The sequence below is a fragment of the Planotetraspora phitsanulokensis genome (assembly GCF_016863295.1).
GTDB classification, from domain to species: domain Bacteria; phylum Actinomycetota; class Actinomycetes; order Streptosporangiales; family Streptosporangiaceae; genus Planotetraspora; species Planotetraspora phitsanulokensis.
On record NZ_BOOP01000026.1, the window covers coordinates 115,102 to 169,534 of the forward strand.

68 protein-coding genes (1 of these 68 cut by a window edge) are annotated in these 54,433 nt (G+C 68.9%); 12 read left to right on the forward strand and 56 right to left on the reverse strand.

The features are described from left to right. Positions 1-148: the 5' portion of a GuaB3 family IMP dehydrogenase-related protein gene (locus Pph01_RS27485; protein WP_204076065.1), read on the reverse strand. The gene continues 971 nt to the left of window position 1, outside the view; the window shows 148 of its 1,119 coding nt (coding positions 1-148); its start codon is at positions 146-148; its stop codon lies off the left edge, out of view. A gap of 90 nt (positions 149-238) precedes the next feature. Further along, on the reverse strand, positions 239-1,723 hold the full coding sequence (gene guaB, locus Pph01_RS27490) for an IMP dehydrogenase (protein WP_204076066.1): 1,485 nt from the start codon (positions 1,721-1,723) through the stop codon (positions 239-241). Between the two features lie 643 nt (positions 1,724-2,366). Between guaB and Pph01_RS27495 the strand changes: the two genes are divergently transcribed. Further along, positions 2,367-3,362, forward strand: coding sequence for a helix-turn-helix transcriptional regulator (locus tag Pph01_RS27495; RefSeq protein WP_204076067.1), 996 nt, complete (start codon positions 2,367-2,369; stop codon positions 3,360-3,362). Between the two features lie 108 nt (positions 3,363-3,470). Further along, the gene (locus tag Pph01_RS27500; RefSeq protein ID WP_204076068.1) at positions 3,471-3,848 is read left to right on the forward strand and encodes a DUF5319 domain-containing protein; all 378 of its coding nucleotides are present in this window, start codon (positions 3,471-3,473) and stop codon (positions 3,846-3,848) included. Here the strand turns inward: Pph01_RS27500 and Pph01_RS27505 are convergent. The 4 genes from Pph01_RS27505 to groES form a co-directional block, all read right to left on the reverse strand. Continuing rightward, positions 3,809-4,030 carry a hypothetical protein gene (locus Pph01_RS27505; RefSeq protein ID WP_204076069.1) on the reverse strand — a complete coding sequence of 74 codons (222 nt, stop codon included), beginning with the start codon at positions 4,028-4,030 and terminating at the stop codon, positions 3,809-3,811. The two genes, Pph01_RS27500 and Pph01_RS27505, sit on opposite strands and share 40 nt — an antisense overlap. Next, positions 4,027-4,653 carry a sigma-70 family RNA polymerase sigma factor gene (locus tag Pph01_RS27510; RefSeq protein WP_204076117.1) on the reverse strand — a complete coding sequence of 209 codons (627 nt, stop codon included), beginning with the start codon at positions 4,651-4,653 and terminating at the stop codon, positions 4,027-4,029. Before Pph01_RS27510 ends, Pph01_RS27505 begins: the two co-directional genes overlap by 4 nt. A 237-nt stretch (positions 4,654-4,890) precedes the next feature. Continuing rightward, complete coding sequence (groL, locus tag Pph01_RS27515) at positions 4,891-6,516, reverse strand: chaperonin GroEL (RefSeq protein ID WP_204076070.1); 1,626 nt, start codon at positions 6,514-6,516, stop codon at positions 4,891-4,893. A gap of 70 nt (positions 6,517-6,586) precedes the next feature. Beyond that, entirely contained in the window at positions 6,587-6,898 is a 312-nt protein-coding gene (groES, locus tag Pph01_RS27520; protein ID WP_030508383.1) for a co-chaperone GroES, read from the reverse strand. Between the two features lie 404 nt (positions 6,899-7,302). Between groES and Pph01_RS27525 the strand changes: the two genes are divergently transcribed. Both Pph01_RS27525 and Pph01_RS27530 read left to right on the forward strand, forming a co-directional pair. Then, positions 7,303-8,640, forward strand: a complete 1,338-nt coding sequence (locus Pph01_RS27525) for a class I SAM-dependent methyltransferase (RefSeq protein WP_239117056.1) — start codon at positions 7,303-7,305, stop codon at positions 8,638-8,640. A 164-nt stretch (positions 8,641-8,804) separates the two neighbouring features. Then, positions 8,805-9,617 (forward strand): hypothetical protein, encoded by an 813-nt coding sequence (locus Pph01_RS27530; protein WP_204076072.1) that lies wholly within the window; start codon positions 8,805-8,807, stop codon positions 9,615-9,617. Between the two features lie 93 nt (positions 9,618-9,710). On the opposite strand, the gene tsaD is transcribed toward Pph01_RS27530, so the two are convergent. The 10 genes from tsaD to Pph01_RS27580 form a co-directional block, all read right to left on the reverse strand. Then, the gene (tsaD, locus tag Pph01_RS27535) at positions 9,711-10,748 is read right to left on the reverse strand and encodes a tRNA (adenosine(37)-N6)-threonylcarbamoyltransferase complex transferase subunit TsaD (RefSeq protein WP_204076073.1); all 1,038 of its coding nucleotides are present in this window, start codon (positions 10,746-10,748) and stop codon (positions 9,711-9,713) included. Beyond that, positions 10,735-11,220 (reverse strand): ribosomal protein S18-alanine N-acetyltransferase, encoded by a 486-nt coding sequence (gene rimI, locus Pph01_RS27540; RefSeq protein WP_373315688.1) that lies wholly within the window; start codon positions 11,218-11,220, stop codon positions 10,735-10,737. The genes tsaD and rimI overlap by 14 nt, the downstream gene beginning before the upstream one ends. A 25-nt stretch (positions 11,221-11,245) precedes the next feature. Next, positions 11,246-11,968: a tRNA (adenosine(37)-N6)-threonylcarbamoyltransferase complex dimerization subunit type 1 TsaB gene (gene tsaB / locus Pph01_RS27545; protein ID WP_204076074.1), complete on the reverse strand. Its 723-nt coding sequence runs from the start codon at positions 11,966-11,968 to the stop codon at positions 11,246-11,248. Between the two features lie 137 nt (positions 11,969-12,105). Beyond that, positions 12,106-12,660 carry a class F sortase gene (locus Pph01_RS27550; protein WP_204076075.1) on the reverse strand — a complete coding sequence of 185 codons (555 nt, stop codon included), beginning with the start codon at positions 12,658-12,660 and terminating at the stop codon, positions 12,106-12,108. 1 nt (position 12,661) lies between these two features. Further along, positions 12,662-13,297, reverse strand: coding sequence for a hypothetical protein (locus Pph01_RS27555; protein WP_204076076.1), 636 nt, complete (start codon positions 13,295-13,297; stop codon positions 12,662-12,664). Positions 13,298-13,449: 152 nt separating this feature from the next. Then, positions 13,450-13,869, reverse strand: a complete 420-nt coding sequence (tsaE, locus tag Pph01_RS27560) for a tRNA (adenosine(37)-N6)-threonylcarbamoyltransferase complex ATPase subunit type 1 TsaE (protein ID WP_204076119.1) — start codon at positions 13,867-13,869, stop codon at positions 13,450-13,452. A 62-nt stretch (positions 13,870-13,931) separates the two neighbouring features. After that, a complete protein-coding gene (locus tag Pph01_RS27565; RefSeq protein WP_204076077.1) occupies positions 13,932-14,978 on the reverse strand; it encodes an alpha/beta fold hydrolase in 1,047 nt (348 codons plus the stop codon). A gap of 25 nt (positions 14,979-15,003) precedes the next feature. Beyond that, entirely contained in the window at positions 15,004-16,149 is a 1,146-nt protein-coding gene (alr, locus tag Pph01_RS27570; RefSeq protein WP_204076078.1) for an alanine racemase, read from the reverse strand. An 85-nt stretch (positions 16,150-16,234) separates the two neighbouring features. Continuing rightward, the gene (locus Pph01_RS27575; RefSeq protein WP_204076079.1) at positions 16,235-17,746 is read right to left on the reverse strand and encodes an NAD(P)H-hydrate dehydratase; all 1,512 of its coding nucleotides are present in this window, start codon (positions 17,744-17,746) and stop codon (positions 16,235-16,237) included. 61 nt (positions 17,747-17,807) lie between these two features. Next, entirely contained in the window at positions 17,808-18,158 is a 351-nt protein-coding gene (locus Pph01_RS27580; protein ID WP_204076080.1) for a holo-ACP synthase, read from the reverse strand. 175 nt (positions 18,159-18,333) lie between these two features. On the opposite strand from Pph01_RS27580, the gene coaA reads away from it, so the two are divergent. The 5 genes from coaA to Pph01_RS27605 all read left to right on the forward strand — a co-directional run bounded on the left by coaA (position 18,334) and on the right by Pph01_RS27605 (position 22,940). Beyond that, positions 18,334-19,257: a type I pantothenate kinase gene (coaA, locus tag Pph01_RS27585; RefSeq protein WP_204076081.1), complete on the forward strand. Its 924-nt coding sequence runs from the start codon at positions 18,334-18,336 to the stop codon at positions 19,255-19,257. Between the two features lie 153 nt (positions 19,258-19,410). Then, positions 19,411-20,340 carry an ABC transporter ATP-binding protein gene (locus Pph01_RS27590; protein WP_239117057.1) on the forward strand — a complete coding sequence of 310 codons (930 nt, stop codon included), beginning with the start codon at positions 19,411-19,413 and terminating at the stop codon, positions 20,338-20,340. Further along, positions 20,337-21,206, forward strand: a complete 870-nt coding sequence (locus Pph01_RS27595; RefSeq protein ID WP_239117058.1) for an ABC transporter permease — start codon at positions 20,337-20,339, stop codon at positions 21,204-21,206. Before Pph01_RS27590 ends, Pph01_RS27595 begins: the two co-directional genes overlap by 4 nt. Next, complete coding sequence (locus Pph01_RS27600) at positions 21,203-22,156, forward strand: ABC transporter ATP-binding protein (protein WP_239117059.1); 954 nt, start codon at positions 21,203-21,205, stop codon at positions 22,154-22,156. Before Pph01_RS27595 ends, Pph01_RS27600 begins: the two co-directional genes overlap by 4 nt. A 67-nt stretch (positions 22,157-22,223) precedes the next feature. Further along, positions 22,224-22,940: an ABC transporter permease gene (locus tag Pph01_RS27605; protein WP_204076082.1), complete on the forward strand. Its 717-nt coding sequence runs from the start codon at positions 22,224-22,226 to the stop codon at positions 22,938-22,940. 86 nt (positions 22,941-23,026) lie between these two features. Here Pph01_RS27605 and glmM read toward each other — a convergent pair whose 3' ends face one another. Genes glmM through rplM form a run of 3 tightly spaced genes read right to left on the reverse strand, consistent with a single transcriptional unit; the run spans position 23,027 to position 25,379 of the window. Further along, positions 23,027-24,382 (reverse strand): phosphoglucosamine mutase, encoded by a 1,356-nt coding sequence (gene glmM / locus Pph01_RS27610; RefSeq protein ID WP_204076083.1) that lies wholly within the window; start codon positions 24,380-24,382, stop codon positions 23,027-23,029. Position 24,383: 1 nt separating this feature from the next. Further along, positions 24,384-24,905 carry a 30S ribosomal protein S9 gene (gene rpsI / locus Pph01_RS27615; RefSeq protein ID WP_204076084.1) on the reverse strand — a complete coding sequence of 174 codons (522 nt, stop codon included), beginning with the start codon at positions 24,903-24,905 and terminating at the stop codon, positions 24,384-24,386. 30 nt (positions 24,906-24,935) lie between these two features. Then, positions 24,936-25,379 (reverse strand): 50S ribosomal protein L13, encoded by a 444-nt coding sequence (rplM, locus tag Pph01_RS27620; RefSeq protein ID WP_204076085.1) that lies wholly within the window; start codon positions 25,377-25,379, stop codon positions 24,936-24,938. A gap of 297 nt (positions 25,380-25,676) precedes the next feature. Between rplM and Pph01_RS27625 the strand changes: the two genes are divergently transcribed. The 3 genes from Pph01_RS27625 to Pph01_RS27635 all read left to right on the forward strand — a co-directional run bounded on the left by Pph01_RS27625 (position 25,677) and on the right by Pph01_RS27635 (position 31,004). After that, positions 25,677-26,429, forward strand: coding sequence for a CAP domain-containing protein (locus Pph01_RS27625; protein ID WP_204076086.1), 753 nt, complete (start codon positions 25,677-25,679; stop codon positions 26,427-26,429). A gap of 41 nt (positions 26,430-26,470) precedes the next feature. Beyond that, positions 26,471-27,691, forward strand: coding sequence for a hypothetical protein (locus tag Pph01_RS27630; RefSeq protein ID WP_204076087.1), 1,221 nt, complete (start codon positions 26,471-26,473; stop codon positions 27,689-27,691). A gap of 157 nt (positions 27,692-27,848) precedes the next feature. Next, positions 27,849-31,004 carry a hypothetical protein gene (locus tag Pph01_RS27635; protein WP_204076088.1) on the forward strand — a complete coding sequence of 1,052 codons (3,156 nt, stop codon included), beginning with the start codon at positions 27,849-27,851 and terminating at the stop codon, positions 31,002-31,004. On the opposite strand, the gene truA is transcribed toward Pph01_RS27635, so the two are convergent. From truA to rpsL, 37 genes are all read right to left on the reverse strand, one after another. Next, entirely contained in the window at positions 30,994-31,920 is a 927-nt protein-coding gene (gene truA, locus Pph01_RS27640) for a tRNA pseudouridine(38-40) synthase TruA (protein ID WP_204076123.1), read from the reverse strand. The genes Pph01_RS27635 and truA overlap by 11 nt on opposite strands. 199 nt (positions 31,921-32,119) lie before the next feature. Then, positions 32,120-32,644: a 50S ribosomal protein L17 gene (rplQ, locus tag Pph01_RS27645; RefSeq protein WP_204076089.1), complete on the reverse strand. Its 525-nt coding sequence runs from the start codon at positions 32,642-32,644 to the stop codon at positions 32,120-32,122. A 99-nt stretch (positions 32,645-32,743) separates the two neighbouring features. Beyond that, positions 32,744-33,760, reverse strand: coding sequence for a DNA-directed RNA polymerase subunit alpha (locus Pph01_RS27650; protein ID WP_203885769.1), 1,017 nt, complete (start codon positions 33,758-33,760; stop codon positions 32,744-32,746). A gap of 160 nt (positions 33,761-33,920) precedes the next feature. Continuing rightward, positions 33,921-34,547: a 30S ribosomal protein S4 gene (gene rpsD, locus Pph01_RS27655; RefSeq protein ID WP_204076090.1), complete on the reverse strand. Its 627-nt coding sequence runs from the start codon at positions 34,545-34,547 to the stop codon at positions 33,921-33,923. A 19-nt stretch (positions 34,548-34,566) separates the two neighbouring features. Continuing rightward, a complete protein-coding gene (rpsK, locus tag Pph01_RS27660; RefSeq protein WP_020542285.1) occupies positions 34,567-34,971 on the reverse strand; it encodes a 30S ribosomal protein S11 in 405 nt (134 codons plus the stop codon). A gap of 34 nt (positions 34,972-35,005) precedes the next feature. Beyond that, a complete protein-coding gene (gene rpsM / locus Pph01_RS27665; protein ID WP_204076091.1) occupies positions 35,006-35,386 on the reverse strand; it encodes a 30S ribosomal protein S13 in 381 nt (126 codons plus the stop codon). Positions 35,387-35,632: 246 nt separating this feature from the next. Next, the gene (rpmJ, locus tag Pph01_RS27670) at positions 35,633-35,746 is read right to left on the reverse strand and encodes a 50S ribosomal protein L36 (protein ID WP_003956441.1); all 114 of its coding nucleotides are present in this window, start codon (positions 35,744-35,746) and stop codon (positions 35,633-35,635) included. A 48-nt stretch (positions 35,747-35,794) separates the two neighbouring features. Next, positions 35,795-36,016, reverse strand: coding sequence for a translation initiation factor IF-1 (gene infA / locus Pph01_RS27675; RefSeq protein ID WP_012887858.1), 222 nt, complete (start codon positions 36,014-36,016; stop codon positions 35,795-35,797). 435 nt (positions 36,017-36,451) lie between these two features. Next, on the reverse strand, positions 36,452-36,907 hold the full coding sequence (locus tag Pph01_RS27680; RefSeq protein ID WP_204076092.1) for a DUF1707 domain-containing protein: 456 nt from the start codon (positions 36,905-36,907) through the stop codon (positions 36,452-36,454). A 60-nt stretch (positions 36,908-36,967) separates the two neighbouring features. Further along, the gene (gene map / locus Pph01_RS27685) at positions 36,968-37,795 is read right to left on the reverse strand and encodes a type I methionyl aminopeptidase (RefSeq protein WP_204076093.1); all 828 of its coding nucleotides are present in this window, start codon (positions 37,793-37,795) and stop codon (positions 36,968-36,970) included. Between the two features lie 85 nt (positions 37,796-37,880). Continuing rightward, the gene (locus tag Pph01_RS27690; protein WP_204076094.1) at positions 37,881-38,534 is read right to left on the reverse strand and encodes an adenylate kinase; all 654 of its coding nucleotides are present in this window, start codon (positions 38,532-38,534) and stop codon (positions 37,881-37,883) included. Continuing rightward, positions 38,534-39,841, reverse strand: coding sequence for a preprotein translocase subunit SecY (secY, locus tag Pph01_RS27695; protein WP_204076095.1), 1,308 nt, complete (start codon positions 39,839-39,841; stop codon positions 38,534-38,536). The genes Pph01_RS27690 and secY overlap by 1 nt, the downstream gene beginning before the upstream one ends. 180 nt (positions 39,842-40,021) lie before the next feature. Continuing rightward, positions 40,022-40,477, reverse strand: coding sequence for a 50S ribosomal protein L15 (gene rplO / locus Pph01_RS27700; protein WP_204076096.1), 456 nt, complete (start codon positions 40,475-40,477; stop codon positions 40,022-40,024). A gap of 2 nt (positions 40,478-40,479) precedes the next feature. Then, positions 40,480-40,662 carry a 50S ribosomal protein L30 gene (gene rpmD / locus Pph01_RS27705; RefSeq protein WP_030451484.1) on the reverse strand — a complete coding sequence of 61 codons (183 nt, stop codon included), beginning with the start codon at positions 40,660-40,662 and terminating at the stop codon, positions 40,480-40,482. A 3-nt stretch (positions 40,663-40,665) separates the two neighbouring features. Continuing rightward, on the reverse strand, positions 40,666-41,295 hold the full coding sequence (rpsE, locus tag Pph01_RS27710; RefSeq protein WP_203885777.1) for a 30S ribosomal protein S5: 630 nt from the start codon (positions 41,293-41,295) through the stop codon (positions 40,666-40,668). Between the two features lie 40 nt (positions 41,296-41,335). Beyond that, entirely contained in the window at positions 41,336-41,719 is a 384-nt protein-coding gene (gene rplR, locus Pph01_RS27715; protein WP_204076097.1) for a 50S ribosomal protein L18, read from the reverse strand. A gap of 2 nt (positions 41,720-41,721) precedes the next feature. Continuing rightward, positions 41,722-42,264, reverse strand: a complete 543-nt coding sequence (gene rplF, locus Pph01_RS27720; RefSeq protein WP_204076098.1) for a 50S ribosomal protein L6 — start codon at positions 42,262-42,264, stop codon at positions 41,722-41,724. Between the two features lie 18 nt (positions 42,265-42,282). Next, the gene (rpsH, locus tag Pph01_RS27725) at positions 42,283-42,681 is read right to left on the reverse strand and encodes a 30S ribosomal protein S8 (protein WP_066933619.1); all 399 of its coding nucleotides are present in this window, start codon (positions 42,679-42,681) and stop codon (positions 42,283-42,285) included. A 121-nt stretch (positions 42,682-42,802) separates the two neighbouring features. Further along, the gene (locus Pph01_RS27730; protein ID WP_030451489.1) at positions 42,803-42,988 is read right to left on the reverse strand and encodes a type Z 30S ribosomal protein S14; all 186 of its coding nucleotides are present in this window, start codon (positions 42,986-42,988) and stop codon (positions 42,803-42,805) included. Positions 42,989-42,990: 2 nt separating this feature from the next. Continuing rightward, positions 42,991-43,575, reverse strand: a complete 585-nt coding sequence (gene rplE, locus Pph01_RS27735; RefSeq protein ID WP_204076099.1) for a 50S ribosomal protein L5 — start codon at positions 43,573-43,575, stop codon at positions 42,991-42,993. Next, a complete protein-coding gene (gene rplX / locus Pph01_RS27740; protein WP_204076124.1) occupies positions 43,575-43,886 on the reverse strand; it encodes a 50S ribosomal protein L24 in 312 nt (103 codons plus the stop codon). The genes rplE and rplX overlap by 1 nt, the downstream gene beginning before the upstream one ends. 9 nt (positions 43,887-43,895) lie before the next feature. Continuing rightward, complete coding sequence (gene rplN / locus Pph01_RS27745) at positions 43,896-44,264, reverse strand: 50S ribosomal protein L14 (protein ID WP_203885782.1); 369 nt, start codon at positions 44,262-44,264, stop codon at positions 43,896-43,898. 180 nt (positions 44,265-44,444) lie between these two features. Next, positions 44,445-44,729 carry a 30S ribosomal protein S17 gene (rpsQ, locus tag Pph01_RS27750; RefSeq protein ID WP_203885783.1) on the reverse strand — a complete coding sequence of 95 codons (285 nt, stop codon included), beginning with the start codon at positions 44,727-44,729 and terminating at the stop codon, positions 44,445-44,447. After that, positions 44,722-44,958 (reverse strand): 50S ribosomal protein L29, encoded by a 237-nt coding sequence (rpmC, locus tag Pph01_RS27755; protein ID WP_203885784.1) that lies wholly within the window; start codon positions 44,956-44,958, stop codon positions 44,722-44,724. The genes rpsQ and rpmC overlap by 8 nt, the downstream gene beginning before the upstream one ends. Then, complete coding sequence (rplP, locus tag Pph01_RS27760; RefSeq protein WP_203885785.1) at positions 44,958-45,377, reverse strand: 50S ribosomal protein L16; 420 nt, start codon at positions 45,375-45,377, stop codon at positions 44,958-44,960. Before rplP ends, rpmC begins: the two co-directional genes overlap by 1 nt. Before the next feature lie 2 nt (positions 45,378-45,379). Further along, positions 45,380-46,243: a 30S ribosomal protein S3 gene (rpsC, locus tag Pph01_RS27765; protein WP_204076100.1), complete on the reverse strand. Its 864-nt coding sequence runs from the start codon at positions 46,241-46,243 to the stop codon at positions 45,380-45,382. Then, the gene (gene rplV, locus Pph01_RS27770) at positions 46,243-46,602 is read right to left on the reverse strand and encodes a 50S ribosomal protein L22 (protein ID WP_204076101.1); all 360 of its coding nucleotides are present in this window, start codon (positions 46,600-46,602) and stop codon (positions 46,243-46,245) included. Before rplV ends, rpsC begins: the two co-directional genes overlap by 1 nt. A 32-nt stretch (positions 46,603-46,634) precedes the next feature. Continuing rightward, positions 46,635-46,913, reverse strand: a complete 279-nt coding sequence (rpsS, locus tag Pph01_RS27775) for a 30S ribosomal protein S19 (RefSeq protein WP_203885788.1) — start codon at positions 46,911-46,913, stop codon at positions 46,635-46,637. 11 nt (positions 46,914-46,924) lie between these two features. Then, positions 46,925-47,761, reverse strand: a complete 837-nt coding sequence (gene rplB / locus Pph01_RS27780; protein ID WP_203885789.1) for a 50S ribosomal protein L2 — start codon at positions 47,759-47,761, stop codon at positions 46,925-46,927. Between the two features lie 129 nt (positions 47,762-47,890). After that, positions 47,891-48,193 (reverse strand): 50S ribosomal protein L23, encoded by a 303-nt coding sequence (rplW, locus tag Pph01_RS27785; protein WP_204076102.1) that lies wholly within the window; start codon positions 48,191-48,193, stop codon positions 47,891-47,893. Next, a complete protein-coding gene (rplD, locus tag Pph01_RS27790) occupies positions 48,193-48,840 on the reverse strand; it encodes a 50S ribosomal protein L4 (RefSeq protein WP_204076103.1) in 648 nt (215 codons plus the stop codon). Before rplD ends, rplW begins: the two co-directional genes overlap by 1 nt. Next, positions 48,837-49,490 (reverse strand): 50S ribosomal protein L3, encoded by a 654-nt coding sequence (rplC, locus tag Pph01_RS27795; protein WP_204076104.1) that lies wholly within the window; start codon positions 49,488-49,490, stop codon positions 48,837-48,839. Before rplC ends, rplD begins: the two co-directional genes overlap by 4 nt. A gap of 14 nt (positions 49,491-49,504) precedes the next feature. Continuing rightward, on the reverse strand, positions 49,505-49,813 hold the full coding sequence (rpsJ, locus tag Pph01_RS27800; RefSeq protein WP_012887830.1) for a 30S ribosomal protein S10: 309 nt from the start codon (positions 49,811-49,813) through the stop codon (positions 49,505-49,507). A 240-nt stretch (positions 49,814-50,053) separates the two neighbouring features. Further along, positions 50,054-51,247, reverse strand: coding sequence for an elongation factor Tu (tuf, locus tag Pph01_RS27805; protein ID WP_204076105.1), 1,194 nt, complete (start codon positions 51,245-51,247; stop codon positions 50,054-50,056). Between the two features lie 166 nt (positions 51,248-51,413). Next, positions 51,414-53,513, reverse strand: a complete 2,100-nt coding sequence (fusA, locus tag Pph01_RS27810; RefSeq protein WP_204076106.1) for an elongation factor G — start codon at positions 53,511-53,513, stop codon at positions 51,414-51,416. Between the two features lie 39 nt (positions 53,514-53,552). Then, on the reverse strand, positions 53,553-54,023 hold the full coding sequence (rpsG, locus tag Pph01_RS27815; protein ID WP_061253214.1) for a 30S ribosomal protein S7: 471 nt from the start codon (positions 54,021-54,023) through the stop codon (positions 53,553-53,555). A 1-nt stretch (position 54,024) separates the two neighbouring features. Next, on the reverse strand, positions 54,025-54,399 hold the full coding sequence (gene rpsL / locus Pph01_RS27820) for a 30S ribosomal protein S12 (RefSeq protein WP_061253213.1): 375 nt from the start codon (positions 54,397-54,399) through the stop codon (positions 54,025-54,027). Between the last annotated feature and the right edge of the window lie 34 nt (positions 54,400-54,433).

A 54,433-nucleotide genomic window follows, 5' to 3' on the forward strand; every position in this document is an offset into this window, starting at 1 on the left:
GCGGCAGCTCGAACCGGTAGGCGTCGATCTGCCAGGAGATCGAGACCTCCTCGGGGTCACGGGTACGCCGGGAGGGCACGATGCCGATCTCGTCCAGCGCGTACGCGCGACGGCCGTTCTTGCCGCGCCCGATCTCCACCTGAGTCATCTCGCCTGCTCTTTCCCATTCATGTGCGTACGGCTACCGCCGGGCGCGGAAGCCGTACCGTGCCGGTCGCTCCCTAGGAAGCGTGTCTCCCTAATGGCGGTGGTAGTTGGGAGCCTCGACCGTCATCTGGATGTCGTGGGGGTGGCTCTCCTTGAGGCCCGCCGCGGTGATGGGCATGAGCTGCGCCTTCTCGTGCATCTCGGCGACCGTGCGGGAGCCGGTGTACCACATGCCCTGGCGCAGACCGCCGACCAGCTGGTGGGCGACCGCGGCGACCGGGCCGCGGTAGGGCACCTGGCCCTCGATGCCCTCGGGGATGTACTTGTCCTCGCCGGAGACGTCGGCCTGGGCGTAGCGGTCCTTGCTGAAGGAGGTGCCGCCGCGCTCGCGGTTGCGCACCGCGCCGAGCGACCCCATGCCGCGGTAGGACTTGAACTGCTTGCCGTTGATGAAGATCAGCTCGCCGGGCGACTCCTCGCATCCCGCGAGCAGCGAGCCCAGCATGACGGTGTCGGCGCCCGCGGCGAGGGCCTTGGCGATGTCCCCCGAGTACTGCAGGCCGCCGTCCCCGATGACCGGGATGCCCGCGGGTCCACAGGCCAGCGCCGCCTCGTAGATCGCCGTGAGCTGGGGCGCGCCCACGCCCGCGACCACGCGGGTGGTGCAGATGGAGCCGGGGCCGACGCCGACCTTCACCGCGTCCGCGCCCGCGTCGACCAGCGCCTGGGCGCCGGACCTGGTGGCCACGTTGCCGCCGATCACGTCCACTCCGCGGCTGTTGGCCTTGACCTTGGCGATCATCTCGCACACGCCGTGCGAGTGCCCGTGGGCCGTGTCCACGACGATGACGTCGGCGCCCGCCTCGACCAGGGCCATCGCCCGCTGCTCCGCGTCGCCCGCGACGCCCACCGCCGCGCCGACCATGAGCCGGCCTCGCGCGTCCTTGGTGGCCAGCGGGTACTGCTCGCTCTTGGTGAAGTCCTTGACGGTGATGAGACCCTGCAGCCGGCCCGCCCCGTCGACGATCGGCAGCTTCTCGACCTTGTGCTCACGGAGCAGCCGGAAGGCCTCGTCACGGGAGACGCCCGCCGGGGCGGTCACGAGTGGCATGCGGGTCATGACCTCGCGGACGGCCTTGTTCTGGTCCGTCTCGAACCGCATGTCGCGGTTGGTCACGATGCCGACGAGGACGCCGTCGGCATCGGTCACCGGCACGCCGGAGATCCGATAGGTGGCGCACAGCCGCTCGACGTCGGCGAGGGTGTCGTCGGGGGCGCAGGTCACGGGATTGGTCACCATGCCCGCCTCGGAACGCTTGACGAGGTCGACCTGACCGGCCTGCTCCTCGATCGAGAGGTTCCGGTGGAGGATGCCGATGCCGCCCTGACGGGCCATCGCGACGGCCATCCGCGCCTCGGTGACGGTGTCCATGGCTGCGGACACCAGCGGAATGCGCAACACGACGTTCCGCGACAGGCGCGTGGTCGTGTCGGCCTCTCCCGGCTGCAGATCCGAGTACGCGGGAACGAGGAGCACGTCGTCGAACGTGAGCCCCTGTTCGGTGAACTTGGCCATCTTCCAACCCTCCTGCCTGGCGCACCCCTCGCCAGACCCCGAGGTCAGTCTAGTGGGCTCCCCCGGACACGGGTCCGGGGTTCCCTCCGGGGCCCCGGCGGCGCGGACGGGCCTGGACCGGGATGAGGGCCGGAAGGGCGGAGCAGGTGGGCGGACGGACCGCGGGGGGTGGAGCCCCCGCGGCCCGGACCGGGATCGGCTCACCGCACGGGGCCGGCCTCGGGGGCGACTCCGGAGTCGGCCCCCGAGGCGGCTCCGGAGAAGACAAGGTGGGGGGACCGGCGTGCGGTCCCCCCACATGTGCGTCACTCAGGCCACGCCATCGAGCCCCCCTCCGCGCTCGAATGACGTACCGTTCGCTAACGCTGAGTCAAGGATGCGTCACGAAGCGTCCAAGCGCAATGTCGGTCGATGCAACTGCACAAAGTTGCATTTTGTCGGCCATTCGAAACTGCGAACGAAGAAAGCTTTGGAACGTGCATTTGCACAAAACCTCAACCGGCCCTCTTCCGAATATGCGAACGCCCGGCGCGGCCCGGGAGGGCGAGGCTATTCTCGCGACGCGAGGGATCGGACTTCCGCGAGTTCCGCCGTCGGCGTGATCGCGGTTTCGGCGCGAAGCGGAACGACCAACGGAGCGGTGATGATCACGACGCGGAACGCGGACCCTCTCGAATCGCTCGGCCTCACCCAGGAGCACAGGGACCTCTACACCGTGGTGCTGAAGCTCCATCGCGCCACCCTCGCGGAGATCGCCCAGGCCGTCGACGAGCCCGCCGACGACGTGCTCGACCGGCTCACCCGGCTCGTACGGCTGGGCACGGTCGACGAGCAGCAGGGGGAGTACCTCGCCCGTCATCCGGCCGCCGCCATCGGACGACTGGTGGCCGAGAGGCTCGACCGGCTCGCTCGGGAGAGCCGTCAGATCGACGCTGCCCTGGCCTCCGTCGCCCCCCTCACCCACCACTACGACGCCGGCCGCGACTACCAGGACGGCCAGTTCGCCGTCGACCTCGTGAGCGGGGCGGACGAACTCTACGAGAGCGTCGTCGGCCTGGCGCTGCAGGCGCCGCCGGCCGATCTGGTCTCCGCGATCCCGGACCGGCGGACGATGAACGACCTGGTCGAGAAGTACACCGGCCCCTGGACCCAGGCGATGAGGGACGGCCTGCTGTCCTCGCGGGCGGTCATCCCCATCGCGGTGATGGCGGCGCCCGGCGTCCGGAAGGTGTGCGAAAGGCTGACCGAGGCGGGAGCGCGCATCCGCACCCTCGACCGGGTGCCGAGCTGGTTCTTCGCCCTGGGCGACCACACCGCCGGCCTGCCCGCCGAATGGGGTGACTCGCTGCCGGAGCACGGCTACAACTGCTACCTCGTCCGGGCGCCGATCGTGGTGTCCGCGCTCCGCACGCTCTTCGAGGAGTTGTGGGCCAGGGCCGTCCCGATCTCGTCGTACGACAACGGCACGTCCCACGTGCTGAGGCTGGCCGCGCAGGGGCTCAGCGACGAGGGCATCGCCCGCCACCTGGGGTTGTCCGTCCGGACCGTCCGGGCGAGATTCGCGGAGGCGATGGCCGAGCTGGGGGCGCAGTCGCGGTTCCACGCGGGAGTCGAGGCCGCGCGTCGCGGCTGGTTGTGACCACTGCTGAGCGGGCATCTGACACGCTGGGTCCGTTATGACAGCCCAATCAGTAGATGGGGTCCACTTTCACTCACCATGGTGGGTCCTGGTCATAAGGTGGGATGCGTGCTCGAAGACGTCCCCCGCGACCCGTTCGCGGATGACCCGAACGACCCCGCCGCCGAGCTGGGCGAGCCCGACGACCCGGAGCCGCTCAGCGTCGCCGAGCGGGATGAGGCGCTGACCGACCTCGGCGACGTGGAGGTCTTCCGTTCCCTACTGGAGCCCCAGGGGGTGCTGGGGCTCGTCCTCGACTGCCCCGAGTGCGGCGAGCAGCACTACTTCGACTGGGATCTGCTCCGCGGCAACCTTCGCCAGATGATCGACAACGGCCGGCCCCAGGTCCACGAACCGGCCTTCCAGCCCGACCCGTCCGACTACGTCAGCTGGGAGTACGCCCGGGGCTACGTGGACGGGGTGATCGACACCGAGGAGAGCCGCTGACTCTCCACGTCGGCCACGAGCGCGCCCAGCAGCCGGATCGCGGCGTCGGCGCCCGAGGCCACCGGCTCACGGCGGGCCAGCCCGTCGAGGATCGCGTCGGTCCGCAGTACGTCGGCCTCCACGTCGGCGTCGCCGTACGACCCGAGGAAGCGTGCCGGACGACGACGACGTTTCGTGGTCACGCAATCGACTCCAGCTCGGCCAGCTGCCTCAGCCTGGCGAGGGCGCGATGCTGGGCGACCCGGACGGCACCTGGTGACATGCCGAGTACATTACCGGTCTCCTCGGCCGAAAGACCCGACACCACCCGAAGGATGAGGAGCTCACGCTGGTTGTCCGGAAGGCGTGACAGCAGGTCACGGGCGTGCTGCGCCTCGATGTAGCGGACGACGGTCTCCTCCGGCCCGGGCCCCTCGTCCGGCCCGTCCGGCAGGTCCTGCGTCGGCACGGCGGAGCGGACGGAACTGCGCAGCGCGTCGGCCACCTTGTGCGAGGCGATTCCGAACACGAACGACGCGAACGGCCGGCCCATATCGCGATAACGCGGTAACGCGGAAAGAACGGCGATGCACACTTCCTGCGCGACGTCGTCGGCGATGTGGTAATGACCGGAGACCCTGCCCAACCGGGCTCGGCAATAACGCACCACCATGGGGCGCAGATGCCCCAGAAGCGATTCGATCGCTCTGCGATCTCCTTGTACGGCAAGGCTGGTCAGTTCCCTGAGGTCGGACTCATCCGATCTCGTCGCAAGCCTTACCCCAGTTGCGGCGTCGGCGACGCGTCCCTCGGTCACGTTAGGCATGATGCCCGCCACGATCGTGCATGTCGTCATGGTTGACGGCTACGGATTGGTCACATTGACGCGGCGATAACCAGGTGTAATCGACTGAACACAATACCGTTGGAACATTCCAACCAAATGGCCAAATCGTCAGGAATTGTCAGTCGACCGACTTCTATAAAGAAGTACGGCTCCCGCCTCAGTGAGGCGGGAGCCGTACCGCATTCTCAGGCGCCTCCCCCAGGGAAGGCTCGGGTGTCAGTGCCCGTGCCCGTGACCGTGCCCGTGGCCGCCCGCGGCCGGAGCCTCTTCCTCCTCGGGCTTGTCGACCACGAGGGCCTCGGTCGTCAGCAGCATGCCCGCGATGGACGCGGCGTTCTGAACGGCCGAACGGGTCACCTTGACCGGGTCGATGACGCCCTGGGCCACCAGGTCGCCGTACTCGCCGGTCGCGGCGTTGAGGCCCTCACCGGCCTTCAGCTCGGCGATCTTGTAGGTGACGACGTAGCCCTCGAGCCCGGCGTTCTCGGCGATCCACCGAGCCGGCTCGATCAGCGCCTTGCGCACGATCGAGACGCCGGTGGCCTCGTCGCCGGTCAGGCCGAGGTCGTCGAGTTCCTTGGAGACGTGCACGAGCGCGGAGCCACCGCCGGAGACGATGCCCTCCTCGATCGCGGCGCGCGTCGCGGAGATCGCGTCCTCGAGACGGTGCTTCTTCTCCTTGAGCTCCACCTCGGTGGCCGCGCCGACCTTGAGCACGGAGACGCCACCGGAGAGCTTCGCGAGCCGCTCCTGGAGCTTCTCACGGTCCCAGTCGGAGTCCGACTGCTCGATGGCCAGCTTGATCTCGCGGATCCGGTCCTCGATCGCGGAGGCCTCGCCGGCGCCGTCGACGACCGTCGTGGCGTCCTTCCCGACGACGACGCGGCGCGCGGTGCCGAGCACCTCGAGGCCGACGTGCTCCAGCTTGAGGCCGATCTCCTCGCTGACGACCTGGCCGCCGGTGAGGATCGCGATGTCCTGCAGCATGGCCTTGCGGCGGTCACCGAAGCCGGGCGCCTTGACGGCGACGGAGGTGAACGTGCCGCGGATCTTGTTGGTCACCAGGACGGCCAGGGCCTCGCCCTCGACGTCCTCGGCGATGACCAGCAGCTGCTTCTTGGTCTGCGCGATCTTCTCCAGCAGCGGCAGGAAGTCCGCGATGGAGGCGATCTTGCCCTGGGTGATCAGGATGTAGGGGTCCTCGAGAACGGACTCCATGCGGTCCTGGTCGGTCACCATGTAGTGCGACAGGTAACCCTTGTCGAACTGGAGGCCCTCGGTGAACTCCAGCTCGAGGCCCATGGCGTTGGACTCTTCGACGGTGATGACACCGTCCTTGCCCACCTTGTCGAACGCCTCGGCGATCAGCTCGCCGATCTTGGCGTCCTGCGCGGAGATGGTCGCGACGTTCGCGATCTCCTGCTTGTCCTCGACCGGACGGGCGCTCTCGAGCAGCCTGTCGCTGACGGCCTTGGCCGCCAGGTCGATGCCGCGCTTCAGGGCCAGCGGCTGGGCGCCGGCGGCCACGTTGCGCAGGCCCTCGCGGACCATGGCCTGGGCCAGGACGGTCGCCGTGGTGGTGCCGTCACCGGCCACGTCGTTGGTCTTGGTCGCGACTTCCTTGGCGAGCTGGGCGCCGAGGTTCTCGTACGGCTTGTCGAGCTCGACCTCACGGGCGATGGTCACGCCGTCGTTCGTGATGGTCGGCGCACCGAACTTCTTGTCGATGACCACGTTGCGGCCACGGGGGCCGAGGGTAACCTTCACGGCGTCCGCGAGGGCGTTCACGCCACGCTCAAGAGCGCGCCGCGCGTCCTCCTCGAACTCCAGGATCTTGGGCATTCAAGTCTCCTTATAAGCGCACGGGAGCCCCGGGCGCGAACGTCCCGGGGCTCCTCATGCTTGGCGCAGCCTACTTCTCGATGATGGCGAGCACGTCGCGGGCCGAGAGCACCAGGTACTCCTCGCCGCCGTACTTGACCTCGGTGCCGCCGTACTTGCTGTAGAGGACGACGTCGCCCTCCTTGACGTCGAGCGGAATGCGCTTCTCGCCGTCCTCGTCCCAGTTGCCGGGGCCTACAGCGAGGACCCGACCCTCCTGGGGCTTCTCCTTGGCGGTGTCCGGGATGACCAGACCGGAAGCGGTGGTCTGCTCAGCCTCGAGCGGCTGGACCACGATGCGGTCACCAAGCGGCTTAACGGGAACCTTAGTGGCGGTCGTCACGATCGGACCTCCCCTTCAGATTGCGATGAATGAGCTGAAGAGGCGACCAGCGGCCTGCCGTCGCGGGTGTCAGACCTGCCTCGTCGCATGTTGGCACTCTCGATAGGCGAGTGCCAACACGAAACAGTATGCAAGGGGGCCGTGACAGTCAACACGAACCCACGCCGCAGGTCATCTCGCTTTCCGGACGCACCGGACAAGCCCCCTGGGCCACGGTGCTCGCCGTGCGGGCCGCCGGAATCACGGTACCGACCGCTGAGACCGCCCCGCCGACCGCCGGGGCCACCGTGCCGACCGCTGGGTCCGCCCCGCCGACAGGCCGGGACCGCCGGGCGGGCCGTCCTCCCTCCGGTGACCCATGGGCGCGGCGCCGGCCGTACGGCGAGGCGCTAACGTCGGGAGGCGTGGACCTCGTGGCATTTCGCGACCTGCTCGAACCGGCCGGGCAGAAGGCCCTGGCGCAGGCCGTCGAGCTGGCGGAGGCGGGGGCAGATCCGATCGTGGCGGCAACCACTCTCCGTAAAAGCCACCCGCCCGAGCTCACCGCGGCCGCGCTCACCCAGGCCTCGCTGCGGCGGCGGGCGGAGGCCAAGTTCGGCGCGGACGCCGCCGTGATGTATTTCACGCCCCACGGACTGGAGCAGGCCACCCGCACGGAGGTCGCGGCCCACCGCGCCCGTCGCGCCCGCCTGCTCGCCGCGCCCGCCGCCGGCCCCGTCACGGCATCGGCCACCCGGCCGGCCCGGGAAACGGCCGTGGACCCGGTCACGGACCCGGTCACGGACCCGGTCACGGACCCGGTCACGGACCCGGCCGCCGGACCAGCCGAGGAACCGGTCACGGGACCGGCTCCGGAGCCGGTCGCGAGGGTCCTCGACGTGTGCTGCGGCATCGGCGGAGACGTCATCGCGCTCGCCCGCGCCGGGTTCGCCGTCGACGCCGTCGACCTCGACCCGCTGACCGTGGAGGTCGCCAGGGCCAACGCCGAGGCGCTGGGGTTGTCCGCCCTCGTCGGCGTCCGCACCGCCGACGCTCTCGAGACCGATCCGTCCGGATACGACCTGCTCTTCGCCGACCCGGCGAGGCGGGGGGCCAGGGGACGGATCTTCGACCCGATGGCCTACTCCCCCACCTGGCCCGCCGTGCTCGACCTGGTCTCCCGGGCGCGCACGGCCTGCCTCAAGGTCGCGCCGGGCATCCCGCACGAACTCGTCCCCGAGGGGGCGGAGGCCGAGTGGATCTCCCACAGGAGAGAGGTCAAGGAGGCGGCCATCTGGGTCGGCACGCAGGCGAGCGGGCGGCGCGCGACCATGCTGCCGTCCGGCGCGACGCTCACGTCCTCCGGCGCCGAGGCCGAGACGGGACCGGTGGGCCGCTACCTCTACGAACCCGACGGCGCGGCGGTCCGGGCGCATCTGGTCGCCGAGGTGGCCGCGATGGTCGGCGGGCGCCTGCTCGACCCGCGGATCGCCTACATCACCGGCGACGGCCGGGTGGCCACGGAATGGGCGTCCTGTTACGAGGTCACCGACATGATGCCCTTCTCGCTCAAGCACCTCCGGAGCGCGCTGAGAAACCGGAAAGTCGGGAACGTCACCATCAAGAAACGCGGTTCCGCCGTCGATATCGAGCGATTGCGGAAAGACCTCCGGCTTTCCGGTGGAAATTCAGCGGTCGTCGTTCTCACCCGTATCGACGACCGGCCGTACGTGTTGCTGTGCGACACCGCCGACCAGCACTGACCGCATCAATCCCGGCAATTCATCGAGAATTGCGATCTTTTACAGTCCACCCGAAAGCCGCGCCACTCAGGGCCTACAGTTGGCCGCGCGGTCTGTTTCCCCTGTTCGTTCATTTCCGCGAGATCGGGCCGATACCACCGCCTCAGCGAGTGAAGGAGCTTTCGGTGGACCATTCCAGCCACACCCTCCTCCAGGCGGGCAGCCAGACCGCCATCTCCGACCGGATGCGCGAACTCCTGGCCCGCGCGGCTCAGGACCACGTCTACGAGCAGCGGACGCAGGGGGCCGTGCTCGACGAGATCCGGCAGCGTCTGGAGGGCATGGAGTGGCTGCTGCGCGAGGTCCGCGAGCGTGAGCTCGGCGGCCTGAGCGGCGCCGTGGAGAACGTGGCGGGACGGCTCGAGGACATGACCACCCGGCCGCCGGCCTGGGCCGAGGCCCTCGCCCAGCATGTCGAGTCGCTGCGCGAGCACGTGGACGAGGTCAGGGGCCGCACCCAGGACGTCGCGGACCAGATGTCCGCCGTCGGCCAGCGCCTCGGCCAGGTCCACGCGAGCATGGAGGCCGCGGCGGGCCGGTTCACCCGCCTCGACAAGGCCGTCACCGAGGTGGTCCAGCGGGTCGAGAGCCTGGAGGCCGCCGTCCTGGGCCGGCTCGACGCCGTGGACGAGCGGCTGGAGGCGGCGAGCGAGCGCGTCGGAGGGCTGCCCGCGGAGCTCGAGGTCGCCGAGCTGCGCGCCGCCGTCGCCGAGATGGGCGTCGAGGTCGGCGCCACCGCGAGCTCGATCGCACCCCTCCTCGAGGCGATCAGGAACCGGCCCGGCCTCGAAGAACTCGCGGACACCGTCTCAGACGCGACGAGCCGGGTCGTGGAGCCCGTCCACGGCGACGTGGCCCGGCGGCTGGCCGCGCTCGAGGAGACCATGCTGGCGCTCGCCGAGGCCCTGCTGCGCCCCGTTCGCTCCTCCGGCGACTGATCACCGATCGCCCACGGCGAAACCACCCGCGTACGACCGCTGCGCGAAACGATCAGGACGCGCGAGTCGCCTGATGTGAACGGCCGGGACCGGTCAGACGTGGACGGTCGTGATCGGGAGCGACGAGTCCGCGGGGATCTCCAGGGTGGAGGGCGCGGTGCCGGCGGCGACCAGCTCCGATCCCAGTGCGGCCACCATGGCGCCGTTGTCGGTGCACAGTCCCGGCCGCGGGACCCTCAGCCGCACGCCCGCGGCGTCGCACCGCTCCTGAGCCAGTGCGCGGAGCCGGGAGTTGGCCGCCACTCCGCCACCGATCAGCAGGTCCTCGACGCCGTGACGGGCACACGCCTGGAGGGCCTTGCGGGTGAGCACGTCGACGACGGCCTCCTGGAACGACGCGGCGACGTCGTGGACCGGCACGGACTCGCCCGCGGCCGTACGGGCCTCCACCCAGCGGGCGACCGCCGTCTTCAGGCCGGAGAAGGAGAAGTCCAGCGTGCCGTCGTCGTACTTGCCCCGCGGGAAGGCGACGGCCGTCCCGGAGCCTTCGCGGGCCGCGCGGTCGATGTACGGGCCTCCGGGGAACGGCAGGCCGAGCACCCGCGCCACCTTGTCGAACGCCTCCCCGGCCGCGTCGTCGACGGTGGAGCCGAGCGAGACGACCTCCCGCGCCACGTCGGGCACGAGCAGCAGCGAGGAGTGGCCGCCCGAGACCAGCAGCGCGATGGCGGGCTTCGGCAGCGGTCCGTGTTCGAGCTGGTCGACGGCCACGTGCGCGGCCAGGTGGTTGACGCCGTACAGCGGGACGCCGAGCCCCATGGCGTAGGCCTTGGCGGCGGCGACGCCGACAAGCAGTGCGCCGGCGAGCCCGGGGCCAGCTGTGACGGCGACCGCGTCGATGTCCGAGAAGCGCAGGCCCGCCTTGGCGAGCGCGCTTTCCACCGTCGGCGTCATGGCCTCCAGGTGGGCGCGTGAGGCCACCTCGGGCACGACGCCGCCGAACCTCGCGTGCTCCTCCATGCTGGAGGCGATCGTGTCCGCGAGCAGCGTGTGACCGCGGACGATGCCGACGCCGGTCTCGTCGCAGGACGTCTCGATCCCCAGGACGATCGGCTCGTCAGCTCCGCTCATGCCCTGTCCCCTCGCCCTCGAGTTTCTTCATCATCGTGATGGCGTCGGTCCCGTCCTCGTAGTAGCGGCGCCGCACGCCGAGCCGCTCGAAGCCGAATCGCTCGTACATGGCCTGGGCGGGCTCGTTGTCCGACCGCACCTCGAGGAAGACCGTCTCGGCCCCGCGTCGCGCCGCCTCCGCGAGCAGCGCGCTCATCATGGCGGCCCCGACGCCGGAACGGCGGTGCCCGGCCAGGACCGCGATCGTCTGGATGTCGGCCTGGTCCGCGGCGGCCGCCAGCCCGCCGTAGCCGACGATCGCGTCGCCGACGCACGCGACGACGTAGTGCCGCGTGCGCGGCTGGTCGTTCAGCTCCCCGCGCATCATGGACTCGCTCCACGCGTCGGCGGGGAAGGTGGTCCGCTCGATCTCCATGACCGCCGGGAGGTCGTCCAGGGTCATCTGGCGCAACACGGCGCCCGGCCCGCTCACCGTGCCACTCCGTCGATCGTGACGCTCACGCCGTCACCCTCTTGGGCGCGCCCGGCACCTGGGCGTCCGGGCGGCGCAGGTAGATCGGCCGGGGCGGGCCCAGCACGCCGAGCTCGCGCGCCTTCTCCACCGAGTCGACGCGCCCCTCGGGCACGCGGGCGATCGCGGCGGCCTCCTCGTCCGTCAGCGTGGCGAGGCGTCCGGCGGCGAGCGCAGCCAACGCCGCCGCCGACGGGTGTTCGGGGCCCTCGACGCGGCCGGGGCCGATGACGTCCGCGTAGAGCAGGCCTCCCGCCCCCACCACCGGCAGGTCGGCGGGCAGGTCGTGCGGCCTGTCCACCCGGGGCCCGTCGAGGCGCGTCTCGCGGTCGCCGTACCTCGCCCAGAAGACCTCCTTGCGCCGCGCGTCGGTCGCGACCAGGAACGGGCCGGGCGTCTTCGTGGCGTACGCCAGGGCGTCGAGGGTGCACACGCCGAAGGCGGGGATGGCGGCGGTCGCCGCGAGCGCCGTGGCGGTCATCAGGCCGACCCTCAGCCCCGTGTACGGCCCCGGGCCGGTTCCGGCGACGATCGCGGTGAGATCCCGCAGCGTCACATCCGCGTCGCGCAGGACACGCTCGATCGCGGGAGCGAGAAGCTCCCCGTGCCGCCGCGCGTCGATCGTCGTCGACTCGGCCAGCACGCGTCCTCCGTCGTGCAGGGCGGCCGTGACGGCGGGTGTGGCGGTGTCGAAGGCCAAGACAAGCACGAACGTCAAGGGTAGTCGGTGCGCGGGTGCCCAAGGACCGAACGCGGAGAGGGTGACCGCCCAGGAAAGGCACGACCGCGCCGTACCGGGCACCACATCCGTCAGACGGGTGACGGCCTGCGATCTTCGTCGGGCGATCAGACGTCCTTCTCGAGGGACGCGTAGACGATGATGTTGTCGCGGTACTGGTGCGCCGACCAGTCGAAGGCGCCGCCGCAGGTGATCAGGCGCAACCCGTCCTCGGCGTAGACACGCTCGGCCGGGAAGTCGTCCTTGGGCACCCGCTCGACCGAGTCGACGAGGTAGTCGGCGGTCTTGCCGTCGCTGCGCACGACCTTGACCAGCGCGCCCTTGCGGAGATCGCGCAGTTTGTAGAACACGGCGGGCGCGGTCTTGGTGTCGACGTGGCCGATGATCACCGAGGCTCCGGGATTGCCCGGAACCGCGCTGCCGGTGTACCACCCCGCCGTCGAGGGTTTGTCGAACGGCGGAAGCTCGACGTCGCCGGCCGAGTCCAGCCCGAGCTTCATCAGCGGCGCCTTCAGGCTCAGCGAGGGGATGTCGATGCGCCTGGGCACGACCGGGTCGGGACGGGCGGCGGAGCGGGGCTCCTGGGACCGGCCGTTCGCCGCGAACAACGCGAGCCCGGTGACGACCCCGGCCACCACGACCCACCGGGACGAGACCGCCAAATCAGCTCCTTGAGCGCCTGCGGGCCACGCCGATGCCGATGCCGAGGACGGCGAGCAGCGCCACCGCGGTCACGCCCACGGGCAGGCCCGAGTCGTCGGCCGGGCCGCCGGCGGCGGTGCCTCCGCCGCCCGCGTGCGGCGCCCGGGTGGGAATCCGCGTGTGCGCCGGCGTCGGCGAGACGACCTTGAACGAGGCGCTGCCGATGTCGTTGGTGGCCTCACAGCGCACCTGCACCTTGTAGCCGCCGGCCTTCGCGTCCGCCCTGACGGGGGCGCTGCCCGTCAGGCCCGGCACGGCGGGCTCGGCCGTCGGGGAGGCCGAGGGCGAAGCGACCGGGGGCAGCAGCGAGACCGGGCCGGTGAAGGCGTCCGAGCGGGCGACGGCCCGGTAGGCGGTGCCGCCCTGCGGAAGCGGGCACTGCGCCGTGATCCGGACGCTCCTGGTCGCCCCGCCGGTGACCGACGAGGGCTCCACCACGACGTCGATGTCCTGGCGCGGGATCGTGACCGTCGGCGAGGGAAGACCGGGGGTCAGCGTGATCCCCGGGGTCGGTGAATCCGTCTGGGCCGAGGCCGAGCAGCCGAGCGCGCCGAACAGAACGACTCCCGCGACGGCGACCTGCGTGACCCTGCTCATCGGCCAACCCCTCCCACGCCCGGTCATTTACCCAGAAAATCTATGCCAATCCATGACTAGAGATCTTCTTTTCGGGATGATCCACAGGTGGGCAGGTAGGAGTCAAGGACTGCGCAGACAACCGGCCTAGATCGGACGGGACGCGCGGGAGCTCACAGGGCGGCGCCGGCCCATCGGGCGCCGACTCCGCGGAGCCGCACCAGCCGCTGCTCGCCTTCGTCCCCGCGCTCGATGTGGATCTCGAGCCGGTCGTCGGAGAGACCCTCGACGAGGCCCTCGCCCCACTCGACGACCGTCACGGACTCCTCGATCGAGGCGTCCAGGTCGAGGTCGTCAACCTCCAGCGAGCCGCCCAGCCGGTAGGCGTCCGCGTGGACGAGGGCGGGACCGCCGGACAGCGACGGGTGCACCCGGGCGATCACGAAGGTCGGCGAGGTGATCGGACCCCGCACCTTGAGACCCTCGGCGATGCCCTGCACCAAAGTGGTCTTGCCCGCGCCCAGGGGCCCGCTGAGCACGACCAGGTCGCCGGGGCCGAGCAGTGTCGCCAGCCGCGCTCCCACCGCCCGCATCTCCTCGGCGGTCGCCGCATCGATCTCCTGGACGCCGGCCCGCGAGCCGGGTGATGTGGCGCTCACACGTCCTCCCTCTCCGCCCGCTTCAACAGTGCGCGCAGGGCGTCGTTGACTGCTCCCGGCCGTTCGAGCTGCACGAGATGAGAGGTGCCGGACACCGTGGTCAGCTCGGCGGTGGGCACGGCCGCCGCGATGGCCCTGCTGTGGTCGAGGGGGGTCAGCCAGTCGCGCTCTCCGACGATGATCGCCGTGGGCACCTTGTTCAGCACGTCGAGCGCGGTCAGCTTGTCGTGCGACATCAGGGCGGGATAGAAGTCGGCGATCACCTCGCTGGGGGTGGCCCTGATCATCGAGTCCACGAAGTCCACCACGGTGGGGCTCACGCTCTTGGAGTCGCCGAACCCGAGATGGCGCAGGGCGAGGAAGGACAGGTCGGTCCCCGCCTCCCGGCCGCGGTCCACCAGGGCGCCGCTCCTGCGCATGACGGACACCGCGGACGGGACGGCCCGGTGCACGACCTTCGACAGCAGCGCCGGCAGGCCCAGCGTGAGCTCGGCCAGCTTGCCCGCCGACGTGGAGATCAGCGAGACGCCGCGGATCTTGTCGCCGAACAACTCCGGACGCCGGTCGGCCAGCGCCATGATCGTCATGCCGCCCATGGAATGGCCGACCAGCACGCAGGGGCCGGGGACCAGTTCCTCCAGCACGTGCGCGAGGTCCTCGCCGAGGCGGTCGATCGAGCAGTCCTCCGAACGCGCCGACTGCCCGTGGGATCGCTGGTCCCACAACACGAGGCGGTAGGACTCGCGCAGATCCCGCCACTGGTAGTGCCAGGAGTCCAGCGTCAGGCAGTAGCCGTGACACATCACGATCGTGAGCGGCGCGTCCTCCGGTCCGTCGACCTCCGTGTGGATCAGCACGCCGTCCGGCGTCGTGAGCGTCACGGGGCGCCCCCGGAGCTCACCGAAGGGCTCGTTGGCCTCGAGATCCGGACGCAACCGGATGCGGCCCACGGCGTACCTCTTGGCCAGGGCGGCCGCGGCCACGCCGGCCGAGGCCGCACCGACGACCGCTCCGGCGATGCCGACCCTGCGACGTGTGCTCATTACCGCTTCTCCTCGCAACCGCGGCTCAGCGTCCGTCCACGTGGACGCGCGGCACGCGGGACCCGATCCTGGTCACGATCTCATGAGTGATCGTGCCCAGGGAATCCGCCCATTCCTGACATGTCGGCTCACCATGGTCCCCGGGCCCGAAAACGATCACTTCGTCGCCCGCCTCCGCGGGGTCGTCGCCGAGATCGAGCATGAACTGGTCCATGCACACCCGCCCGGCGACCGTCCGCCGCTTCCCGGCGGCCAGCACCTCGGCCCGGTTCGTCGCACTGCGCATGATCCCGTCCGCGTACCCCAGGGGGACGAGGCCGAGCGTGGTCTCCTGCTCGGTGACGTACAGATGGCCGTAGGAGACGCCGGAGCCGGCCGGGACCCGCTTGGCCTGGGCCAGCCTCGCCGTGAGGGTCATGGCGGGGCGCAGCCCGAAGTCGCCGAGTTCGGGGACGGGGCTCAGACCGTAGACGGCGATCCCCGTCCTGACCATGTCGTACCTGGCGCGCGGCACGGTGAGGGTGGCGGCCGAGTTCGCGATGTGCCGGATGACGGTGCTCGCGACGCCCGCCTTGTCCGCGACGGCGAGGGCCTCGTCGAAGGTCGAGATCTGGCTGTCGATCGAGGGATGCCCTGGAATGTCGGCACAGGCGAAGTGGGACCAGATCCCCGTGATCTCGATCCCGCCTCCGGCCTGTACGGCCAGCGCCTTCTCCACGAGCGCGGGCCACTCGGCCATCGGCGCCCCGCCCCGCGAGATGCCGGTGTCCACCTTCAGATGGACCCTGGCGGTCCGGCCCGTGCGGCCCACGGCGGCGGCGATCTCCTCGATCACCCAGGGCGCGCTCGCGGACAGCTCCACGTCCTGGAGCAGCGCCTCGTCGAGCGGTTCCCCCGGCGTGATGATCCACGACAGGATCGGCGCCTCGATTCCCGCCTCGCGCAGCGCGAGGGCCTCCCGTACAAACGCGGTGCCGAGCCTGGAGGCGCCGGCCTCGATGCACGCCCGCGCCACGGGGACCAGGCCGTGACCGTAGGCGTCGGCCTTGACTGCCGCCATCATCGCCGCGCCCGGGGCGCTCGCCGCCAAGAGCCCGACGTTGTGCCGGATCGCGGCGAGATCCACCCGCGCCTCGGCCGGGGTGACCTGGTGCGCTGTCGAGAAGCTCATTTCCCCAGTCTGTCAGTTGGGTCCCGCGCCCGTGACCACGAGACACCCCGCGTCCGCGCGCTTTCCACGCCTCACGGGCGCTTCATCAGAGCATCCGGAGGGCCGCGGGAAGCGCCTCGGCCACGTCGAGAGCGGCGATCGGCGCCTCGCCCCCACCCGCCCCGCCACCCTTGCCCGTCCCGCCGCCCCTGGCCGCGACCCGGGCGGCCAGACCGTGCACGTGCGCCGCGCACGAGGCGGCGTCGTACGCGCTGAGTCCTCCGGCCAGGAAGGCGCCCGCGATGCCCGACAACACGTCGCCTGTGCCCCCCGTGGCCAGCCACGGCGTGCCGGTGGTGATCGCCCGCACCGGCAGGCCGGTCTCGGCGATCAGCGTCGTCGACCCCTTCAGCAGCACGGTGACGCCCAGTTCGTCAGCCGCCCGGCGTACGTGCTCGAGGCGGCGGGCCTCGATCAGCTCCCTGGGCACCCCCAGCAGGCGGGACAGTTCGCCCGCGTGCGGAGTGATGAGCGTGGGCGCCGCCCTGCGCAGGAGAGCTCGATCCGCGGCCACGATCGTGAGCCCGTCGGCGTCCACGAGCACGGGCACCTCGGCCGACAGGACGGCACGGGCCACGGCGTGAGCCTCGGTTCCCGTCCCCATCCCGGGGCCGACCACCCACGCCTGCACCCGTCCGATCGCGTCCAGCGAGACCCCGGAGGCGGTGTCCAGGATGGTCGTGACGACCTCCGGCCAGCGGGCCCGCACGAGCCGGACCGGCTCCGCCGAGCTCGCGAAGCGCACCATCCCCGCGCCCGCACGCACGGCGCCGCCGGCCGACAGCACGGCCGCCCCGGTGTAGGTGTCGCTGCCCGCCGCGATTCCCACGACCCCCCGGCGGTACTTGTCGGACTCCGCCTCCGGCCTCGGAAGCAGGGCCGCGACGTCCCCGTCCGCCGGCGCGGCGACGTCCGGTCCCGGCAGGTGGGGGCGCAGGCCGATGTCCACCAGTTCCACCATGCCCGCGTGCGTGGCGCCCGGATCCACGAACAGTCCCGTCTTGTAGGCGCCGAACGTCACGGTGACGTGGGCCTTCACCGCGGGACCCGCCACGAGTCCCGTGCCCGAGTCGACCCCGCTCGGCACGTCGACCGCCACCACCAGCGCGGGCGTGTCCGCCGTCGCGCTCGCCAGCGTCCCGTACGGCTCCCGCAGCGCGCCGCCGCCTCCGATTCCGACGAGCCCGTCCAGGACGAGATCGGCGTCGCCGACCAGGCCGAGGGCCTCCTCGGTGAACGCGACGGCCCTTCCCCCCGCCGCCAGCAGCGCGGCCAGGCCGCCCTCATGGGTCCGCGAGCCCGCGAGGACCGCCACGACGCGGGCTCCCCTGCGGGCGAGCCGGGCTCCGGCGTAGAGGGCGTCGCCGCCGTTGTCGCCGCTGCCGGTGAGCACGGTGACGCGCGAGCCGTACACCCGGCCGTGCGCCCCCGTGAGCAGACGGGCGCACACGACGGCCAGGCCCGCCGCCGCCCGCTGCATGAGCGTCCCTGCCGGGAGGCCGGCCATCAGCGCCGCCTCGGCGGTCCGGATCTGGTCGGGGCTGTACGCGGTCCGCATGCGTCTGACGGTAACCCGGCGAGTCCGGCGTCTCGATCACCGGCCCGGAGCGACGAGCGTGTCAGGACTCGGCGATCACGTAGGCCACGGCCACCCCGCCGTCGTGGGAGAGCGACACGTGCCAGCGGGCGACCCCGAGTTCGCGGGCCACGTCGGCGGCCCGGCCGGTGATCCGCAGAGTGGGCCGTCCGTCGTCCTCCTTGAGGATCTCGGCCTCGAGGTGGCTCATCCCGGGCGGCGCGCCGAGCGCCTTCGCCACCGCCTCCTTGGCGGCGAACCTGACGGCGAGCGAGGCCGGCGGGAGCGTTCGTTCCGCGTCGGTGAACAGGCGCGACCTCAGCTTGGGCGTGCGGTTCAGCGCCGCCTCGAAGCGAGCCACGTCGACCACGTCGACCCCGATGCCCACGATCACCCGAGCAGCGTACGCGGTGCGAGTGGGGAGGAAGGCCGCTCGCCACGCCGCCGAATTCCGGCGGTATCGGCCAGTCCTTCCCACTTCCTCACATAAGTAATCCATCGATTTTTGTCCACAGGCTGTGCACGACCCGGGATCGATCGACTCCGAAGCGATCGAATACGCTTCCGTCGTGGCAGATGGGAACGGCTACGCCGAGTTCAGCCGGGAACAGTGGCGGGATCTTCGCAGGAACACCCCGCTCACGCTCACCGAGGCCGAGTTGGAGGAGTTGCGGGGCGTCGACGACCCGATCGACCTGGCCGAGGTGACCGACATCTACCTGCCGCTCACCCGCCTGCTCAACCTGCACTTCACCGGATCGCGCCAGCGCGGCGCCGCGGTGGGGGCGTTCCTGGGCGAGCCCGAGGAGCGCGTGCCGTACGTGCTCGGGATCGCCGGGAGCGTCGCGGTCGGCAAGTCGACCACCGCCCGGCTGCTGCACACCCTGCTGGCCCGCTGGCCGGAGCATCCGCGGGTGGACCTGGTGACCACCGACAGCTTCCTCTACCCCAACAAGGTGCTGGAGGAGCGCGGGATCATGCACCGCAAGGGCTTCCCGGAGAGCTACGACCGCCGGGCGCTGGTCGCGTTCGTGGCCGACGTCAAGGCGGGCCGCGCCTCGGTGGACGCCCCCGTCTACAGCCACCTGGAGTACGACATCGTGCCCGGCGCCGCGCAGACCGTCCGGCGGCCGGACATCCTGATCGTCGAGGGCCTCAACGTCCTGCAGCCCGCGCCGCCGGACGCGCTGGCCGTGTGCGACTACTTCGACTTCTCGATCTACGTGGACGCCCGGGTCGAGGACATCAGGAGCTGGTACGTGGACCGGTTCCACCAGCTGCGCCGCACGGCCTTCTCCGACCCCAAGTCCTACTTCACGCACATCGCCGACCTGTCGGACGCCGAGGCCACCGAGTTCGCCAGAAACGTGTGGCGCGACATCAACGAGGTCAACCTCGTCCAGAACATCGCGCCCACCCGGGGCCGCGCGGGCCTGATCCTCAGCAAGGGTTCCGACCACTCCGTCGAGCGGGTACGCCTCCGCCGCACCTGAGGCGGACGTCGACCGGCCACCCGCAGGGGACACCCGGGGCGCCCTCCCCACGAGGAGGTAGGAGACGGGCCCCTGCCGCCCACCGGAGGATGACGGCCGACTCGTCCGTCCGAAGGAGGCCCGTCACGATGCGGGGCCGATAGTGTGCGAATCATGACAGCGAGCGGCATCACCTGCATCGCGACCGAGGGCCTGACCAAACGATTCCCTCGCGTCACCGCGCTCGAGGACCTGACGGTCACGGCGGGAGCCGGGGTGACCGGCCTGGTAGGCGCCAACGGTGCGGGGAAGTCCACCCTCATCAAGATCCTTCTCGGTCTGCTTCCCGCGACGTCGGGACGCGCCCGCGTCCTCGACATGGACGCGGCCACCCAGGGCGCGGAGATCCGCCGGGTCGTGGGATACATGCCCGAGCACGACTGCCTGCCGCCGGACGTGTCGGCCACCGAGTTCGTGGTCCACATGGCCCAGATGTCCGGGCTGCCGCGGACGGCAGCGCGCGAGCGGGCTGCCGACACGCTGCGGCACGTCGGCCTCGACGAAGAGCGCTACCGCCCGATCGGCGGTTACTCGACCGGCATGCGCCAGAAGGTCAAGCTCGCGCAGGCCCTCGTCCACGATCCCCGTCTGGTCTTCCTCGACGAACCCACCAACGGTCTCGACCCGCGCGGCCGCGACGAGATGCTCGCGCTCATCCGCCGCATCGGCGGCGAGTTCGGCATCAGCGTCCTCGTCACGTCCCACCTGCTGGGCGAGTTGGAGCGCGTCTGCGACCACGTCGTCGTCATCGACGCGGGCCGCCTGCTGCGGTCGTCGTCGATCGGGGAGTTCACCCAGGCCACCCAGGCCATCGCCGTGGAGGTCGAGGACGGCCTCCAGTCGCTGGCCGACCGCCTGACCGGGGTGGGCGAGGCGGTCGCCGTACAGGGCCGGACGCTGACCGTCCAGGTGCCGGCCGAGGCCGACCCGGGGCGGGCCTACGACGCGGTGCGCGACGCCGTCTGCGATCTCAACCTCAACCTCGTACGGCTGGAGCAGCGCCGCGGCCACATCGAGGACGTGTTCAAGGAGCCGGCCGCATGATGCCAGAGCCGACCGGTGTCATCCACGACATCGGATACCGCCATTACGAAGGCGCACGGCTGGGCCGTGGCAACGCCTTCATGGCCCTCGCCCTCCACAGCCTCAGGGGCGCCTTCGGTTTCGGCCGCACGGCACGCGCCAAGATCATGCCGCTGCTGCTGGTCACGATCATGTTGCTGCCGGCGGTGGTCTCGATCGCCGTCATGGCGCTCGTGAAGCAGCCGGCCATGCGTTATCACGAGTACGCGGTCATCATGCAGGCCGTGCTCGCCATCTTCCTCGCGGCGCAGGCGCCCTACCTCGTGGCGCCCGACCTGCGGTTCCGGGTGCTTCCGCTCTACCTGTCCCGGCCGGTGGGCGTGCTCGACTACCTCGGCGCGAAACTGGCCGCGATGTCGGTCGCGATGTTCCTCGTGCTGGCCCTCCCGCTCACCCTCCTGTTCGCCGGCGAACTGCTGGTCGACCTGCCCGGCCCGCCGAAAACCGGCGAGTACTTCGCCTCGATGGGCGGCGCCGTGATCCTGGCCGTGCTGCTCGCCTCACTCGGTCTCGCCCTGGCCTCGTTCACGCCTCGCCGCGGGCTCGGCGTCGCCTCGGTGATCGCGTTCTACCTGTTCACCTCGGCCGTCACTGCGGTGTTCTTCGGCGTGCTCATGTCCATGGGCGAGGACGCCGCGGCCAAATGGTCGATGATGGTCAGCCCGTTCTTCCTGGTCGACTCCGTGCAGGTCGCGCTGTTCGGGACCGACCCGTCCAACGGGGAGGGGTATCCGCCCGGCCTGTGGTCGTGCGTGATCCTGCTCGCGGTGATCGCCGTCGCGTTGTCCGGTCTCGTCCTCCGCTACCGGAAGGCCGCGTCGTCATGACCATGACCACCACCCCGACGACCACCCGCCACAGCGTCGTCGAGCTCACCCAGGTGTCCCGCTGGTACGGCAACGTCGTCGCCGTCAACGACGTCACGATGACGATCGGACCTGGCGTGACCGGCCTGCTGGGTCCGAACGGCGCCGGCAAGTCCACGCTGCTCCACATGATGGCCGGGTTCCTCGCGCCCTCGGGCGGCTCGGCCACGCTCAACGGCCGGCGCATCTGGCGCAACCACGAGATCTACCGGCTCATCGGGCTGGTCCCGGAGAAGGAGGCCGTCTACGGCTTCCTCACCGGATGGCAGTTCGTGCTCTCCGCCGCCCGGCTGCACGGCCTGCCGTCTCCGGCGGACGCCGCGACCCGGGCCCTCGACCTCGTGGAGATGTCGCCGGCGAAGGACCGTCGCATCGAGACCTACTCCAAGGGCATGCGCCAGCGGGTGAAGGTCGCGGCCGCGCTGGTCCACGACCCCCAGGTGCTGCTGCTCGACGAGCCGTTCAACGGCATGGACCCGCGCCAGCGGCTCCATCTCATGGACCTCGTCCGGCAACTCGGCGAGGCCGGCCGGACCATCCTGTTCAGCTCGCACATCCTCGAAGAGGTCGAGCGGGTCGCCCAGCAGATCGAGGTGCTCGTCGCCGGTCGGCACGCGGCCTCCGGCAACTTCCGCGAGATCCGCAGGCGGATGACCGACCGGCCGCACCTGTTCCGGGTCCGGTCGAGCGACGACAGGCGGCTGGCCGCCGCGCTGATCGCGGACGCATCCTCCAGCGCGGTGTCGCTCACCGACCAGGGCGTCGAGGTTCAGGCCGTGGACTTCTCCCGGTTCACCTCGCTGCTGCCCAAGCTCGCCAGGGACCTCGACATCCATCTGTGGCAGGTCTCTCCCACGGACGAGGACCTGGAGAGCGTCTTCTCCTACCTGATCTCCCGGAGCTCCGCATGAACCCGCGGGCGTCCAAGGAAGGCGGCGGCGCGACGGCGCCGTCGAGCAGTCGAGCGGAGCGAGACCGATGAACGCAGTCGTGGCGGATATCACCTATCGGGCGATGCTGGGGCGCAAGCGCATCTGGCTGCTCGCGCTGCTTCCGGCGGCGCTGATCGGCATGGCGGCGCTGCTGAGACTGATCGGCGGCCCGGACGAGCACACGGCCGTGACGCTCATGCAGACGTTCTCCATCGGGACGATGTTGCCGCTCCTCGGGCTCATCGCCGGCACCGGCGTGATCGCTCCGGAGATCGAGGACGGCACGATCATGCATCTGCTGGCCAAGCCGATCTCCCGGCCGGTGATCGCGCTGACGAAGTTCGCCGTCGCCGCGTCGCTGGTGGCGGTGTTCGGGGCGTTGAGCACATTCGTGGCGGCGTTCCTGCTGATCCGCGACGAGTCGGGCGTGGCCTACGGCTTCACGCTCGGCGCCCTGGTCGGCGGCGTGGCGTACGCGGCGGTGTTCATGCTCGTGGGCGTGCTCACCCGGCACGCGGTGACGGTCGGCGTCATCTACGCGCTCGTGTGGGAGGGCCTGGTCGGCGGATACGTGCCCGGCGCCCGGTCCCTGTCCATCCAGCAGTGGGCCCAGTCGATCGCCGACCGGATCTCCTCCTCCGCCTTCCTCACCTCGAACGTCTCACTCGGCTTCGCCGTACCCGCGATGATCATCGTGACGGTGGGCGCGCTCGTGTGGGCTGGCCAGCGGCTGCGGTCGCTGTCGCTCACCGGCGACGAGTGACCTTCCAGCCGAATCCACCGGCGACGGAAAAGGCACGGTCCGCACCCTCCGGGGCGCGGACCGTGCCTTTTCTTTTCAGCGCTTGTTCAGGCGCAGACCGTACGGACGACGTCCGCCAACCGGTGGGCCACGGACGACGCCTGGTCGTGCGACTCCGCCTCGACCATGACGCGGATCATCGGCTCGGTTCCGCTCGGCCGGATGAGCACCCGTCCGGTGTCGCCGAGGTCGGCCTCCGCCTTGGCGACGGCCGCCAGCAGCTCGGGCGCGGACGCCTTCGCCTTGTCGACGTCACGGACGTTCACCAGCACCTGGGGCAGTTTGGTCATCACGGACGCCAGCTCCGCCAGCGACCGCTTCGACCGCGCCACCTCGGCCATCAGGTGCAACGAGGTGAGGAGACCGTCGCCGGTCGTGGCGTGATCCAGCATGATCACATGACCGGACTGCTCCCCGCCGAAGTTGAACCCGCTCTGCTTCATCGCCTCCAGGACGTACCGGTCGCCCACGGCGGTCTCCACCATGTTCAGCCCGGCGTTCCGAATAGCGATCTTGAATCCGAGGTTGGACATCACGGTGGCGACCACGGTGTCCTCGGCCAGGCGGCCGTCGGCGTGCATGGCCAGCGCCAGGATCGCCATGATCTGGTCGCCGTCGACCTCGTCGCCGTCGGCGGTCACCGCGAGGCAACGATCGGCGTCACCGTCGTAGGCGACTCCGAGGTCGGCGCCGCGCTCGATGACGGCCGCCTTGAGAGCGCCGAGATGCGTCGACCCGACGCCTTCGTTGATGTTGAGACCGTCCGGAGTGGCGCCGATGGTCTCAACGACCGCGCCCGAGCGCAGCAGCGCCTCGGGGGCGACCATGTGCGCCGCGCCGTGCGCGCAGTCGACGACCACGCGGAGCCCGTCCAGACGGTGGGGCAGGGTGGACAACAGGTGCGAGACGTATCGATCCGCCTCGCCGTACGCCTCCCGGACCCGGCCCACGGACGGGCCGACCGGGCGGTCCCACTTCTCCCCGAGCCGCTGCTCGATCTCGTTCTCCACCGCGTCGGGCAGCTTGTACCCGCCACGCGTGAAGAACTTGACCCCGTTGTCCGGAGCCGGATTGTGGGACGCGGAGAGCATGACACCGAGGTCGGCTCCCAGCGCGGATGTCAGATACGCGACCGCCGGGGTGGGCAGCACGCCGAGCCGAAGCACATCCACGCCTGACGACGCGAGGCCGGCGACCACGGACGCCTCAAGGAATTCCCCTGAGGCCCGCGGGTCCCGGCCTACGACGGCGATCGGGCGGCCGCGCCGCCCGACGCTGGCGTGGAACGCCCCGGCGTCGCCGAGGACATGAGCGGCGGCCACGGACAAGTCCATGGCCAGTTCCGCGGTGAGGTCGCGACCCGCGACCCCACGTACCCCGTCGGTGCCGAAAAGGCGTCCCAACTTAACGCTTGCTGTACTGCGGAGCCTTACGGGCCTTCTTGAGGCCGTACTTCTTGCGCTCCGTGGCACGCGCGTCACGGGTGAGGAAGCCGGCCTTCTTCAGCGGCGGGCGGTTGACCTCGGCGTCCAGGATGGCGAGCGCGCGGGACAGGCCCATGCGCAGCGCACCGGCCTGGCCGGTCACGCCGCCGCCGTCGATGCGCGCGATGACGTCGAACGCGTCCTCGGCGCCGAGGACGACGAACGGCTCGTTCACGATCTGCTGGTGGACCTTGTTCGGGAAGTAGGTGTCCAGCGAACGGCCGTTGATCGTCCACTTGCCGGTGCCCGGCACGATGCGGACACGGGCGATGGCCTCCTTGCGGCGGCCGGTGCCGTACGAGTTGCCCGTGGTGACGGGCTTGCGCACGGGGGCGTCGCTCTGGGGCGTGGACTCAGTGGTGTACTCGGACGGGAACTCCTCCGCGGAGAAGTCTTCCAGCTCGCCCTCGACGAGCGTCTCGGTACCGGTGGGCTCAGCCACGGTTCTCCTCTTACTTTCCTGGCTCGACGATTACTGGGCGATCTGGGTGATCTCGAAGGTCACCGGCTTCTGAGCCGTGTGCGGGTGCTCGGCTCCCGCATAGACCTTGAGCTTCTTGGCCATCTTCCGGCCGAGGGCGTTCTTGGGCAGCATGCCCTTGACCGCCTTCTCCACGGCCCGGTCCGGCCGCTTCTCCATGAGCTCGCCGTAGGTCACGGCGCGCAGACCACCGGGGTAGCCCGAGTGGCGGTACGCCTTCTTCTGCTCGAGCTTGTTGCCGGTCAGGGCGATCTTGTCCGCGTTGATGACGATGACGAAGTCACCCGTGTCGACATGCGGAGCGAAGATCGGCTTGTGCTTGCCGCGAAGCAGAGTGGCGACGTGGCTGGCCAGCCGGCCGAGCACGACGTCGGTGGCGTCGATGACGTACCACTGACGTTCGACGTCGTTGGGCTTCGGTGAGAACGTGCGCACGGCAGTGCCTTCTGTCGGAATGTGAACTCTCGGTAGGTTGCGCAGGCACGGCGACAACCTCCGTCTCCACTGAACGGGAGAAGGCGCCGGACGCGCCGCGAGCCGGTCTTCTCGCAGACCGGTCCACACACAACGAACTAGCAGACTAACCGACCTCATGCGGCAGGGTCAAAACGACGCCCGCACCGCGAAGATCAGACGGACATCTGACCCCAAGGTAACATTTGAACGTTCAGCAAATACTTTCTCGTTGTCCCCTTCTTCCACATGCCGCGGATCTCTATATTTGACTGCGCTATGTGGCAGACCCCTCACACCCGGCATACCCGGCGGACGCCCCGGCGTGGGACCCGCGTTGGGCTGCTGGCGTGCGTGCTGGCGATCCTGCTCTTCGGTGTCGTGGTCGGCAGGCTGACCATGAACGACGGCGGCGTCGACGAGGTCTACCTGCGCAATTCCCAGCCGTCGCCCAGCGCGGTCGCCGAGAGCCGCAAGGACCGCCCGCCGCTGGAGGCCGTACGGCCGCAGACGCCCGCGTCCCGGGCGGCGACCTCGATCATCCGGCCGTCCGCCACGCCGGCCCCGAGCCCGGGCCCGTCAGACCGGGGGCCGCAACGCAACCCCGGCTTCACCGGCTTCACCCGGCCTCCGTCCCGTGGCAGCGGCGTCCAGATCTTCACCAGCAAGAAGGTCGTGAAGCTGGTCAACGTCGAGCGGGCCAAAGCCGGATGCCGGCCGCTGCGCCTGGACAGGCGTCTGGTCCGGTCGGCGCAGGTCCACTCGGTGGAGATGGCCAAGAGCAACGTCTTCGACCACAACTCCCCCGACGGCGAGACCCCCTGGTCGCGTATGGCCAAGGCGGGCTACAAGGACGGCGGGGCGGAGAACATCGCCCGCGGCTACCGGTCGGCGGATGAGGCCGTGCGTGGCTGGATGAACAGCCCGGGGCACAGCCGCAACCTGCTCAACTGCCGGCTGGTGGCGACGGGGGTGGCGGTGGCCATCGGACCTGGAGGTCCATGGTGGACCCAGGACTTCGGGTATTCGTGACCCTTCCTCATGTGCTCTGATACCCGGCTAATCTCGGGCGCATGGGTTATCCCGGCGACCAACATCCACATCGCCCGCCGTTCACACCTCCCGACCCGCCGAGCTGGCGGGACGCCCCGCCGCACCAGGCCGAGGAGACCTCCTCGCCGTACGGCGGCCCGCACACTCGGGAGCCCTCCCCCTTTGAGACCGGAGAGATCGCCGCGCCATACGGAACGGCGGGCGGATACCGGCAGGACACCGCGCCCTACGGTGCCGGGCCTGGACGCCAGCAGGACTCACCCTTCGGTCCCGGGCCAGGGTTCCAACAGGACTCGCCCTTCGGCGCCGGACCCGGATACCAACAGGACTCACCCTTCGGCGCCGGACCCGGATACCAACAGGACTCACCCTTCGGGGCGACGTCGAACGATCGCCGGCAGAACGACTCCGGCCAGGGCTACGGCGATCCGGGAACCGCGATCGACTCGTTCGGCGCGGGTCCCTCGGCTCCGCCGCCCGGCCCGCCCCCGCCGCCCGAGCCGAAGTGGGACCCTGACGCCCGGGTGCCCCTGTGGCGTCGTCCGCTCGTTTTCGGCATCGCACTGGTCGCGCTGATCGCCGCACTGTTCGCCGGGCTCTGGGTCGCCGCGAAGAACGACAAGCCGACGGTCCGCAAGCAGGTCATGCCGACGCCGACGATCGTCGTGCCGTCGGGTCCCGGCGGCAAGTTCGGCTACGCCGAGTCCCGCGCCACGGACAAGTCGCCGCTGTCCGTCAAGGAGCTGTTCGGCAAGAAGAAGATCACCCTGAACAAGCACTCCTACCAGATGACGGTGTGGCGCACGGAGAAGAAGTGCGCCGACGGCATCTCGGGGGCGAAGATCACGAAGGCTCTGAAGGCGGGCTCCTGCACGCAGATGATCCGCGCGAGCTTCCGGGACGCCAAGGGCTCGATCATCGGCACCATCGGCGTGGCGAACCTCAAGACCTCCTCCGGCGCCAAGAAGGTGGCCTCGGCGGGCGGCGGCGGCGAGCGCACCGACTACCTCAAGCCGTTGCCGGGCAAGGACTCGGTCACCAAGAACCTCGGCTCGGGCGAGGCGTACGCCGGCGGGTGGACGCACGGCCACTACACCGTCCTGCTGTGGTTCCAGTTCAAGGACGGCCACAAGCCGAGCAAGACCGGCTTGAAGCAGCTCTACCAGGCGGCCGTGGACATCACCGATGCGACGGTTTTCCCTGCCCTCGAAACCCGATCGCTCACCGGAGGACATGCCTGACACGGCTGGTCACCAGTGCGTTCATATGGTGATCTTCTCGGACGAACGGCCCCCGGGGTCCCCTCGGAAACGCCCATAGCGACACGGCGATCTCGTCTACGCCGATACGCTTCCGGCTATGCGTGGCCAGGATTCCGGTTCCGAGCACGAAAACGATATGGCATGGACTCGCCGTGAGGCGGACGCCCAGAACTCGGCGGCAGCCGCTACGCCACCGCCGAGCTTCGGCCGTTCGCCCGCCGGGGAGGAGGCGGCGTGGACTCCCGAGGAAGAGCCCGCCTACAACTGGTTCTCACCGCCCCCGGCGGAGGTCCCCGACACCGAGACCTCCGACCGTTTCGAGGACACCAACCAGTTCAGGGCCATCAAGCCGTCGGACTCGTTCCCGCCGTTCCAGTCTTCCGGCGCCGCACCGGCCTCCCACCACGACCGTCCGCACGGCGTTGAAGGCCCGGGGACGACGCCCGCGCCCGAGTCCGCGCTGGAGCCCACGCCCACGTTGGAGCAGGCACCGGGGACCACGCCCGCACCGGATACCGCCCTCGCACCGGGGATCGCGCCGCATGCCCCCGGACCCGGACGGCACACGCTGAGCCGGCCGGCTTCGCTGGGCGCCTTCGCATCCCAGCCCGAGGAGCCGAACCAGCAGCCGGAGCGCCCGTGGTCGGGCGGCACCTGGCCGGAGAGCACCTGGTCCGGCGGCTCCGCCGTACAGGCGGATCCCGTGTGGGAGACCGGCGTCGCAGGCCAGTCCTCCCCCGCCCAGGACGCGCACAGCGCCCAGGACCCCTTCACCGGGCAGGACGCCATCGCGGCCCAGAGCCCCGCAGCCGCCCAGGATCCCCTCACCACGCACGATCCCTTCACGGCGCAGGATCCCGTCGCCGCCCAGGACCTCTTCACCGCGCAGGATCCCGTTCCCGCCCACGATCCCTTCACCGCGCACAACCCTGTCACCACGCGCGAGCCCTTCAGCGCGCAGAACTCCGATACCGCCCAGGACCTCTTCAGGGCCGGAGAGCCAGGCGATGCGGGCGCGCATGCGGCGCACCCCGCCGATCCGCATGCTCTCCTGGAGGAGCCCGGCGGCCACGGCGACTGGCCTCCCCCGTGGACGCCGCCGCCCAACCTGGAGGATCGCTCCCGGCCGTGGAGCCCCGACCCCGGCGTGGACCCGTCAGACGACGCGTCTTTCCGCGACGGCTCCCGGCCCGCCCGGCACGCGGCCTGGCCGGCTCCCGCACCTGAGACGTACGGGGCCTCCCAGCCGAATCCGGCTCCGGAGGCGGCCCCAGCCCAGCCCCATGACGCCTCCGAGACGTACGGCTCTGCTCTGCCGTATGACCCGGTCGATCCCGGCGACCCGCTCGGGTACCGCCGCCACGCGGATAGCGCCGGACCCGCTCACGATGCCCCTGTGCCGGAAGTTCCCGTCTCGGGGGCTCCGGTCTTCGGGGCCCCGGTGTACGAGACTTCGCGGCATGACCTCCCCGGTCACGACGCCCACGTCCTGGACAGCCCCGTCCTCGACATCCCAGTCGTCGGCGCGGCCGGACACGATGTGGCCGCCCACGAACGGTATGGACAGGATGATCTCCTTTCGAGCGCCCCGGTTCTCGGCGCACCCGTCTACGACACGCCCGTCCTGCCGACCCCCGGCCACGGCACATCGGGCGACGCCCTCGACGGCGACGGCGGCATCCCGGGCGGAGACCGGACCGGCGGGGAGCGCGTCGACGGAGCCGAGGCCGCGTCCACCCGGCCCGCCGAGCCCGGGGACGTCCCCGTCTGGCCTCCGCGGCTGACCGGCGAGGAGGTCCCCCCTGCCGATGGCAGGCCCCTCCACCACGAGGCTCCTCCCGTCGAGCACGAGGCCGCCGCCATCGAGGTGGCCGACGCCAGAACCGAGTGGCCGCTGGGCTCGTCCGCGGCGCGGACCGACGCCACGGAACAGCCGCCTCTGCCGGTGGACCCGGCCGACACCCGGACCGGCGTCTACGAGCCGTTCTCGAGCACCGGCCTCCCCGCCGACCTCGCGCCCGGCAACGCATCCGGCATCGCCTCCGACGAGGCTCTCGCGGGGCCCTCCGCCGTCCGCGACGAGGCCCCTTCCGGCTGGGGCTCCGGTGACGGGGATGGCCCTCCGACCGGAACCGTACGATCACTGTGGCCGCGTCTCGAGAACGATCCGTCCGGATCCGGTCAGGGCGCCGACGAGGCGATCGCGCTGGCGATCACGCCGACGTCGGGCTTCCCCCCGCCGGAGACGGGGCACCACGTGCTGCCGATCGAGGAGCCCTCAGGCTCGCAGCCGCCACAGACACCGTCCCCCCACATGACACCTGGACACATGCCCCCCGCTCCAACACCGCAGAACCCTGCTACCGCCCCGACGACCCCCTTCGCGTTCACCCCGGTCACGCCGCCGAAGGCGGCCATGAAGAGCCTGCCCGCCGGATTCGACTCGCTCGGATCAGCGCATGAGATGGACGCCGACGGCCCGCCCACCACTCCTCAGCCCAAGGTCCCCGTTCTCCCGGGTCCGCCGCCTGATCTCCCTCCGGTCTCCCAGGACGACCGCGGCAGGCCGGCCTCCGGAATGGCCAAGAGGGTGCTGCTGGCCGCCGGTGGCGCCGTGGTCATCGCCTGCATCGGCGCCGCCGCGTTCTACGCCTATACGGGCCAGTCGACGACCGGCGCGACCACCGCCGCACCCGCGGCCGCCCCTTCAGCGGCCGGCACGCCGGACGTGGCGGAGGCTCCCTCCCCGAAGCCGGTGGCGGCCACGATCCTCGACTCGCAGAAGACCGATCCCCGGAAGATGTCGCTGACGGAGGCGTTCCCCGTGTCGCGGGTGACCGTCGCCGGGCGCGCTTTCAGACGGGTCAAGGTCGGCAGCACCGACACGTGCGCCCAGGCGGCCAGCGGCACGTTCGCGGTGGCGCTCCAGAAGCAGAAGTGCAGCCGGGTGCTCCGGGCGACCTACGTGGACTCGAAGAAGCAGTTCGCGGTCACGACCGGGATAGCCGTCCTGCCCACCAAGCAGGCCGCGCTGAGCGTCGACCAGAGCAAGAATCTCGGCGGCAACCAGTGGTTCCGGGGCCTCGACGGCACCGCCGAGACGGCGACCGACCGGGTGACGATCTCCGGAGGCTACGCCGCGGGGATGGTCTGGGGCCGCTACATCGTGTTCAGCTACGCCACCTACGCCGACGGCCACACACCCGATCTCAAGGACAAGAGCCTCGGCCCGGTCAGCGGCGCCTTCCGCGACCACACCTCCGAAGTGCTGGAAAAGCGCCTCACGAGTTGAGCGTTCGAACCCGGCGCGTCGAGGCGGCGCGCCGGGCCAGTTCCTCCGCGGCCGGGTAGCGCACCTCTTCAAGCGTCAGGCCGTGCGCGGGGGCGACGTGCACGCCGGAGTCCCTGATCGCGGCGGCCAGCACGTGGCCCGGCCACTCGGCGGGCCGCCTCCCCTCTCCGACCGCGAGGACCGAGCCCACGAGAGCCCGCACCATCGAGTGACAGAAGGCGTCGGCGACGACCGTGGCGCGAATGATCTCGTCCTCGCCTCTCGCCCAGTCGAACCGCTGGAGTTCGCGAATCGTCGTCGCGCCCTCCCTGCTTTTGCAGAAGGCGGCGAAATCGTGCTCGCCGAGGAGCGCCGCGGACGCGGCGTTGAGTTGATCGACGTCGAGCGGCCGGTTGTGCCAAACGACCTCCCGCCGCCGCAGGGGATCCACCCCGCCGGGCGCGTCCGAGAGGCGGTACACGTACCGGCGGGACAGGGCGGAGAAACGTGCGTCGAAGCCCTCAGGAGCCACGCAGACGGCCTTTACCCTGACATCCAACGGCAGAACGCCTGATAGCCGCCTAATGAGCGCAGAGAGCCACTGAGGGCCCTTCTCCTCCCAGGCCTCCAGATCCGGGCCCTTCACGTCCCGGTCGTCCCCGCTCCTGCCCTGCGGACCGTCCTCCGCGCCGCCGGCGCGCCCTCTGCGCCGGGCCGAGACGTCCAGGGAGGCCAGCGACGAGATCGCCAGATCCACGTGGGCCACCTGCCCACGGGCGTGCACCCCGGCATCGGTACGGCCCGCCACGGTCAGCGCCGGAGCCGCCTCCAGCCGCAAAACCCGGCCGAGCGCCTCTTCCAGCTCTCCCTGGACGGTCCGCCTGCCGGGCTGACGCGCCCAGCCGGAGAACTCGGTCCCGTCGTAGGACAGGTCCATCCGCAGCCGAACGTGCCGCTCCACGTCACCCTTCCCGTACGGCCAGGCCTGGGCAGGCCGGCCGCGCCGATCTCCGCGCTGTTCTCCGTGCGGGCAGACCCGAGCCTGCCGTACTCAGACCCGAGCCTGCCGTACTCAACAAGAAAGCGGGCCCGGCACCCCCGTGAGGAAGGCCGGACCCGCTCTCAAATGCCTGAAATCAGGCCTCGTCCTTCTTCGCGCCGTCCGCCTCGGCGGTCTCCGGCTCCGAGGTGGCCTCGGCGCTCTCCGGAGTGGCGTCGGTCGCGGGAGCCTCGGCCTCTTCGACCTTGGGCTCGGGCGCCGGCGCGGCGGCGGGCGTGGTCCGCGAGACCGTGACCGGGCTGAGCTGCTCGGTCACCAGCTCGATGACCGCCATGGGAGCGTTGTCCCCCTTGCGCGGCCCGATCTTCGTGATCCGGGTGTAACCACCGGGACGCTCGGCGAACGTCGGCGCGATCTCGGTGAAGAGGTGGTGCAGGACGCTCTTGTCGCGAACGACCGTCAGCACCTGGCGACGGTTGTGGATGTCGCCCTTCTTCGCCTTGGTGATCAGCTTCTCCGCCAGCGGCCGAAGGCGCTTGGCCTTGGCCTCGGTGGTGCGGATCCGGCCGTGCTGGAACAGCTGGGTGGCGAGGTTCGCCAGGATCAGCCGCTCGTGCGCCGGGCTGCCGCCCAGGCGCGCGCCCTTGGTGGGCTTGGGCATTTGATGCTCCTCATGGAATAACCCGCCCCGGCCGTATCAGGTACCGGGGTCGGGCCGACCGGCGGACCGGTCGTCACTGTCAGTGCCGTGCAGTACCGATCAGTACTGCTCGGTCTCGATGAAACCGCCGTCCTCGTCGTCGTACCCTCCGCCGGCGACCGCGGTGGGGTCGAATCCGGGCGGGGAGTCCTTCAGAGCGAGGCCCATCTCGTGCAGCTTCTGCTTGACCTCTTCGATCGACTTGGCGCCGAAGTTGCGGATGTCGAGCAGGTCCTGCTCACTGCGGGCGACGAGCTCACCCACGGTGTGGATGCCCTCGCGCTTGAGGCAGTTGTAGGAACGAACCGTGAGGTTGAGCTCCTCGATCGGCAGCGCCAGGTCGGCGGCCAGGGCCGCGTCCGTCGGCGACGGGCCGATGTCGATGCCCTCGGCCTCGACGTTGAGCTCACGGGCCAGGCCGAAGAGCTCGACGAGAGTCTTGCCCGCCGAGGCCACCGCGTCGCGGGGCTTCATGGAGGGCTTGGTCTCGACGTCGAGGATCAGGCGGTCGAAGTCCGTGCGCTGCTCGACACGGGTGGCCTCGACCTTGTAGGTGACCTTGAGAACCGGAGAGTAGATCGAGTCGATCGGAATCCGGCCGATCTCCTGTCCCGGCTGCTTGTTCTGCGCCGCGGAGACGTATCCGCGGCCACGCTCGACGGTCAGCTCCATCTCGAGCTTCGCCTTGCCGTTCAGCGTGGCGATGTGCAGGTCGGGGTTGTGGACCTCGACGCCCGCGGGGGGCGCGATGTCCGCGGCCGTGACCTCACCCGGGCCCTGCTTGCGCAGGTACATCACCACGGGCTCGTCGTGCTCGGAGGAGACGACCAGCGCCTTGAGGTTGAGGATGATGTCGGTGACGTCTTCCTTGACCCCGGGGACGGTCGTGAACTCGTGCAGCACGCCCTCGATGCGAATGCTGGTGACCGCCGCCCCCGGAATGGAGGACAGCAGCGTGCGCCGCACGGAATTGCCGATGGTGTAACCGAAGCCCGGCTCCAGCGGCTCGATGACGAACCTGGACCGGTGCTCCTCGAGCGACTCCTCCTGGAGGCTCGGGCGCTGGGCGATCAGCATGTGTTACTCCTGAATCCGGGACAGGCCCGCGTCGCTCCGGGTCTGCTGCCCCTCTGGTTACGGCGGCGCCCGCTATTTGACGCCACTCGCTAACAACCATGATGCCGCACGGCCCGCCAAGAGCGAGCCGTACGGCGTCATCGTCTGATCGAGACCGCTACTACTTGGAGTAGAGCTCGACGATGAGCTGCTCCTGGACCAGCGTGTCGATCTGCTGGCGGACCGGGAGCTGGTGCACGAGGACGCGCATGCTGTCCGGCACGACGCCGAGCCACGCCGGGACGGTCTTGTCCCCGGCGGTGGCGCGGGCCACCTCGTACGGAAGCAGGTTGCGCGACTTCTCGCGGACCTCGACGATGTCGTGCTCACGCACGCGGTACGACGGGATGTCGACCTTCTTGCCGTTGACCACGATGTGGCCGTGACGCACCTGCTGGCGGGCCGCGTCACGCGACTCGGCGAAGCCGGCACGGTAGACCACGTTGTCGAGACGGCTCTCCAGGATCTGGAGGAGGTTCTCGCCGGTCTTGCCCGACTTGCGGTTGGCTTCCTCGTAGTAGTTCCGGAACTGCTTCTCGAGGATGCCGTAGATGCGGCGGGTCTTCTGCTTCTCCCGGAGCTGGAGCTGGTACTCCGACTCCTTGGGACGGCCACGGCCGTGCTCACCCGGCGGGTAAGGACGGATCTCGATGGGGCACTTCGCGGACTCGCACTTCTTGCCCTTGAGGAAGAGCTTGGTCTTCTCTCGCCGGCACAGCTTGCAGTCCGCACCCGTGTAACGAGCCATTTTCCTGTATCTCCTGGACTCAGACGCGACGGCGCTTGGGCGGACGGCAGCCGTTGTGCGGGACCGGGGTCACATCCTGGATGGACCCGACCTCGAGGCCGGTCGCCTGGAGCGAACGGATCGCGGTCTCACGACCGGAACCGGGGCCCTTGACGAACACGTCGACCTTCCGCATGCCGTGCTCCATGGCGCGGCGGGCTGCGTTCTCGGCGGCCATCTGCGCGGCGAACGGGGTGGACTTACGGGAGCCCTTGAACCCGACGTGGCCGGCGCTGGCCCAGGAGATCACGTTCCCGTTCGGGTCGGTGATCGAAACGATCGTGTTGTTGAACGTGCTCTTGATGTGGGCGTGCCCGTGAGCGACGTTCTTCTTTTCCTTACGGCGCACCTTCTTGGGCGCGCCCTGGCGGCTCTTCGGCGGCATTTAAGCGCTGTCTCCTGAAATGTGGCTGCTAGGACTACTTCTTGCCCGGCTTCTTCTTGCCGGCCACGGTCTTCTTCTTGCCCTTGCGGGTGCGCGCGTTCGTCTGCGTCCGCTGACCGTGGACAGGCAGCCCCTTGCGGTGCCGGATGCCCTGGTAGCAACCGATCTCGATCTTGCGCCGGATGTCGGCCTGAACCTCGCGGCGGAGGTCACCCTCGATCTTGTAGTTCGCCTCGATGAAGTCACGCATCGGGACCAGCTCAGCATCGGTGAGCTGGTGGACACGCAGGTCAGGGCTGACGCCCGTGGCCTTCAGGATCTCGTGGGCGCGGGTGCGGCCGATTCCGAAAATGTAGGTGAGAGCGATCTCCAGCCGCTTTTCGCGGGGGAGGTCGACGCCAACCAGGCGAGCCATGGTCGGGCATTCTCCTTTTTTGTGGCGGAGGTCCTGCGCTCCACTTCCCCTCCCCATGCCCCGGGGTGAGGGCCCCGGCCTCCGACCGGGGGTCTCCCGCGGGGTACGGCTTCCGCATGGAAGCCGCCTTCGCGGGTGTGGCACGCGATTACTGTTCCGGCACCGGCCGTCTCACGACGTCCGCACCGGAGGCCCTCGTATGAATGAGCCCGCTACACGAGCGGACTCAGGCGGGGCCGGCTGCGACTAGCCCTGACGCTGCTTGTGGCGCAGGTTGTCGCAGATCACCATGACGCGACCGTGCCGGCGGATCACCTTGCACTTGTCGCAGATCTTCTTGACGCTCGGCTTGACCTTCATAGTCCTTATTCGTTCCGCGTCAGGCCCGCCTCCTGGACGGAGGATGGCCTACTTGTACCGATAGACGATCCGCCCACGACTGAGGTCGTAGGGGCTCAGTTCGACGACAACCCTGTCGTCGGGAAGGATTCGGATGTAGTGCATCCGCATCCGCCCACTGATGTGAGCAAGGACCTTATGGCCGTTGTCGAGCTGCACCCGGAACATCGCGTTCGGGAGCGACTCAACCACAGTGCCCTCAATCTCGATGGCGCCGTCTTTCTTGGCCATGGCCCTCGCGTTTCACTGATCGGTCGTCTGAGGTTTTCGGAACACTAAGCAGCCGCGACCTTCACACCATTCGGAGAGCGCGATCGGCCAGGACCGCCCATGCGCAAAAGGTCATAGTGAACCGACAAAGCAGTGTACGACAGCCCACGCCTAAAAGCGAAACGGCAGCGGGTGTCCCGACACAACCGACTCAAAGCGTACCCCAGAGGCCGGCCGTGCCCGCTGTCGTCTGAATGATCGCGCCCACCCGTCCCGGCACCGCCGATATGCCGGTCCGGGTGGGCACGACTCGATCATCGGGCGACGCGGCACAGCCCAGCTGTGCCGCGTCGCCCGATAGCGATCACGTACCCCTTGGAAAACCGGCCGATGGTGGCGCATCGGTAAAGAGTGCGTCCAACCGAAGAGCTCCCGGCTAATCGGTTGGAATCCGGCTCAGCGGCGGCGTTCCCTGCCGTGGCCGTGACCAGGTCCGGTGCCGAAGACCGTGCCCACGAGAAGGGGGATGCCCCAGAACAGGGTCACCCACAGCGGCCACGGATATGTCGCGTGGCCGGAGCCCATGGAAGACATGAGCCAGATGGCCCAGAGGACGGCGTTCGTCCCCACGAAGCTCGCCCAGGCCGCACGGGTGGCCGTCTGCTTCCGCCCGGCCTGCGCCGGCGGCTCGGCCTGAGGCTTGACCGTGGCCGGAAGCGTGTGCAGATCGATCTCCGGCAGGTCCGACGTGAGCTTCGCCAACTCGCCATAGGTGCGGCTCTGGTAGACCGACTCGAGGCGCTCGTTGAACTCGTCGACGGTGAGCCTGCCCTCTGCCACATGTTCACGCAGAGCCGCGGCGACCCGGTCCCGGTCGCCGTCAGAGGCACGCATCTCCGGGGTTGCCGCCATCACCATCTCCTGTTTGCCGCGCACTACCGACCATTATGAGCCACCGGCACGATCTACGCGTCAGGCCTCGTCCGTCGCGTCGGCGAGGAGCGCCTTGAGCCGGGAGGCGCCTCCGTCGAGTGCGGTGAGCACCAGGGGCCCGTCCTCCGTCACGGCGACGCTGTGCTCGAAATGCGCCGACGGCTTGCCGTCCATCGAGACGACCGTCCACTCGTCGTCGAGCACCTTCGTGCGCTCGGTGCCGATGTTCACCATCGGCTCGACAGCGAAGCACATCCCGGCCTCGAAGCGCGGCCCGCGGCCGGGCCTGCCGTGGTTGGCCACCCACGGGTCCATGTGCATCTCGGTGCCGATCCCGTGGCCGCCGTACTCCGGGGGGATGCCGTACCGGCCCTGTGAGCGGACGTACCGCTCGACGCGGAACCCGATGTCCGACAGGTGGCCGCCGACCATCAGCGCCGAGATCCCCTGCCACATGGCCTCTTCGGTGACCCGCATCAGCTCGGTGAGCTTCGGGTCGACCTCCCCCACGGGAACGGTGATCGCGGAGTCCCCGTGCCAGCCGTCCAGGATCGCCCCGCAGTCGAGGGAGATGATGTCGCCCTCACGCAGTTTGCGGCGATCGGTGGGGATGCCGTGAACGACCTCGTCGTTGACCGAGGCGCAGATGGTGGCGGGGAACCCCTGGTAACCCTTGAAGGACGGGATGGCGCCCTCGCCCCGGATGGCCTCCTCGGCGATGGCGTCGAGTTCGAGGGGGGTGACTCCCGGCTGGACCGACGACCGCAGCAGCTCGAGCGTCCTGCCGACGACCAGGCCCGCCGCACGCATCTTGTCGAGCTGTTCGGCGGACTTGATCTGAATGCCGTGCTTACTCTTCTTGAACACCTGTGCACCCCCTTTCGGGATTGTCCCATAAATGACTGAACGCCACCCCAAGGATAGGGATGGCGTCCATTGCCACGGTAACGGGTCAGTCGGCGAACCGCCGGAGCGCGGACATCGCGCGCTGGGTGACCTCCTCGACCGGCCCGGTCGCGTCCACCCCGACGAGGATGCCCTCATCGGCGTAGAAGGAGATCAGCGGCGAGGTCTGCTCCTGGTAGACCTCCAGCCGGTGCCTGATCGTCTCCTCGCGATCGTCGTCGCGCTGGAACAACTCTCCCCCGCACGCGTCGCACACACCGGCGACGGCGGGCGGATCGAAGTCGACGTGCCACACCTTGCCGCACGACCGGCAGGTACGCCGTCCGGCCAGCCGGCGGACGACCTCCTCGTCGTCGACGACCAGTTCCAGGACGAGGTCGAGCCCGGTGCCGAACTCGGCCAGCATCTTCTTGAGGATCTCCGCCTGCGGCACGTTCCGGGGGAAGCCGTCGAGCAGGAAGCCCTCCTGCGCGTCGTCCTCGGACAGCCGGTCGCGGACCATGGCGACGGTCACCTCGTCCGGGACGAGGTCACCCCGGTCCATGTACCCCTTGGCGAGCTTGCCGAGGTCCGTGCCGCCGGAGACGTTGGCACGGAAGATGTCGCCTGTCGAGATTTTCGGGATCGACAGACGCGATGCGATGAACTGGGCCTGCGTCCCCTTGCCCGCTCCGGGGGGCCCTACCAGGACGACGCGCACTATCTCAGGAAGCCCTCGTAGTTACGCTGCTGCAGCTGGCTTTCGATCTGCTTGACCGTGTCCAGACCAACACCCACCATGATCAGAATACTGGTCCCTCCGAACGGGAAGTTCTGGCTGGCACCGGCCACCGCGAGCGCGATGATCGGGATGAGCGAGATGACACCCAGATACGGAGCGCCCGCGGCCGTGAGCCTGTTGAGCACGAAACTGAGGTACTCGGCGGTCGGCCGGCCCGGACGGATGCCCGGGATGAACCCACCGTACTTCTTCATGTTGTCGGCGACTTCAACGGGGTTGAAGATGATGGACACGTAGAAGTAGGTGAAGAAGATGATGAGGAGGAAGAAGGTGGCCATGTAGACCGGGTGGTCGCCCCTCACCAGGTTCTGCGCGAGCCATTCGATGACCGCGTTCGGCTGCGAGCTGTTACCGAAGATCGTGACGAGCAGCTGCGGCAGGTAGAGCAGCGAGGACGCGAAGATCACCGGGATGATGCTGGCCTGGTTGACCTTCAGCGGGATGTAGGTCGAGGTGCCGCCGTACATCCGGCGGCCGACCATCCGCTTGGCGTACTGCACCGGGATGCGGCGCTGCGCCTGCTCGATGAAGACCACGACGGCGATCATCACGACGCCGACGATCATCACCACGACGAACTTGAACGGGCTGAGCCGGTAGATGTTCAGCAGCTCGGCCGGGAAGACGGCGATGACCTGAGTGAAGATCAGGATCGACATGCCGTTGCCCACGCCGCGGTCGGTCACGAGCTCGCCGAGCCACATGATCACGGCGGTGCCCGCAGTCATGGTGATCACCATCGTGACGATGGTGAAGACGTCCTGGTTGAGCAGGATCTGCTCGCGGCAGCTGGGGAACAGCTGGCCGCTGCGGGCGAGCGCGACGAACGCGGTCGACTGCAGGACGCCCAGGCCGATGGTGAGGTAACGCGTGTACTGCGTGATCTTCGCGTTGCCCGCCTGGCCTTCCTTCTTCAAGGCCTCGAGCCGCGGGATGACCACGGTCAGCAGTTGCAGGATGATGCTCGCCGTGATGTACGGCATGATGCCGAGCGCGAACACCGACAGCTTCAGCAGTGCGCCGCCGCTGAACAGCTGCACCATGCCGTAGATGTTGTTGGCGTCGCCGGCCTGCGCCTGGTCCAGGCAGAGCCGGACATTGGTGGCGTTGACACCGGGTGTAGGAAGCACCGAGCCAAGCCGGAAGAGCGCGATGATGCCCAAAGTGAAGAGCAACTTCTTGCGCAGGTCAGGCGTCCGGAATGCCCGGGTAATCGCGGTTAGCACGGTCCCTCCTGCGCGCCAGAGACGCGGTAACGGTCGGCGATGGTCGGGGGACGTCCATCGACATGTCTTGTTGCCAGTGCGCCGGGCGGGACGCGAATCAAGCCCATTGCCCAGCGAACTCTAACGCACTACGGGCGCGGAGGCTCATAACGAACCCCCGCGCCTCGTACAGCATCATGCCTAAAGCTCGGAAACCGAGCCTCCGGCAGCGGTGATCTTCTCCTTGGCGCCGGCGGAGAAGGCGTGCGCCTGCACGTTCAACGCCACGGAGATGTCACCGGTTCCCAGCACCTTGACGAGCTGGTTCTTGCGAACCGCACCCTTGACGACCATGTCGTCGACGGTGACGTTCCCGCCCTCCGGGAAGAGCTCCCCGAGCCTGTCCAGGTTGACGACCTGGTAGGTCGTCTTGAACAGGGCGTTGGAGAAGCCCTTCAGCTTCGGCAGCCGCCGCTGGAGCGGAATCTGGCCACCCTCGAAGCCGAGCGGGACGTTCGTGCGGGACTTGGTGCCCTTGGTACCACGACCGGCGGTCTTGCCCTTGGACGCCTCGCCACGACCCTTGCGGATCTTGGCCTTGTTGGCACCAGGAGCCGGACGGAGGTCGTGGATCTTGAGCGGAGCGTTCTCAGTCATGACTAGTCCACCTCTTCGACCTCGACGAGGTGCGTCACCACGGCGACCATGCCCCGGATCTCCGGGCGGTCCTCCTTGACGACGACATCGCCGATTCGCTTCAGGCCCAGCGAGCGAAGCGAGTCACGCTGGTTCTGCTTGCCACCGATCTTCGACCGGGTCTGAGTGATCTTCAGCCGCGCCATCGGCTAGCTCACCGCCTTTGCGGCGGCGGCCTCCGCGAGGCCTTCCGCACGCGCCTTCAGCATCGCCTTGGGGGCGACGTCCTCGATGGGCAGGCCACGACGGGCGGCGATCTCCTCGGGCCTGCTGAGGCCCTTCAGAGCCGCCACGGTGGCGTGCACGATGTTGATCGGGTTGTCCGAGCCGAGCGACTTGGACAGCACGTCGTGGATCCCGGCGCACTCCAGGACGGCGCGCACCGGACCACCCGCGATGACACCGGTACCGGCAGAGGCCGGACGCAGCAGGACGACGCCCGCGGCGTCCTCACCCTGCACGGTGTGCGGGATGGTGCCCTGGATGCGCGGCACCTTGAAGAAGTGCTTCTTGGCCTCCTCGACGCCCTTGGCGATCGCCGCGGGCACCTCCTTGGCCTTGCCGTAGCCGACCCCGACGAGGCCGTTGCCGTCGCCGACGATGACCAGCGCGGTGAAGCTGAAGCGCCGACCACCCTTGACGACCTTGGCGACTCGGTTGATCTTTACGACGCGCTCGATGTACGAGACGCCCTTGTCTGCGGCGCCGCCGCGGCGATCGTCACGACGGTCACGCCGCTCGCCACCGCCGCCTGCGCCGCGACGCGGAGCTGCAGCCATCAGTGGTTCCTCTTCTCGTTGCTCATGGGACGGGCCGACATCAGAACTCCAGCCCGCCTTCCCGGGCGCTGTCCGCGAGAGCGGCCAGCCGGCCCGCGTAGCGGTTGCCACCGCGGTCGAAGACGACGGCGGTGATCCCGGCGGTCTTGGCCCGCTGAGCGAGAAGCTCGCCGACCTTCTTCGCCTTGTCCGTCTTGTCACCCTCGGCACCGCGGAGCGCGACGTCCATCGTGGACGCGCTCACCAGCGTGTGGCCCTTGGTGTCATCGACGATCTGCACGAACAGGTGACGCGTGGACCTGTTGACGACCAGGCGCGGACGCTCGGTCGTGCCGAAGACGGTCTTGCGGACTCGGTGGTGCCGGCGGGCCCGCGAGACAGCGCGGGCGGCCGTGTGCTTGCCGAACGCAGTCTTGCCAGCCATGCCTACTTACCAGCCTTTCCGACCTTGCGGCGGACAACTTCGCCTTGGTAGCGCACGCCCTTGCCCTTGTACGGGTCGGGCTTGCGCAGCTTCCTGATGTTCGCGGCGACCTCGCCGACCTTCTGCTTGTCGATGCCGTCCACGTGGAACAACGTGGGCCGCTCGACGCGGAAGGTCACGCCCTCGGGCGCGTCGACGATCACCGGGTGGCTGAAGCCCAAAGAGAACTCCAGCTGCGTCGGGCCCTTGGCCTGGACGCGGTAACCGACACCGACGATCTCCAGGGACTTCGTGTAGCCCTGCGTCACGCCCGACACCATGTTGGCGATCAGAGTGCGCGACAGGCCGTGCAGCGCACGGACCTTGTTCTCGTCGTTGGGGCGGCTGACGGCGATGGTGCCGTCCTCAGCCCGCGCGACCTCGATGGGCTCGGCCACCGTGTGGCTGAGCGTGCCCTTGGGCCCCTTGACCTGGACGTCCCGACCACTGATGGTGACGTCGACACCTGCCGGTACGGGGATGGGCAGCCGTCCGATTCTCGACATGCTGTGGTTCCTCCCCTCTTACCAGACGTAGGCGAGGACTTCCCCGCCCACTCCACGCTTGCCTGCCTGCTTGTCCGTCATCAGGCCGCCGGACGTCGAGATGATCGCGACGCCCAGTCCGCCCAGGACGCGGGGCAGGTTGTCCTTCTTTGCATAGACCCGCAGGCCGGGCTTGGAGACCCGGCGCAGGCCCGCGAGCGAACGCTCACGGCTGGGGCCGAACTTCAGCTCCACCACGAGGTTCTTGCCGACCTTGGCGTCTTCGACGCTCCAGGCCTGGATGTAGCCCTCCTGCTGCAGGATCTCGGCGATGTGCGCCTTGATCTTCGAGTAGGGCATGGTGACGGTGTCGTGATAGGCCGAGTTCGCGTTACGCAGACGCGTCAGCATGTCTGCGATCGGGTCGGTCATCGTCATGGCCGGTGGCCTTCCTCACCGCGGTTTCCATCGCGTGGACCTACGGTGCGGTCATGGACGCCGGCGGTGCCGGCGCCCGGTTGATTTGACTTCAGTTGCGGCGGGTGACCCCGGGCGGGATCTACCAGCTCGACTTGGTGATGCCGGGCAGCTCGCCCCGGTGCGCCATCTCGCGGAAGCACACGCGGCAGAGCCCGAACTTGCGGTAGACAGCGCGCGGACGGCCGCAGCGCGAGCACCGAGTGTACGCCCGGACCTCGAACTTCTGCTTGCGCGCTGCCTTGACCTTGAGCGACGTCTTCGCCATGATCAGGCCTCCTTGAAGGGGAATCCGAGGTGCTTCAGCAGCGCCCGCCCCTGCTCGTCGTTCTTCGCGGTGGTCACGACCGTGATGTCCATGCCCCGCTGCCGGTCGACCTTGTCCTGGTCGACCTCGTGGAACATGACCTGCTCGGTGAGGCCGAAGGTGTAGTTGCCGTTGCCGTCGAACTGCTTCGGCGACAGACCGCGGAAGTCACGGATACGCGGAAGCGCAAGCGACAGCAGACGGTCGAGGAACTCCCACATCCGGTCGCCGCGCAGCGTCACGTGGGCGCCGATCGGCATGCCCTCGCGGAGCTTGAACTGCGCGATGGACTTGCGGGCGCGGGCGACGGCCGGCTTCTGACCGGTGATCACGGTGAGGTCGCGGACGGCGCCCTCGATGAGCTTCGAGTCGCGGGCGGCCTCGCCGACACCCATGTTCACCTTGATCTTGGTGAGCGAGGGAACCAGCATGATGTTCTCGATGCCGAACTCCTCGCGCAGCTTCGCGATGATCTCCTCGCGGTAGCGCTGCTTGAGGCGCGGTAGCGTGCGCCCAGCCTCAGTCGACTCAGTAGTGGTGGCGGTCATCAGTTGTCCTCACCCGTCTCGTCGGCCTCGTCGCTCTTCGCGGCGGCCTTCTTCTCGGGCTTGTCCTTGGGCTTCTCTTCATCCTTGAGCTTCTTGACGTTGCTCACGTGGATGGGGGCCTCCATGGTCTGCACGCCGCCTTCCTTGGCGCCGCGCGGACCCTGGTGGGTCACCTTGGAGTGCTTCTTGACCATGTTCACGCCCTCGACCACCACACGCTCCTCGCGCGGGAGGGCGGCGATGACCCGGCCCTGGGCACCCTTGTCCTTGCCGGCGATGACCTTGACGAGGTCACCCTTCTTCACATGCAGCTTCGGCATTTACAACACCTCCGGGGCGAGCGAGATGATGCGCATGAACCTCTTGTCACGCAGTTCACGGCCGACCGGGCCGAAGATGCGCGTGCCCCGGGGGTCACCGCTGTCCTTGATGATGACCGCGGCGTTCTCGTCGAAGCGGATGTAGGAGCCGTCGGGGCGGCGGCGCTCCTTCACGGTGCGCACCACGACAGCCTTGACAACGTCGCCTTTTTTCACGCCGCCGCCGGGAATGGCGTCCTTCACCGTCGCAACGATGACATCGCCGATTCCCGCGTAGCGCCGACCCGAGCCACCGAGAACGCGGATGCAGAGAATCTCCTTGGCACCCGTGTTGTCGGCGACCTTGAGCCGCGACTCCTGCTGGATCACGTCAACTCCTGTGTGTCGCGCCGGTTCTCACCGTCCGGTGAGCCTGGCGGAACTGATGTGGTCTTGTTCCCTCGGCGACAGCCCTGGGACCGCCGCCGCTGGCGGACCGGACCTTTCGGCCCGGACCCTTGGACACCGTCATGGGGGATGGTCTCCCATCCCCCACGAGGCGCGTTCTTGTTACTTGGCCTTCTCGAGGATCTCGACGACGCGCCAGCGCTTGCTGGCCGACAGCGGCCGGGTCTCCATCAGGAGGACACGGTCGCCGACGCCGCAGGTGTTCTGCTCGTCGTGGGCCTTGTACTTCGTCGTACGGCGGATGACCTTGCCGTACAGGGGGTGCTTCACGCGGTCCTCGACGGCGACGACGACGGTCTTGTCCATCTTGTCGCTGACCACCAGGCCCTCACGGGTCTTGCGGTAGTTCCGCGCCTGCTTCTCGGTTGTCTCGGCTGCCTCAGCCATCGCTCGTCTCCTTCTCGACCGTGACGATTCCGAGCTCACGCTCACGCATCACGGTGTAGATACGGGCGATCTCGCGCCGGACGGCACGCAGCCGCCCGTGGCTCTCCAACTGTCCGGTCGCCGACTGGAAGCGGAGGTTGAACAGCTCCTCCTTGGCTTCCTTCAGCTTCTGGACCAGGACTTCCTGGTCCTCGGGCCGCAGCTCACCGGCGGTCAGGCCCTTAGCCATCACGCCTCACCCACTTCACGCTTCACAAACCGGCACTTCATGGGGAGCTTGTGCATCGCACGGCGCAGGGCCTCACGGGCCACGGGCTCGGCGACACCGGACAGCTCGAACATGATTCGGCCGGGCTTGACATTGGCGATCCACCACTCCGGAGAACCCTTACCGGAACCCATGCGGGTCTCGGCCGGCTTCTTGGTGAGGGGACGGTCCGGGTAGATGTTGATCCACACCTTGCCACCACGGCGGATGTGCCGGGTCATGGCGATACGTGCGGCCTCGATCTGGCGGTTGGTCACGTAGGAGTGCTCAAGCGCCTGGATGCCGAACTCGCCGAAGACGACCCTGGTACCGCCCTTGGCGGCACCGTGACGGTCGGGCCGGTGCTGCTTACGGTGCTTGACCCTGCGAGGGATCAGCATGGTCAGCTCCCTTCGGCACCCGGCTGCTCTGCCGGGCCGGTCTCGGGGGCAGCCTGCGCGGCGGCCTCGGTTCTGGGTGCGCGGTCCGAACGACCGGCGGCCCCGCCACGGCGCGGACGGTCGCCGCCGCCACGACGCGGACGGTCGCCGCCCGGGCCGCCACGACGGTCGTCGCGCTCACGGCGCTGACCGGCGCGAGCGCCCGCCGCCGCGACCGCGGCGGCCTCGCGCTCGGCGCGGCTCGTCGGGGCCTCGCCCTTGTAGATCCACACCTTCACGCCGATGCGGCCGAACGTGGTGCGGGCCTCGTAGAAGCCGTAGTCGATGTCGGCGCGGAGCGTGTGCAGGGGCACGCGGCCCTCGCGGTAGAACTCCGAGCGGGACATCTCCGCACCGCCGAGGCGGCCGGAGCACTGGACACGGATGCCCTTGGCGCCGCTCTTCATGGCGGACTGCATGGCCTTGCGCATTGCCCGGCGGAACGAGACGCGGCTGGACAGCTGCTCGGCCACGCCCTGCGCGACGAGCTGCGCGTCGATCTCGGGGTTCTTCACCTCGAGGATGTTCAGCTGGACCTGCTTCTTGGTCAGCTTCTCCAGGTCGCCGCGGATGCGGTCGGCCTCCGCGCCGCGACGGCCGATGACGATGCCCGGCCGGGCGGTGTGGATGTCGACCTGCACGCGGTCGGTCGTACGCTCGATCTCGACCTTGGAGATGCCGGCCCGCTCCATGCCCTTCTGCAGCATGCGACGGATCGCCACGTCCTCGGCGACGTACGACTTGTAGAGCTTGTCGGCGTACCACCGGCTCTTGAAGTCGGTCGTGATGCCGAGGCGGAACCCGTGCGGGTTAACCTTCTGGCCCACTATCGGGTCCTTCCCTTCGGCTTCGGCTCGCGAGATTCCACGATCACCGTGATGTGGCTCGTCCGCTTGTTGATCCGGTAGGCGCGACCCTGGGCACGCGGACGGAACCGCTTGAGCGTCGGGCCCTCGTCGACCCACGCACGGCTCACGACGAGCGTTTCACGGTCGAGCTTGAAGTTGTGCTCCGCGTTCGCGATCGCGCTCGAGAGCACCTTGTAGACGGTCTCGCTCGCCGACTGGGGAGCGAACTGCAGCACGGCCTGCGCCTCCGAAGCGGGCAGCCCGCGAATGAGGTCCACCACACGGCGGGCCTTCCGGGGCGTGTGGCGCGCGAACCGCGCCTGTGCCCTGGCTTCCATCGCTGTCTCCTCTGATGCTTACTTGAAGGCGCTTACCGCCGGCTGCGGCGGTCTTCCTTGACGTGGCTGCGGAACGTCCGCGTGGGCGCGAACTCTCCGAGCTTGTGACCGATCATCGCGTCGGTGATGAACACCGGGACGTGCTTGCGGCCGTCGTGCACGGCGATCGTGTGACCGATCATGTCCGGCACGATCATGGAGCGCCGCGACCACGTCTTGATGACGTTCTTGGTGCCCTTCTCGTTCTGTGCGTCCACCTTCTTCTGAAGGTGGTCGTCCACGAAGGGGCCCTTCTTAAGGCTACGTGGCATTTTGGCTGCTCCTACCGCTTCTTCCGCTTGCTCCGACGACGGATGATCAGTCGGTCGCTCGGCTTGTTCGCCTGCCGGGTGCGGCCCTCAGGCTTGCCCTTCGGGTTCACCGGGTGGCGACCGCCGGAGGTCTTACCCTCACCACCACCGTGCGGGTGGTCGACCGGGTTCATGGCGACACCGCGAACCGTGGGGCGCTTGCCCTTCCAACGGTTACGGCCGGCCTTACCGAGGTTGATGTTGGCCTGCTCGGCGTTGCCCACCTGGCCCACAGAGGCGCGGCAGCGAATGTCGACCTGGCGCATTTCTCCGGACGGCATACGCAGCGTGGCGTAGCTGCCCTCCTTGGCGAGCAGCTGGATCTGCGCGCCGGCGCTGCGGCCGAGCTTGGCGCCACCACCCGGACGGAGCTCCACCGCGTGGATGAAGGTACCGGTCGGGATGTTGCGCAGCGGCAGGCAGTTGCCCGGCTTGATGTCGGCGGCGGGGCCGTTCTCGATACGGTCCCCCTGCTTGAGGCCGGCGGGCGCGAGGATGTAGCGCTTCTCGCCGTCGGCGTAGTGCAGCAGCGCGATGCGGGAGGTCCGGTTCGGGTCGTACTCGATGTGAGCGACCTTGGCCGGGATCCCGTCCTTGTCGTGGCGGCGGAAGTCGATGATCCGGTAGGCGCGCTTGTGCCCGCCTCCCTGGTGCCGGGCGGTGACCCGGCCGTGTACGTTACGCCCGCCCTTGCTGTGCAGGGGTGCAAGCAGCGACTTCTCCGGGGTGCTGCGCGTGATCTCGGCGAAGTCCGAGACGCTCGCGCCGCGACGACCCGGTGTCGTCGGCTTGTATTTGCGGATGCCCATCTTTTTCGTTCATCCTTCGTCGGTTCATACCGGTAGGGGTCCGCCTCACGGCGGTCCCCCCGGTGCTGACGTTCCAGGACCGGCCGGCTCGCCTCCCGGCGAGGCGGCCCGTCCCTTCGTGTGGCGGAGTTAGCCGATCTGACCGAAGATGTCGATCCGCTCGCCCTCCGCCAGGCTCACGATCGCGCGCTTGGTGTCAGGGCGCTGGCCGAAGCCGGTCCTGGTCCGCTTGCGCTTCCCCTGGCGGTTGATCGTGTTCACGCTCGTGACCTTGACCCCGAAGATCTGCTCGATGGCGATCTTCACCTGGGTCTTGTTCACATCCTTGCGCACCAGGAAGGTGTACTTGTTGTGCTCATCGATCAGGCCGTAGCTCTTCTCAGAGACGATCGGCTTGAGGATGACGTCCCGAGGGTCGGCGATCTTCTGCATCAGCCCTCATCCTTCCCGCTGCTCGCCAGCCGGGCCACGACCTGCTCGTAGGCCTCCTGAGTGAAGACCACGTCGTCGTGAACCAGCACGTCATAGGTGTTCAGCTGCCCGGCGTCCAGCAGGTGGACCTCGGGAGCGTTGCGCAGGCTCAGCCAGGTGTTCTCGTCGTTCTCGTCGACGACGACGAGCACGCTGCGAGCCTCAGTGATCTTCCGCAGCGCCTGCAGCGCCGCCTTGGTCTTGGGGGTGTCCCCCTCGACCAGGCTGCTCACCACGTGCACGCGTCCGCCGCCGGCCCGGTCAGACAGAGCGCCGCGCAGCGCGGCGGTCTTCATCTTCTTGGGCGTCCGCTGCTCGTACGAGCGCGGCTGCGGGCCGTGGACGACGCCACCACCGGTGAACTGCGGGGCGCGGGTCGAACCCTGGCGGGCGCGGCCGGTGCCCTTCTGGCGGTACGGCTTCTTGCCGCCACCGCTGACCTCGCCGCGGGTCTTGGTCTTGTGCGTGCCCTGCCGGCGAGCGGCGAGCTGCGCGACCACGACCTGGTGGATCAGCGGGATGTTGACCTTGGCGCCGAAGACGGCGTCGGGCAGGTCGACGGTTCCGGTCTTCGAGCCGCTGGCGTTGAGGACGTCAATGGTGCTCACTTGGCAGCCCCCTTCTTGGCAGCGGTGCGGAGGAGAACCAGGCTGCCGTTGGCGCCGGGGATCGCACCCTTGATCAGGATGAGGCCCTTCTCGGCGTCCACGGCGTGAACCTTCAGGCTCTGGATGGTCACGCGGACGTTACCCATCCGGCCGGCCATGCGCAGGCCCTTGAAAACGCGGCCCGGGGTGGCGCAGCCGCCGATGGAACCCGGCGAGCGGTGCTTGCGCTGGGTACCGTGCGAAGCGCCCAGACCACGGAAGTTGTGGCGCTTCATGACGCCGGCGAAGCCCTTGCCCTTGCTCTTGCCGGTGACGTCGATGTACTGCCCGGCCTCGAAGGTGTCCGCGAGGACTTCCTGGCCGATGGTGTACTCGGAGGCGTCGTCGGTGCGAACCTCGGTGAAGTAGCGGCGCGGGGTGATGTCGTGCTTGCGCAGGTAGTCGCCCAGCGGCTTGTTGACCTTCCGCGGGTCGACCTGCCCGTAGCCGAGCTGGACGGCGGAGTAGCCGTCCTGCTCCGGCGTGCGGACCCTGGTCACCACACACGGACCGGCCTCGACGACGGTGACCGGAACCAGCCGGTTCCCCTCGTCGAAGACCTGGGTCATGCCGAGCTTCTTGCCCAGGACGCCCTTGATCTGCTTAGCCATGTCAGTGCGTTCCCTCAGAGCTTGATCGAGATGTCGACGCCGGCAGGAAGGTCGAGCCGCATGAGCGAGTCGACGGTCTTCGGCGTCGGGTCGATGATGTCAATCAGCCGCTTGTGCGTGCGCATCTCAAAGTGCTCGCGGCTGTCCTTGTACTTGTGCGGCGACCGGATGACGCAGTACACGTTCTTCTCGGTCGGCAGCGGCACCGGGCCAGCGACCTTGGCGCCGGTCCGCGTCACCGTCTCGACGATCTTCTTGGCCGAGCTGTCGATGACCTCGTGGTCATACGCCTTGAGCCGGATGCGGATCTTCTGTCCCGCCATAGTGGCCTCGGTGTCCTTCGCTGTCGTCGTATAAAGCTTCATGCGGCCTGTTGCCGCTGTGGTTTCCCCGCGATCGGCGCCGGACGTCGTCCGGTTCTCCGTGATCTGGCAGTCGTTTCGGTCATCACCTGCCGAAACCACTGCGAGATCACGGTCTCGTCGTCCGTGGGACGGGGCCTGGGCCCCTCCGTGGTGCGGCGGTCAGGTCCGTAGGGGCCTGACCGCCACTCCGCGACGGTACTACTTGATGATCTTCGTAACCCGGCCGGCGCCGACGGTGCGGCCACCCTCACGGATCGCGAACTTGAGGCCTTCCTCCATCGCGATCGGCTGGATCAGCTGGACGGTCATCTCGGTGTTGTCACCGGGCATGACCATCTCGGTGCCCTCGGGCAGGTTCACAACGCCGGTCACGTCAGTCGTACGGAAGTAGAACTGCGGACGGTAGTTGTTGAAGAACGGCGTGTGGCGGCCGCCCTCGTCCTTGGACAGGATGTAGACCTGCGCCTCGAACTCGGTGTGCGGGGTCGTCGTGCCCGGCTTGATGACACACTGGCCGCGCTCGACGTCCTCACGCTTGATGCCACGCAGGAGCAGACCGACGTTGTCACCGGCCTGGCCCTCGTCGAGGAGCTTGCGGAACATCTCGACACCGGTGACGGTGGTCGTGGTGCTCTTCTCCTTGATGCCGATGATGTCGACGGTCTCGTTGACCTTGACGACACCGCGCTCGATACGGCCGGTGACGACCGTGCCGCGACCGGTGATCGAGAAGACGTCCTCGATCGGCATCAGGAACGGCTTGTCGGTGTCACGCTGCGGCTCGGGAACGTTGTCGTCCACCGCGGTCATGAGCTCGATGATGCTGTCGGCCCACTTCTCGTCGCCCTCGAGCGCCTTCAGCGCCGAGACGCGGACGACCGGCAGGTCGTCGCCCGGGAACTCCTGGGCGGACAGCAGCTCGCGGACCTCGAGCTCGACGAGCTCCAGGATCTCCTCGTCGTCCACCATGTCGGCCTTGTTCAGCGCGACGACGATGTACGGAACACCGACCTGGCGGGCCAGGAGCACGTGCTCCTTGGTCTGCGGCATCGGGCCGTCGGTGGCGGCGACCACGAGGATCGCGCCGTCCATCTGCGCGGCACCCGTGATCATGTTCTTCACGTAGTCGGCGTGACCGGGGCAGTCCACGTGGGCGTAGTGGCGCTTCTCGGTCTGGTACTCGACGTGCGCGATCGAGATGGTGATACCGCGAGCCTTCTCCTCAGGCGCCTTGTCGATCTTGTCGAACGGGGTCGCCTCGTTGAGCTGCGGGAAACGGTCGTGAAGCACCTTGGTGATCGCCGCGGTCAGAGTGGTCTTGCCGTGGTCGATGTGCCCAATGGTGCCGATGTTCACGTGCGGCTTGTTCCGCTCGAACTTGGCCTTGGCCACTGCTCTGTCTCCTTAGAGATTCTGACTTACCTTGCGTTTCCAACTCAGGCCCCGTACGGCCTGGCACCCGAGAGCGCCGTGCCGTACGCGAAGGGACTCACGTCCCGAGCCTCTCCGGAAACGGGGCGCCGATGTGCGTCGACGCCCCTACCGGAGCGGCGCGGAACTATTCGCCCCGAGCCTTCGCGACGATCTCCTTGGCGATGCCCGGGGGCACCTCCGCGTAGGAGTCGAACTGCATGCTGTAGCTCGCCCGTCCCTGTGTCTTGCTACGCAGGTCACCCACGTAGCCGAACATCTCAGAGAGGGGAACGAGCGCGGTGATGACCCGAGCGCCTGCCCGCTCATCCATCGACTGGATCTGTCCACGGCGACCGTTCAGGTCACCGATGACGTCACCCATGTAGTCCTCAGGCGTGACGACCTCAACGGCCATCATCGGCTCGAGGAGCACGGCGTCGGCCTTGCGCGCGGCCTCCTTGAAGGCCATCGAGCCGGCGATCTTGAAGGCCATTTCCGACGAGTCGACCTCGTGGAAGGCACCGTCTCGCAGAATGACCTTCACGCCGACCATCGAATAGCCGGCGAGAACACCGAACTCGGCGGCCTCCTGGGCACCCGCGTCCACCGACGGGATGTACTCCCGCGGGATGCGGCCACCGGAGACCTTGTTCTCGAACTCGTATCCGTCGTTGCCCTCGCCCAGCGGCTCGAGGTCGATGATCACGCGAGCGAACTGGCCGGAACCACCGGTCTGCTTCTTGTGCGTGTACTCGACCTTCTCCACCTTGCGGCGAATGGTCTCGCGGTACGCGACCTGAGGACGACCGATGTTGGCCTCGACCTTGAACTCGCGGCGCATCCGGTCGACGATGATCTCCAGGTGGAGCTCACCCATACCCCAGATGACCGTCTGCCCGGTCTCCTCGTCCCGGCGGACCTGGAAGGACGGGTCCTCCTCGGCCAGCCGCTGGATCGCGGTGCCCAGCTTCTCCTGGTCGCCCTTGGTCTTCGGCTCGATCGCGACGCTGATGACCGGCGCCGGGAACGTCATCGACTCGAGCACAACCGGGTTGTTCGGGTCACAGAGCGTGTCACCGGTGGTGGTGTCCTTCAGGCCCATGACCGCCACGATGGCGCCGGCGGAGGACGAAGGGAGCTCAGCACGCTTGTTGGCGTGCATCTGGTAGATCTTGCCGATCCGCTCCTTCTTGCCCTTCACCGAGTTGATGACACTGGTGCCGGTCTCGAGCGAGCCCGAGTAGATGCGGAGGTAGGTGAGCTTGCCCAGGTGCGGGTCGCTCATGATCTTGAACGCCAGCGCGGAGAACGGCTCGTTCGGGTCCGCGTGCCGCTCGACGACCTGGTCCTCGTGCCCGACGGCGTGGCCCTTGAAGGCCGGGATGTCGATCGGGGCGGGGAGGTAGGCCACGACGGCGTCGAGCAGGGGCTGCACGCCCTTGTTCTTGAACGCCGTGCCGCACAGAACCGGGTTGATCGCGCTCTTCAGCGTCGCGCGGCGAAGGGCCGCGACGAGCTGCTCCTCGGTGGGCTCGACACCCTCGAGGAAGAGCTCCATGAGCTCGTCGTCGTTCTCGGCGACGGTCTCGACCAGTCTGTCGCGCCACTCGCGAGCCGCGTCGGCGTGGTCGGCCGGGATGTCGACGATGTCGTACATCTCGCCCTTGGCCGCCTCCATGGGCCAGATCAGACCCTTCATCCGCACCAGGTCGATGACGCCCTTGAAGTCGGACTCAACACCCCAGGGGAGCTGGATGACGGCCGGGGTCGCGCCCAGACGGTTGATCATCATGTCGACGCAGCGGTGGAACTCCGCGCCGACCCGGTCCATCTTGTTGACGAAGCAGATGCGCGGGACGTCATAGCGGTCGGCTTGACGCCACACGGTCTCGGACTGGGGCTCAACACCCGCGACGCCGTCGAACACGGTGACCGCACCGTCAAGGACACGAAGGTTGCGCTCGACTTCGATGGTGAAGTCGACGTGACCCGGGGTGTCGATGATGTTGATCGTGTGACCGTCCCACTCACAGGTCGTCGCGGCCGACGTGATCGTGATGCCGCGCTCCTGCTCCTGCTCCATCCAGTCCATGGTGGCAGCGCCATCGTGGACTTCACCGATCTTGTAGTTGATGCCGGTGTAGAACAGGATGCGTTCGGTCGTAGTGGTCTTGCCCGCATCGATATGGGCGATGATCCCAATGTTGCGGACCTTGGCCAGGTCAAGAGCGGTACTTGCGGCCACTTCTCTCGCGTCCTCGTCGTCTCGTCGAAATTCCGCCGACTACCAGCGGTAGTGAGCGAAGGCCTTGTTGGACTCGGCCATCTTGTGGGTGTCCTCGCGCCGCTTCACGCTGGCGCCGAGGCCATTGCTCGCGTCGAGCAGCTCGTTCATGAGCCGCTCGGTCATGGTCTTCTCGCGGCGGGCCCGGGAGTACTGCACGAGCCACCGCAGAGCCAGCGTGGTGCTGCGCGCCGCGCGCACCTCGACCGGCACCTGGTAGGTCGCACCGCCGACGCGGCGGCTGCGAACCTCGAGAGTGGGCTTGACGTTGTCGAGCGCACGCTTGAGGGTGACGACGGGGTCGTTGCCCGTCTTGTCCTTGCAACCCTCGAGGGCGCCGTACACGATCGACTGGGCGATCGAGCGCTTGCCGTCAAGGAGAACCTTGTTGATCAGCGCCGTGACCAGCGGGGAGTTGTGCACCGGGTCAGCGACAAGCTGGCGGCGGCCAGGGGAACCCTTGCGCGGCATGTCAGCTCTTCTCCTTCTTCGCGCCGTAGCGGCTGCGGGCCTGCTTGCGGTTACGGACACCCTGGGTGTCCAGCGAGCCACGGATGATCTTGTAGCGAACACCCGGCAGGTCCTTCACACGACCGCCACGCACGAGCACGATCGAGTGCTCCTGGAGGTTGTGACCCACTCCAGGGATGTACGCCGTGACCTCGATGCCGTTGGTGAGCCGAACACGGGCCACCTTGCGCAGCGCCGAGTTGGGCTTCTTGGGGGTCGTGGTGTAGACGCGCGTGCACACGCCGCGCCGCTGCGGGCTTCCCTTGAGGGCAGGAGTCTTGGTCTTACTGACCTTGTCCTGCCGGCCCTTTCGGACCAACTGCTGAATGGTGGGCACCGCGTCTCCGTTTCGTGCCTTGGCCGGTGATACG

Bases quoted from the DNA above. Each gene is read 5' to 3' on its own strand.
- tsaD (WP_204076073.1), bottom strand. From the start codon at position 10,748: ATGAGCGGAGCTGACGAGCCGATCGTCCTGGGGATCGAGACGTCCTGC.
- rplC (WP_204076104.1), bottom strand. From the start codon at position 49,490: ATGGCTAAGCAGATCAAGGGCGTCCTGGGCAAGAAGCTCGGCATGACC.
- rpsJ (WP_012887830.1), bottom strand. From the start codon at position 49,813: ATGGCGGGACAGAAGATCCGCATCCGGCTCAAGGCGTATGACCACGAG.
- Pph01_RS27680 (WP_204076092.1), bottom strand. From the start codon at position 36,907: ATGGCGGCAACCCCGGAGATGCGTGCCTCTGACGGCGACCGGGACCGG.
- rplQ (WP_204076089.1), bottom strand. From the start codon at position 32,644: ATGCCCAAGCCCACCAAGGGCGCGCGCCTGGGCGGCAGCCCGGCGCAC.
- tsaE (WP_204076119.1), bottom strand. From the start codon at position 13,869: ATGCGGGCGGTGGGAGCGCGGCTGGCGACACTGCTCGGCCCCGGCGAC.
- rpmD (WP_030451484.1), bottom strand. From the start codon at position 40,662: ATGGCGCGGCTGAAGATCACTCAGACCCGGTCGAAGATCGGTGGCAAG.
- Pph01_RS27565 (WP_204076077.1), bottom strand. From the start codon at position 14,978: ATGAGCACACGTCGCAGGGTCGGCATCGCCGGAGCGGTCGTCGGTGCG.
- Pph01_RS27625 (WP_204076086.1), top strand. From the start codon at position 25,677: ATGTGGCAGACCCCTCACACCCGGCATACCCGGCGGACGCCCCGGCGT.
- rpsM (WP_204076091.1), bottom strand. From the start codon at position 35,386: ATGGCTCGCCTGGTTGGCGTCGACCTCCCCCGCGAAAAGCGGCTGGAG.
- rplE (WP_204076099.1), bottom strand. From the start codon at position 43,575: ATGACCGCCACCACTACTGAGTCGACTGAGGCTGGGCGCACGCTACCG.
- rplO (WP_204076096.1), bottom strand. From the start codon at position 40,477: ATGACTGAGAACGCTCCGCTCAAGATCCACGACCTCCGTCCGGCTCCT.
- Pph01_RS27605 (WP_204076082.1), top strand. From the start codon at position 22,224: ATGAACGCAGTCGTGGCGGATATCACCTATCGGGCGATGCTGGGGCGC.
- rpsG (WP_061253214.1), bottom strand. From the start codon at position 54,023: ATGCCGCGCAAGGGTTCCCCTGGCCGCCGCCAGCTTGTCGCTGACCCG.
- guaB (WP_204076066.1), bottom strand. From the start codon at position 1,723: ATGGCCAAGTTCACCGAACAGGGGCTCACGTTCGACGACGTGCTCCTC.
- Pph01_RS27635 (WP_204076088.1), top strand. From the start codon at position 27,849: ATGGCATGGACTCGCCGTGAGGCGGACGCCCAGAACTCGGCGGCAGCC.
- Pph01_RS27555 (WP_204076076.1), bottom strand. From the start codon at position 13,297: ATGAGCAGGGTCACGCAGGTCGCCGTCGCGGGAGTCGTTCTGTTCGGC.
- truA (WP_204076123.1), bottom strand. From the start codon at position 31,920: ATGGACCTGTCCTACGACGGGACCGAGTTCTCCGGCTGGGCGCGTCAG.
- Pph01_RS27590 (WP_239117057.1), top strand. From the start codon at position 19,411: ATGACAGCGAGCGGCATCACCTGCATCGCGACCGAGGGCCTGACCAAA.
- Pph01_RS27650 (WP_203885769.1), bottom strand. From the start codon at position 33,760: ATGCTGATCGCCCAGCGCCCGAGCCTCCAGGAGGAGTCGCTCGAGGAG.
- rplB (WP_203885789.1), bottom strand. From the start codon at position 47,761: ATGGGCATCCGCAAATACAAGCCGACGACACCGGGTCGTCGCGGCGCG.
- rplP (WP_203885785.1), bottom strand. From the start codon at position 45,377: ATGCTGATCCCTCGCAGGGTCAAGCACCGTAAGCAGCACCGGCCCGAC.
- Pph01_RS27730 (WP_030451489.1), bottom strand. From the start codon at position 42,988: ATGGCGAAGACGTCGCTCAAGGTCAAGGCAGCGCGCAAGCAGAAGTTC.
- Pph01_RS27630 (WP_204076087.1), top strand. From the start codon at position 26,471: ATGGGTTATCCCGGCGACCAACATCCACATCGCCCGCCGTTCACACCT.
- rpmJ (WP_003956441.1), bottom strand. From the start codon at position 35,746: ATGAAGGTCAAGCCGAGCGTCAAGAAGATCTGCGACAAGTGCAAGGTG.
- rplV (WP_204076101.1), bottom strand. From the start codon at position 46,602: ATGGAAGCCAGGGCACAGGCGCGGTTCGCGCGCCACACGCCCCGGAAG.
- rpsH (WP_066933619.1), bottom strand. From the start codon at position 42,681: ATGACGATGACCGACCCGATCGCAGACATGCTGACGCGTCTGCGTAAC.
- Pph01_RS27510 (WP_204076117.1), bottom strand. From the start codon at position 4,653: ATGCCTAACGTGACCGAGGGACGCGTCGCCGACGCCGCAACTGGGGTA.
- rplW (WP_204076102.1), bottom strand. From the start codon at position 48,193: ATGCAGAAGATCGCCGACCCTCGGGACGTCATCCTCAAGCCGATCGTC.
- infA (WP_012887858.1), bottom strand. From the start codon at position 36,016: ATGGCCAAGAAAGACGGCGCCATCGAGATTGAGGGCACTGTGGTTGAG.
- rpsD (WP_204076090.1), bottom strand. From the start codon at position 34,547: ATGGCTCGTTACACGGGTGCGGACTGCAAGCTGTGCCGGCGAGAGAAG.
- rpmC (WP_203885784.1), bottom strand. From the start codon at position 44,958: ATGGCTAAGGGCCTGACCGCCGGTGAGCTGCGGCCCGAGGACCAGGAA.
- groL (WP_204076070.1), bottom strand. From the start codon at position 6,516: ATGCCCAAGATCCTGGAGTTCGAGGAGGACGCGCGGCGCGCTCTTGAG.
- Pph01_RS27600 (WP_239117059.1), top strand. From the start codon at position 21,203: ATGACCATGACCACCACCCCGACGACCACCCGCCACAGCGTCGTCGAG.
- Pph01_RS27575 (WP_204076079.1), bottom strand. From the start codon at position 17,746: ATGCGGACCGCGTACAGCCCCGACCAGATCCGGACCGCCGAGGCGGCG.
- alr (WP_204076078.1), bottom strand. From the start codon at position 16,149: ATGAGCTTCTCGACAGCGCACCAGGTCACCCCGGCCGAGGCGCGGGTG.
- rplF (WP_204076098.1), bottom strand. From the start codon at position 42,264: ATGTCGAGAATCGGACGGCTGCCCATCCCCGTACCGGCAGGTGTCGAC.
- rpsK (WP_020542285.1), bottom strand. From the start codon at position 34,971: ATGCCGCCGAAGAGCCGCCAGGGCGCGCCCAAGAAGGTGCGCCGTAAG.
- rpsE (WP_203885777.1), bottom strand. From the start codon at position 41,295: ATGGCTGCAGCTCCGCGTCGCGGCGCAGGCGGCGGTGGCGAGCGGCGT.
- rpsQ (WP_203885783.1), bottom strand. From the start codon at position 44,729: ATGGCTGAGGCAGCCGAGACAACCGAGAAGCAGGCGCGGAACTACCGC.
- Pph01_RS27495 (WP_204076067.1), top strand. From the start codon at position 2,367: ATGATCACGACGCGGAACGCGGACCCTCTCGAATCGCTCGGCCTCACC.
- Pph01_RS27595 (WP_239117058.1), top strand. From the start codon at position 20,337: ATGATGCCAGAGCCGACCGGTGTCATCCACGACATCGGATACCGCCAT.
- rplR (WP_204076097.1), bottom strand. From the start codon at position 41,719: ATGGCTGGCAAGACTGCGTTCGGCAAGCACACGGCCGCCCGCGCTGTC.
- rpsS (WP_203885788.1), bottom strand. From the start codon at position 46,913: ATGCCACGTAGCCTTAAGAAGGGCCCCTTCGTGGACGACCACCTTCAG.